Source organism: Microbacterium pullorum (assembly GCF_014836535.1).
Lineage (GTDB): Bacteria > Actinomycetota > Actinomycetes > Actinomycetales > Microbacteriaceae > Microbacterium > Microbacterium pullorum.
Window position 1 is genome coordinate 290,411 of the sequence record NZ_JACSQP010000001.1, and the last position, 56,303, is coordinate 346,713.

Sequence of the window (56,303 nt, forward strand, 5' to 3'; positions counted from 1 at the left end):
GTCCCTCTTCCGTTGTCGCCCGCGGGGTCGCGGGGTGGCGGGGTCCACCGGGTTGCGGGGTCGCCGCGGGTGGAGCCCGTCGCTCGGAGCGTCTCGAGTGTCGCGGATGGCGGGTGGGTGCCCGGGGGCACCCGCTCTTCGCGCCACCGGAGCGGCTCCGGGTACCGCGGCTCGGCGCGCGGCGCGCAGCGCAGCACCGCTCGGGTGTCGCGGATGGTGGGTCGGAGTGACCCGTGGCCGCCATTTGCGACACCGGAGCAGCGCGGGATGCCACGAGGACGAGGCGGCGGCAGCTCCGCGCGGCGCGCGGCAGGGGAGCGGTGCGGAGCCGCTCGAGTGTCGCGGATGAAGGGTCCGAGTGGCCCGCGGGCGTCATTCGCGACACCGGAGCAGCGCGGGCGCAGCGCGGGGGCGGCTACGCGCGGGGCGGCAGCGTCGGGATCAGGGCCTCGAGGAACGAGACCGTGTGCTCCCAGCCGGCCACGGCGTGGCAGGTGACGCCCATCGCCAGCACCGGGTAGTCGTTGCCGTCGGGGTCGAGACGGTCGCCGACAAAGAGCATGTCGTCGAGCGCGATGCCGGTCTGCTCGGACAGCCGGCGCATGCCGTAAGCCTTGTCGATGCCCCGGTGGGTGATGTCCACCGACGTGGAACCGCCCGAACGCACCTCGAGATCGGGGATGCGGGCGGCCACGGCCTCGCGCAGGGCGTTCTTCTTCGCCCCGGTGGGATCCCACGCGACCTTCGCCGCCAGCGGCGCCGACTGGCCGAGCGCGGAGAAGGTGATCTGCGAGCCGCGGTCCTCGAGGATGTCTCCCCAGGTCTCGCTCTCCCACAGCTCGAGGCGTCGCGCCTCTTCTTCGACGGCGGTCAGCGCCCGAGCCTTCTCGTCGTCGGTCAGGCGGTGGGCGTACACCGTCGCGATGCCATCGGCGGTGAGGCGGTAGTACTGGGTGCCGCACGTGGGCAGCAGGTGAAGGGCGTCCATCACCGTGGGGGAGGCGGCCGGCAGGTTGTCGACGACCTGCACCTGGAACTGCTGCAGCTGGCCACCCGAGATGATCGCCACCTCGACGCGTTCGGCGAGTTGCACGAGCAGATCGCCCATGCGCGGGTCGATGGCGCTCTTGGACGGCGCGAGCGTGTCGTCGAGGTCGAAGGCGATGAGGCGGGGGGTCAGCATCGGACGCTCCTGTTCGGACGTGAGTGTAAGAAGGGCCCCGCCTTGCGGCGGAGCCCCTCTGCTGTCGGGGTGACAGGATTTGAACCTGCGGCCTCGTCGTCCCGAACGACGCGCGCTACCAAGCTGCGCCACACCCCGTGGCAACCCCTCTAGCCTACCCGATGCGAGGGGATGCTTCGAACCGGATCACGCCCTCGGGACCAGCGTGAGCAGGGTCGCCTCGGGGAGGCAGCCGAAACGCACCGGCGCGTAGATGGAGTGTCCGATGCCCGCACTGACGTTGAGCGGCGCGGATGCCGCTCCGGTCGTCCACGTGCTGAGTCCCCGTGCCTGGTCGAGCGGGATGTCGCAGTTGGCGACCAATGCCGACCGCGAACCGGGGATCCGCACCTGTCCGCCGTGCGTGTGGCCGGCGATCAGCAGGTCTGCACCGTGCGCGGTGAAATCGTCGAGGATGCGCCGGTAGGGCGCGTGCGTGACTCCGATGTCGAGGTCTCCCGCCGGGAGGGGGGCCAGCGCCTCATGCATCTGGTCGAGGTCGTCCCAATCGCGGTGGGCGTCGCTGACGCCGAATGCCCGGATGCGCACGCCCCCGGCATCCACCATCGCTGCACTGTTGTCGAGATCGATCCAGCCGAGTTCGTCGCTCAGGAACCGATCGAGTGCCCCGGTGTCGAGCCGCGTGGTCGTGCGCTTGCGCTGAGACGGACCGCTGAAGTACCGCAGGGGGTTTCGGGGGGAGGGGGCGACGAGGTCGTTCGAGCCGTGCACATACACGCCCGGAATGCCGGCGAAGGGAGCCAGCGCCACGCGGATGCCGTGCAGGCCCTCGACATGGCCGAGGTTGTCGCCGGTGTTGATCACGAGGTGGGGCTCGAGCTCGGCGAGCGAGGCGATCCAACGCTGTTTGCGGCGCTGCCAGGGCGCCATGTGAGCGTCGGAGATGTGCAGGATGCGGATGGGCCGCGCTCCGGCCGGCAGGAGAGCGAGGTCATGGCGACGCAGGGTGTACAGGTGCCGCTCGATGCCGACACCCCAGACCGCGGCCGCAGCACCCGCCGCCCCCACCGCAGTGAGGGCGGTGAGGGCGAGGCGGGGCGCGCTGACGCGCTCAGCCACAGGTGAGGGTGATGGTCGCGCCACGACCGGTCACAGTGCCGGCCGCCGGGTCGGTGCCGGTGACCTTGCGTTGACTGTTCTCGGCGGCATTGTCGTTGCCCGGATCGCCGCCGCCACCGGGGGCACACGGTGTGATGGAGGTGAATCCGGCGCTGCGGAGCGCATCGACCGCCTTGTCGGGGGTCATGCCGGCCACCGTGGGAACTGTGACGCCTTGGCCGTTGCTCGGGCTGATGCGCACCGTGGTGCCACCGGTGACGCGTCCGGCGCCCGGATCCTGCGCGGTGATGATGCCGGCCGCTTCCGCCGCGTCGACCGGGTCGGTGACCTGCACGCTGAACCCGGCCCCCTCGAGGGTCCTCGTGGCGTCGTCGACGGTCATGCCGATCACGCTGGGCAGATCGATGTACACCTGGCGGGTGAGGTTGGCATCGGGCGTGGGGAACGCGTCGCCGCCGTACTTGGCGTTGGCCGCGCGCTGCATGTCGGGCCAGATCGCGTGACGCATGCGCCAGAGCGCATAGCCGTTGGCCCAGATGCGGTGCAGCTCCGAGAAGCCCTCGACGTTACCGACCCAGACGACCGTCGCGACCTTGGTCGAGCTGCCGTCCATCCACGTCTGGAACTGCTCGTGGATGCCGGTCTTGCCGATGACGGGCACGCCGTCGAAGGTGCGCGACGCGATGGCCGAACCGTTGTTGATGACGTTCGCGAGTGTGTACGCCGCCGTCGCCGCGACGGTCTCGTCGAGCACGCGGGTGCACGTCGTCTCGGGGATCGCGAGCTCGTTGCCGGCAGAGTCCGTGATGCGGTCGATCGCCTTGGGCTCGCAGTAGGTGCCGCCCGACGCGATGGTGGCGTAGACGCCCGCCATGTCGATCGGGGCGATGTTCATCGAGCCGAGGATGTCGTACGGCACGTTGGGGGAGTTGCCCGCCTCATACGTCTTCGTGCCGTCGGCGATCGTCACACCGAGCCGGTCGGCGAGCTTGTTGATGTCGCAGACGTTGAGCTTCTCCGCCATCGCGAAGAACCCGGAGTTCAGTGAGTCGGACGTGAACTTGAACGGGGTGCTGACGTAGCCGCGCGAGCCCTCGAAGTTGCCGACTGCGCCGGCTTTGATCGTCTGGACGCCGAGGTCGCAGCCGCGGTCGATCTTGAAGGTGCGCAGCGTGCCGTTGAGCGTCTCGTTGACGGAGTGCCCCTGCTCGAGCCACTCCAACAGGGTGAACACCTTGTAGGTCGAGCCGACGTTGAAGCCGTTCGATCCACCGTTCGCCTTGCGGGTGTTGAAGTTGATGGCCGAGAACGTGGGATCTTGCAGCTGAGACGCCGACTGCGCGTAGTTCTTGTTCTGCACCATCGACAGCACGCGTCCGGTGCCGACCTCCAGCTGCACGCCGGAGGAGCCGAGGTTGATGCCGTCCATCGCCTTCGGCACGACAGAGATCGCTTGTTCCGCCGCGATCTGCAGGTCGAGGTCGATCGTCGTGTAGATGCGGTACCCACCTTGACGCAGCGCAGCCTTGCGCTCGTCGTCGGTTTCGCCGAAGACGGGATCGTTCTCGACGATCGTGCGCACGTAGTCGCAGAAATACGCCGAACCGCCGGCCATCTGGCACCCCTGGTCGGTGGGGGTGATGTTCGGGGTGATCGGCTCTGCGATGGCCGCGTCGTATTCGCCCTGGGTGATCTTGCCGTCGGCGAGCATGCGCGTGAGCACATAGTTGCGCCGGTCGAGAGTCTTCTTATACCCGTTCGCGGCACCGTTGGTCTCGCTGTCGGGGTTGTCGATGCGGTACCCGTTGGGCTCCTGCACCATGCCCGCGAGCGTTGCGGCCTGGCTGAGCGTCAGGTTCGCGGCATCCACCCCGAAGTAATACTTCGCGGCGGCGCCGATGCCGTACGTGCTCCCGCCGAAGTTCACGATGTTGAGGTAGCCGAGGAGGATCTCGTCCTTCGTGTACGACTTCTCCAGTTGGATGGCGTAGCGCATCTCCTGGAGCTTGCGCTGCAGGCCGCCCTCGCTGATGTCACCGTTGGTGGCCTCGTAGTAGCAGGCGTCGCGCTCTTCGGTGGTGGCGGCGTTCTCCTCGCAACGCTGCACCAGGATGTTCTTGACGTACTGCTGGCTGATCGAGGAGCCACCGCGGTCGGAGGTTCCCCGCACATTCGCCACGACAGCACTGAGCGTGCCGACGAGGTCGACACCGCCGTGCTTGTAGAAGTTCTTGTCCTCACTGGCCAGCACGGCGTCGTACACGACGGTGTTGACCTGGTCGAACTGCATCGGCACGCGGTTCTGGTCGTAGAACCGGGCCAGCAGCTGAGGCTCGCCGTTGTGGGTCGCGTAGATCTCGGTCGGCTCCATGAGTTCGTCGAGCTCGAGATAACTCGGCATGTTCTCGAACATGGAGATCGCATTGCCTGCCGCGTAGCCGGTGACGGCGATGGCGGGGGTGACCGTCGCGGTGACCAGGATGCCTGCCACGGCGCTCAGGCCGACGAGGCCGAGTACGCCGCCGAGCACACCGCTGGCCGTCCGTTTCTTGTGGGGCATAGGCTGATCGTAAGCCAGAACCCTGGGCGATGGCTCGACAGGATGCCGTGCGTCGCGTCGTGCGGGCGACCGGCGAGTCCACCCCGAAACGTCGAGATCCGGAGCCGCCATGACCACCTGGGAATACCTCACCACGCCCCTGCTGATCCACAACACCGCTGCCATACTCAACAACTGGGGCAAGCAGGGGTGGGAGCTCGTGCAGGTCGTGACCGGCCCCGAGGGCGGTCTCGTGGCCTACTTCAAGCGCCCGAGCGGCGGCGGTTCGGAAAACGCCGGCCTGGATGCCGCGGCGCAGGCCGCCCGTCAGTTCGAGGGGGAGTGAGCGTGGCTGTCTCGGCGCGCCTCAGCGAGCTCGGTATCGAGCTTCCCACGGTCGTTCCGCCCCTCGCGGCCTACGTGCCGGCGAAGGCGCACGGCGACCTCGTCTACACCGCCGGCCAGCTGCCGATGGTGGCAGGCGCCCTCCCCGCCACCGGCAAGGTGGGCGACGGCCACGGTCTCGTCCCCGCGGCGGATGCTGCCGCGTACGCGCGCCAGTGCGCCCTGAACGCGATCGCCGCCGCCGCGGCCGCCGTCGGGGGCGTGGACCGCCTGGTCGGCGTGCTGAAGGTCACCGGCTTCGTGGCATCCGTCCCCGAGTTCACCGGCCAGCCGGGCGTGGTCAACGGCGCGAGCGAGGTGCTCGGCGAGATCTTCGGCGACGCCGGTCGCCACGCCCGCTCGGCGGTCGGCGTGCCGGTGCTGCCGCTGGACAGCCCCGTCGAGGTGGAAGTGGTCTTCCTCACCGCCTGAGCCTGGGCGTGCCCGCGCGCACACTACCCGCAACAGGCAGAATCCCCGGGACAGGACGATCCATCGCGAATCGTCCTGTCCCGGGGATTTCTCCTGTCTCCGGGATGCCCGTGTCAGGCGGATGCCGCTCAGCGCACCTGCGCGCTGATGACGCTCATGACGGCGGTGTCGGCGAGGGTGGTCGTGTCACCGACCTCGCGCCCTTCCGCCACATCGCGAAGCAGCCGTCGCATGATCTTGCCCGAGCGCGTCTTGGGGAGCTCCCCGACGATGTAGACGTCGCGCGGGCGGGCGATGGGCCCGATCTGCTCGCCGACCCAGCCGCGCAGTGTGCCCGCGAGACCTTCGGGCGAGTGGGCGGAGAGGTAGCTCTGCTTGACGATCACGAAGGCCACCACCGCCTGGCCGGTCGTCTCATCCGATGCGCCCACCACGGCCGCCTCGGCGACCGCCTCGTTGCCGACGAGGGCGGATTCGATCTCGGTCGTCGACAGGCGGTGCCCCGAGACGTTCATGACGTCGTCGACGCGGCCCATGAGCCACACGTCGCCGTCGTCGTCGAGGCGGGCGCCGTCGCCGGCGAAGTAGTACCCCTGCGTGCGGAACTTGTCCCAGTACGTCTCCACGAAACGGTCGGGGTCACCCCAGATGCCGCGCAGCATGGCGGGCCAGGGCTCGGTGACCACCAGCAGCCCCCCGTTGCCGTTGCCGACGTGCGCGCCGTCCTCATCGACCACGTCGATCGAGATGCCGGGCAGGGCGACCTGAGCCGCGCCGGGTTTGGTCTCGGTGACCCCCGGCAGCGCCGAGATCATGATGGCGCCGGTCTCGGTCTGCCACCACGTGTCGACGATGGGGGTGGTCTTGCCGCCGATGATCTTGCGGTACCACATCCACGCCTCGGGGTTGATGGGTTCGCCCACCGAGCCGAGCAGCCGCAGTGACGACAAGTCGAACTTCTTCGGCACCTCGCGCCCGATCTTCATGAACGACCGGATGGCGGTGGGGGCGGTGTAGAGGATCGTCACCGCGTACTTCTCGACGATCTCCCACCAGCGTCCCGGGTGCGGCATGTCGGGGGTGCCCTCGTAGAGCACCTGCGTCGCGCCGTTGGCGAGCGGCCCGTAGGCGACGTAGCTGTGCCCGGTGACCCAGCCGATGTCGGCCGTGCACCAGAACACATCGGTCTCGGGATGCAGGTCGTGCACCACCCTGTTCGTGAAAGTGGTCTGCGTCAGGTACCCGCCGGAGGTGTGGAGGATCCCCTTGGGCTTCCCGGTGGTGCCCGAGGTGTAGAGGATGAACAGCGGATTCTCGGCGGGGAATCCCTGCGCCTCGTGCTCGGGCGAGGCAGCGGGGACGGCATCGTGCCACCAGAGATCGCGTCCCTCGGTCCACTCGACATCGTTGCCGCCGCGGCGCACCACCAGCACGTGCTCCACCGTCTCCTGCGCGGCCCCGCCGTTGCGTCCGGCCAGGGCGAGGTCGACCGCCGGCTTGAGCGGTGAGACCTTGCCCTTGCGGTAACCGCCGTCGGCGGTGATGACCAGCTTCGCGCCGGCGTCGTCGATGCGCGAGCGCAGGCTGTCGGCGGAGAAGCCGCCGAAGACGACCGAGTGGATGGCGCCGACACGGGCGACGGCGAGCATGGCCGCCACCGCCTCGGGGATCATGGGCAGGTAGATGGCGACACGGTCGCCCGCGGTGATGCCGAGGTCGGTCAGCACGTTGGCGACGCGCTTGACCTCCTCGGTGAGTTCGGCGTAGGTCACGCGGCGGGAATCGCCCGGCTCGCCCTCCCACAGCAGCGCCACCCGGTCGCCGTTGCCGGCCTCGACGTGACGATCGAGGCAGTTGTACGCCACGTTGAGCTCGCCGTCGGCGAACCATGTCGCGAACGGCGGGTTCGACCAGTCCAGCACCTGCGTGAACGGCTTGTGCCAGTGCAGCAGGTCGCGCGCCTGGTCGGCCCAGAACCCCTCGCGGTCGGCTGCAGCCCGTTCGTACAGCTCCGCGGTCGCCACGGCGTTGTCGGCGAAGTCGGCGGACGGCGCGAACCGGCGGGTCTCGTTCAGCAGGTGGTCGATCTGGCTGCTCATCGGCACGCTCCTTTGCGGGTCGGAGTGACGGACGGACCGTCATCGCGGGCCACTCTATTGAGCGACGCCGCGCGCTCACTACCTCCGATAGTGGGGGCCGTGATGGATCGGTGACCGTTTCCGCATTGACACGGCGCGGTCGCTTGGTGTGGCGCGCCAGTGTTTGTAAGCTCTCACTCGGCCGAATTCAATTTCTGGCATATGCAACGCCCGTCCTCCCCCCGGACGGTGTTCGTTGTCCGGCGGCATCCCATTCCCCCCATGGGATGCCGCCACTTCCTTCTCGCGCCTCCTCCCCAGGACGGATCACCCCGGTTCTCATCCACCGATGGGCCGCTCCGGCCCGCGCGGTGCGTGCGGTTCGGCTTAGCGTCGCGGCATGACCACCGCCTTCGTCGTCCGGCCGCGGCGGCCGTCCGCCGTGACGGCGCACCCGGCCGCCCCTGCGCCGGCTGCCCCGCCGGCGGGGCCCTTCGTCGCCCGGCTTCGGGCTGTGGCCGTAGATGAGCCCCGGCAGCCTCGGCGCGCGGTGCCCACGGATGCCGCGCTGGCCCCGCTTGCGCCATACCTGGCGGACCCCGAGGTGACGGACGTGTTCGTCAACGGGGCGGAAGGACTGTTCGTCGACCGCGGCCGCGGCGCGGAGCCCGTCGCCGCGTGGCGGGCGGCGGAAGAAGAGGTGCGCGCGCTGGCGGTCGACCTCATCGCGCTGGGCGGGCGCCACCTCGACGACGCGACGCCGTGCGTCGACGTGCGGCTGGAGGGCGGGTTGCGCGTGCACGCCGTGCTGCCGCCGGTCTCGCGCGGCGGCACCCTCATCTCGGTGCGGGCCGCTGCGGCGCAGGCGCCCGACCTCGACGCCCTGCAGGAGCGCGGCATGTTCGCCGCACGCACGCGGGAGCTGCTGGAGGCCCTCGTGGCCGAGCGCATCAATCTGCTGGTGACCGGCGCGACCGGCGCGGGCAAGACCACGCTGCTCGCGGCGCTGCTCGACCGCGTGCCCCACACCGAGCGCATCGTCACGATCGAGGACGTGGCCGAGCTGCGGCTGCGGCATCCGCACCATGTGCGACTCGAGGCGCGCCAGCCCAACCTCGAGGGTGCGGGGTCAGTGCCGCTCGCGAGGCTCGTGCGTGAGGCGTTGCGCATGCGACCCGACCGACTGGTGGTGGGGGAGTGCCGCGGCGAGGAAGTGCGCGAACTGCTGACCGCGCTGAACACCGGGCACCACGGCGGCGCGGGGACGCTGCACGCCGGCGGCATCGACGAGGTGCCGGCGCGTCTGGAGGCGCTCGGCGCGCTCGCCGGGATGGATGAACGGGCGGTGGCGCGGCAGGTCGGGAGCGCCATCGGCTGCATCGTGCACGTGGCGCGCGGCGGTGACGGGGTGCGCCGGGTCGTCGGCATGGCCCGGCCGGTGCTCACCGGCGGGGCGCTTTCGCTCGACGAGGTGCCGCGGTGAAGCGGCGGCGGCCGGCGGCGCCCTCGGCGGATGCCGCGGCCACGACCGTGCTGCAGCTGGCGGTGCTGCTGCAGGCGGGCATCACCCCCGCGCAGGCCTGGCAGCATCTGGCCGCCGCCGGCGACGCGGTCGCTGCGGGGGTGTGCGAGCGCACCGCGGCGGGGGCAGCGGTGCCCGATGCGATCGCGGCGGCCGGGCCGACGTGGCGGCCCGTGGCCGACGCCTGGTCGGTGGCGGCCACCGTCGGCGCCCCGCTGGCGGCGAGCCTGCGCGCCGTCGCCGAGGCGCTGCGTGACGCGCAGCAGGCCATCGACGACGTGCGGGTCGCGCTGGCGGAGCCCGTCGCCACCTCTCGCCTCATCGCCTGGCTGCCGCTGGTCGCCGTCGCGTTGGGCGCGGCGCTGGGCTTCGACTCGATCGGCGTCGTGTTCACCCAACCGCTGGGAGCCGCCGCGGTCGTGGCGGGTGCACTGTTCATGCTGGCCGCTCATCGCTGGACCGCTCACCTCGTGGCGCGGGCCCAGCCTCCGCCGGGCATCCCGGGGCTCGAGGCGGAGCTGTTCGCGGTGGCGCTCGCGGGAGGGGCGTCGATCCCCCGTGCCCGCGACCTGGTCGTCACGGCGGGTGCCGAGCCTGAGGCGGCCACATCGGCCGTGCTCGAGCTCTCGCGCACGGCCGGCGCACCGGCGGTCGAGCTGCTGCGTGCCGGCGCCGCGCACGCCCGTCACCGCGCCCGGGTCGACGGCCGGCTGCGCGCGGCCCGACTGTCGTCACGGCTGCTGCTGCCGCTCGGGGTGTGCACGCTGCCCGCCTTCCTGCTGCTGGGCGTCGCGCCGATGCTGCTCGGTGTGCTGGCCGCGACGCCGCTGAACCTCTGACCCGTGCCCACCCTCACAACCGAAGGAGCACCATGACTCGACACACACCTCCCACCCTCCCTCCGCTCACGCATCGCCGGGCGGCGCGGCTGCTCGCCGATGACGCCGGGGCCGCAACCGCCGAGTACGCCGTGGCGACCATGGCGGCTGTCGCGTTCGCCGGACTCCTCGTGGTGATCATGCGGTCCGACGAGGTGCGCGGCATCCTCACCGACCTGGTGCGCCGCGCCCTCACGGTCGCCTGATGACCCGCCGCCGGTGGGGCGAGCGGGGCTCGGTGACCGCCGAGTTCGCGGTCGCCCTGCCCGCGGTGATCGTCGTGTTCGTGCTGTTCGCCGGAGCGCTCACGGCCTCGTCACGGCAGGTGCGGCTCGAACACGCCGCGGCTCAGGGTGCGCGGCTGGCGGCGCGCGGCGAGGACGCAGGTCGCGTGCACGATGCCGTGTCGCGGGCTCTCGACGGCGCGCGTGCGGTGATCGGCGGCGACGGCGACCTCGTGTGCGTGACGGCCAGCGCCCCGACGGGCCTCCTGCTGCCGCTCGAACCCCTGCGCGCCGTGTCGTGCGCCGTCGGAGAAGCGCGCTGATGGCGGGCTCCGTGGCGGCCGTCGGCGTGCTGGGCGCGAGCCTCGCACTCGGGCTCGGCCTGCTGAACGTCGGCGCGGCCTCGGCGTGGAGTCAGCGGCTGAGCGGGGCCGCCGACCACGCCGCGCTCGCCGCCGCGGACGCCGCGTCGGGAGCGATCACGGGTGCACCGTGCGAGCGTGCCGCGCGGGTCGCCGATACGGCCGGCGCCGTCGTGGCCTCGTGCGAGGTCGACGGTCTCGTCGCCACCGTGACGCTCGCCGCCCGGTTCGGGGTGGTGCCCGCCACGGCGACCGCACGTGCGGGTCCGCCCCCTGCGCCCTGAGCGTACTCAGCATTCGCATGGGTTTGCGGTGTGTATGGTTTGCACGGATAGAAAGGCGGCCACCGTGGCACAGGGCAAGAAGCTCGTCATCGTCGAGTCCCCGACGAAGATGAAGTCGATCCAGGGATACCTGGGGGACGGCTACGAGGTGCTCAGCTCGGTGGGCCACATCCGCGACCTCGCGGACAAGAAGGACATTCCGGCCGAGAAGAAGAAGGCGTACGGCAAGTACTCCATCGACGTCGAGAACGACTTCGACCCTCTCTATGTCGTCAACGACCGCAAGACCAAGACGGTCGCCGAACTCAAGCGTGCGCTGAAGAATGCCGACGAGGTCCTGCTCGCCACCGATGAAGATCGCGAAGGCGAAGCCATCGCGTGGCACCTGCTCGAGGTGCTCAAGCCCAAGGTTCCCGTCAAGCGCATGGTGTTCCACGAGATCACCAAAGACGCCATCCAGGCCGCCGCGGAGAACACCCGCGAACTCGACCACGCCCTCGTCGATGCGCAGGAGACCCGCCGCGTGCTCGACCGCCTGTACGGCTGGGACGTCTCGCCGGTGCTGTGGCGCAAGATCGGCAGCGGCCGCGAAGGCCAGGCACTCAGCGCCGGCCGCGTGCAGTCCGCCGCGACCCGCATGGTCGTCGAGCGCGAACGGGAGCGCATGGCGTTCGTGTCGGCGTCGTACTGGGACGTCGAGGCCACCGCCGCGAAGGACGGGGCGAGCTTCGGCACACGCCTGGCCCGCGTCGACGGTCTGCCGCTGGCCCGCGGCACCGACTTCGATGACCGCGGCGAGCTGAAGAAGGCCGTCATCGTCTTCGACGAGCAGCAGGCGCGGGAACTGGCCGACGCCATCGCCGCGAAGGCCACGGCATCCGTCACCGCCGTCGATTCCAGGCCCGGCACCCGCAGCCCGAAGGCGCCGTTCACGACGTCGACGATGCAGCAGGAAGCCGGCCGCAAGCTCTCGATGAGCGCCAAGCACGCCATGAGCGTCGCCCAGCGTCTCTACGAGAAGGGCTTCATCACCTATATGCGCACCGACTCGACGGCGCTGAGCACGCAGGCCATCGAGGCCGCGCGCGCCCAGGCGGTGTCGCTGTACGGCGCAGCCGCCGTGCCCGACAAGCCCCGCGTCTACCGCAGCAAGAGCCGCAACGCCCAAGAGGCGCACGAGGCCATCCGTCCGTCAGGTGAGCAGTTCCGCACCCCGGCATCGGTCTCGGGCGAACTCGACCGTGACGAGTCGCGCCTGTACGACCTCATCTGGAAGCGCACCGTCGCCAGCCAGATGGCCGACGCCAAGTACGAGACCACGACGGTCACCCTCACCGCCACGGCCGCCGGCCGCAGTGCCGAGTTCACCGCGTCGGGCACCGTCTACACCTTCAAGGGCTTCCTCGAGGCGTACGAGGAGGGTCGCGACGAGAAGCGCAGCGACGCCGACCAGGACGCCGACCAGTCGCTGCCCGCGGTCGCCGTCGGTGACAGCCTGAGCCTGCGCGACGTCGAGCCCAAGGGGCACGCCACCAGCCCGAAGCCCCGCTACACCGAGGCGAGCCTGGTGAAGGCGCTGGAGGAGAAGGGCATCGGCCGACCGTCCACCTTCGCCAGCATCATCGACGTCATCCTCGACCGCGGCTACGTCACCAAGCGTGGACAGGCGCTCGTGCCCAGCTGGTTGTCGTTCAGCGTCGTGCGGCTGCTCGAAGAGCACTTCGCCGACCTCGTCGACTACGACTTCACCGCAGCGCTCGAAGACGATCTCGACGCCATCGCCCGCGGCGAGCAGCAGCGAGTGGCGTGGCTGAAGGACTTCTACTACGGCTCGAAGGACCACGTCGGTCTGCGCCACATCGTCGACAACCTCGGCGACATCGATGCGCGGGAGCTCAACTCCACGCGCATCGGCGACATCGCCACGCTGCGCTTCGGCAAGTACGGCCCCTACCTCGAGGTGCCCGACCCCAGCGGCGACCCCGAGGCCAAGCCCCGCATCGTCAACGTGCCCGATGACCTCGCCCCCGACGAACTCACCCCGCAGAAGGCGCAGGAGCTGATCGACGCGCCCGTCGCCGGCGACCGCGTGCTGGGCGAGAACCCCGACAACGGCAAGCTCATCGTCGTGAAGGACGGCCGCTTCGGCCCGTACGTGCAGGAAGTGGAGCCGGTCGATCCGGATGCCGCCGACGCCGCGACCGGCGAGGTGGTGGAGGAGCCCAAGAAGAAGACGACACGCAAGAAGGCGGATGCCGCGCCCAAGCCGCGCACCGCGTCGCTGTTCAAGAGCATGTCGGTCGAGACGATCGATTTCGAGACGGCGATGAAGCTGCTGTCGCTGCCGCGTGTCGTGGGTGTCGACCCCGAGACGGGCGTCGAGATCACGGCCCAGAACGGTCGATACGGTCCCTACCTGAAGAAGGGCACCGACTCGCGCACGCTGCAGAGCGAGGATCAGCTGTTCGACATCACGCTCGAGGAAGCCCTCGCCGTGTATGCGCAGCCGAAGTACGGCGCCCGCAGTGCCTCCAGCGCGCTCAAGGAATTCGACGCCGACCCCGTCAGCGGCAAGCCGATCAAGTTGAAGGACGGCCGCTTCGGGCCCTACGTCACCGACGGGGAGACCAACGCGACGATCCCCCGCGGCGAGAATGCCGAAGAAGTGACCTTCGAACGCGCCGTGGAACTGCTGGCCGACAAGCGTGCGAAGGGACCCGCACCCAAGAAGCGCGCCGCCGCGCGCAAGACGACCACCCGCAAGCCCGCGGCGAAGAAGTGACCGACGCGTCGGCGCTGCCCGGCGCTGCCGCGGCATCGCACGCCGGCGTGTGGGTCACCTTCGAAGGCGGCGACGGGTCGGGCAAGACCACGCAGGCCGCGCTGCTCGAACAGTGGCTGCGACAGCAGGGGCGCTCGGTGCTGCGCACCCGCGAGCCGGGCGGGAGTGACGTGGGCGTGCTGATCCGCGACATCGTGCTGCATCACCGCGGCGACATCGCCCCGCGCGCCGAGGCGCTGCTGTACGCCGCCGACCGTGCCCACCACGTGGCCACGGTCGTGCGCCCGGCCCTCGCCCGCGGCGAGGTGGTCATCCAAGACCGCTACCTCGACTCATCGGTCGCCTATCAGGGCGCGGGCCGCGTGCTCGATGCCGATGAGGTGCGGCAGCTGTCGCTGTGGGCGACTGAAGGCGCGCTGCCCGACGTCACCGTGCTGCTCGACCTCGATCCGGCCACCGCACGGCACCGCCTCGACGCCGACGACAAGCCGTTCGACCGGCTCGAGGCCGAGCTCGCCGACTTCCACGAGCGGGTGCGGGCGGCGTTCCTGCAGCTCGCGGCTGCCGAGCCCGAGCGCTTCGTCGTGATCGACGCCGCACAGCCCGTCGAGGAGATCGCCCGGCTGGTGCGCGAACGCGTGGCCGCGGCGCTGGCGTGACGTCGGCGAGCGTGTCAGGCGCCGACGCTAAGGTGGAGCCCGTGGAAACCGCCCCCGTCACGCACGAGTTGCCGTGGGGGGAGGTCTGGGGTCAGGACGCCGCCGTCGCGCAGCTGCAGGCCGCGGCATCCGATCCGACCGCCATGACGCACGCGTGGCTCATCACAGGCCCGCCCGGATCGGGTCGCTCGACCCTCGCCCACGCGTTCGCAGCACAGCTCATCGCCGACGACGGTGAAGAGCACGTCATGCGCCAGGTGCTGGCCGGCACCCACCCCGACCTCACGACGCTGCGCACCGAGGGCGTCATCATCTCGATCAAAGACGCCCGGGCGCTGGTCGAACGCTCCTACTTCTCGCCGTCGCTGGGCCGTTACCGCGTGATCGTCGTCGAAGACGCCGACCGCATGACCGAGCGCACCTCGAACGTGCTGCTGAAGGCGCTCGAAGAGCCGCCGGAGCGCACCGTGTGGGTGCTGTGCGCCCCGAGTGACGCCGATCTGCTGCCCACCATCCGCTCCCGCGTGCGCACCCTGCGCCTGCGCGACCCCGAGATCGCCGACGTCGCGCGCCTCATCGTGCAGCGCACCGGCGTCGACGAAGCGGTCGCCGAACAGTCGGCCCGTCTCGCGCAGCGGCACATCGGCATGGCGCAGCGCCTCGCCACAGATGCCGCGTCGCGTGCGCGGCGCGAGCAGACGATGCGCGCCGTCCTCAGCGTGCGGGGCGTCGGCGACGCGGTGGAGGTGGCCGGTCGCATCGTGCAGGCCGCCACCGAAGACGCCAAGTCGCTCACCGCCAGCCGCGACGAGGCCGAACGGGGCGCCCTCCGGCGCACGCTCGGGGTCGCCGAGGGCGCCGCGGCACCGCCCGCCGTGCGCGGGCAGCTCAACGCCCTCGAGGACGAGCAGAAGCGGCGCGCCACGCGCAGCCTCCGCGACGGCATCGACCGCGTCCTCACCGACCTGCAGTCGCTGTACCGCGACACGCTCATGCTGCAGTTCGGCCGCGACGGTGACCTCATCAACCGCGAGCTTGAGGACGACCTGCGCGCCCTCGCCGCGGCCTGGACCATGCAGCGCACGCTCACCGTGCTCGACCAGATCTCGGTGACCCGCAGCAACCTCGAGTTCAACGCGGCGCCTGCCCTCGCCCTGGAGAGCATGCTCATCACCGTCGCCAGTGGAAGGACCCCGTGAGTCTTCGCCGTCGCCTCCTCGCCGTCACCGCCTCGCTCGCCGCAGTGACGCTCGCCCTCACCGGGTGCATCTCGGCGATGATCCCCGACCAGGCGGAGCCGGCCCCCGGGCCCAGTCGCCCGCCGGTGACCGACGGCGTGTCCGCCGAGCTGCTGCCGTTCTACGAGCAGACCATCGAATGGCAGCCGTGCGAGGGCGCCGACGAGGGCTATTACGACTGCGCCACGGTGACGGCCCCGCTCGACTGGGAAAACCCGGGTGCCGGCGAGATCGACCTCGCCGTCATCCGTCGCCACGCCGACTCCGGTGAGCCGATCGCATCGCTGCTGACCAACCCCGGGGGTCCCGGCGCGAGCGGCGTCGCCCTCATCCGCGACTCGGCGAGCTTCGCCGCCGGCGAGCCGCTGCGCGAGGCTTACGACGTCATCGGTTTCGACCCGCGCGGCGTGGGCGAGTCCACCGCGGTGCGGTGCCTGGACGCGGCCGAGATGGACGCGTACCTGTACGACGTGCCCGGCAGCCCGCGCGGCACCGCCGCCTGGGAAGCCGAGCTCACCGATCGCAACACCGGGTTCGCCGAGGCGTGCGAGGCCAACAGCGACGGCATCCTTCCCTACATCACCACGATCCAGGCGGCGCGCGACCTCGATCTGCTGCGCGGTGTGCTCGGTGACGAGCAGCTGCACTATCTCGGCTACTCGTACGGCACGTTCCTCGGGGCCACGTACGCGAAGCTCTACCCCGAACGTGTGGGCCGTCTGGTGCTCGATGGCGCCATCGACCCCGCCGTGTCGGGACAGGATGTCTCCACGACGCAGGCGGTCGGCTTCGAGTCGGCGCTGCGCGCCTTCATGGCGCAGTGTCTCGCCGGCAGCGACTGCCCGTTCCGCGGCACGGTCGATGACGCCATGGCCGATCTCGGCACCCTGCTGGCCAGTGTCGACGCCCGCCCCCTGGAGGGCTCGGACGGACGTCAACTCGGCGCCGACACCCTCATGACCGGCATCATCGCGGCGCTGTACTCCGAAGACAGCTGGCCCTACCTCACCACCGGCCTGAGCAACGCCCTCTCGGGCAACCCCGACCTCATGCTGCAGCTGGCCGACTTCTACAACGGGCGTGAGGGCGGCGTCTACGCCGACAACTCGACCGAGGCGTTCCGGGCCTACAACTGCATGGACTACCCCGTCGCCGACGAGGCCGAGGACGACGCAGCAGCTGCGCTGCTCGCCGCCGAGGCACCGACCGTCGCGCCGTATTGGGTGGGGCCCGACGCGTGCGCGGTGTGGCCCTACCCGCCCACGGGTGTGCGTGAGCCCATCACCGCGGCGGGGGCGGCGCCCATTATCGTCGTCGGCACCACCAACGATCCCGCGACCCCGTACGACTGGTCGGTGTCGCTGGCGGACCAGCTGGAATCGGGCGTGCTCGTCACGCGAGTGGGTGAGGGGCACACCGGTTACAACAAGGGCGACGCGTGTGTGGATGCCGCCGTCGAGGGCTATCTGGTCGACGGCACCGTGCCCGAGGACGGCCTGCGCTGCGAGTGAGGCTCGCACGGTTCGCGAGCGCAGTTTCGGCCATGTAAGATCGATGATCGTGCACCGCGCAAGCGGAGTACGCCACCTTAGCTCAGACGGCAGAGCGATTCACTCGTAATGAATAGGTCAAGGGTTCGATTCCCTTAGGTGGCTCCGCAACAGAAAGACCCCCGATCCTTCGCGACGCGAGGACGGGGGTCTTTCGTCGTTTCGGCGGCGCGGTCGTCCCCCGCGACGCGCACAGCGTGCAGGTTGCTCATAGCTCCCACTGGCTTTTCCCATCACGACGCTCCGTAGCTTTCTTCTCGGAAGGCGGCACATCGTGCCCGCCACAGAGGAGATACATGTACCTGACATATCTGCGGCGGGAGCTGGCAGGCCGCAAGAAGCAGAGCGTCATCGTGGCTGCCGGGCTCGGGATCGCCATCGCGCTCGTGATGATCGTGAATTCGCTCGCTGCGGGGGTGAGTGCCGCTCAGACGACGGCACTGGAGTCCGTCTACGGAGTGGGCACAGACCTCACCGTCACAGGTGCACAGCTCGAGCCCGGCGATGTCGGCGGGGAGCGGTTCGAGTTCGACCAGGACGGCGGCGCCACGACAGACGGCGGCACCACCACCGAACTCAGCCAGTCGCGACTGAGCACCGATTTCATGCGCGGCACCCTCGACCTGTCGGTTCTCGACACCGTGCGCGGAGTGGACGGTGTGGTGGGTGCGGCAGGCGCGCTCAGCCTCACGAACGCCACATTCTCGGGCCAACTGCCGCAGCGCCCCGCCGATGCCGGCGACGACGCGACCGGCGCGCAGCAGGCGCCCCCGCAGCAGGGCGCAGCCGGTTCGTTCGGCGGCGGCTCGTTCGGTGTCGACTCGTTCACGGTGCTCGGGCTCGACCCGGCCGCCGACGCGGTCGGCCCACTGTCGGCCATCGAGCTGACCGAGGGTCGCAGCCTGGAGACCACCGACGCCGGCTCTCATGTCGCCGTGCTCGACGCGATCTATGCGTCCGCGGCGAACCTCGCTGTCGGCGACACCATCGATGTGGGCGGCGAGGACTTCGAGGTCGTCGGGCTCGTCGCCTCGACCTCGGGTGAGGTCGACACCGCTTCGAACGTCTACATCCCGCTCGATGTCGCGCAGGATCTCTCGGGTGCCGGTGACGTGATCTCGACGGTGTACGTGCAGGCGGAGTCCTCTGATGCGATCCCGGCGGTGCAGGCTGCGCTTGAGGACGAGCTGCCCGACGCGACCGTGAGCTCGCAGTCCGATCTGGCCTCGACCGTGTCGGGTTCGCTGTCCAGCGCGTCATCGCTCATCACCGGCCTCGGTACGCGGCTGTCGGTCATCGTGCTCGCCGTCGCGCTGGTGCTCGCCGTATTGTTCACGATCTCGGGCGTCGGGCGTCGCACCCGCGAGTTCGGCACGTTGAAGGCCATCGGCTGGTCGAACAGCCGCGTCGTCGGTCAAGTCGCCGGCGAGTCGGTGGTGCAGGGCGCGATCGGCGGCGTGGTCGGACTGATCATCGGGTTCGCGGGCATCCTCGCGATCAACCTCATCTCCCCGACGATCTCGACGGCCGCCGCGACCCCCTCCTTCGGCGCCGGGGGAGGCGAAGGCGCTCTGCCTCCGGGCGGCGTCGGGGGTGGCGCGTTCGGTGACGCCATGATGCAGACCCCCGGCACCGACATCGTCCTGTCGGCGCCGGTCACACCCTGGGTCGTCGTCGCCGCGGTCGCAATCGCTGTGCTCGGCGGGCTTGTCGCGGGCGCATTCGGTGGCTGGCGTGCCGCCCGGCTGAGCCCCGCCGAGGCGCTGCGGTCGGTCGGCTGAGGACTCCATGTCCGACCGCGTGCCCACGGCATCCACCACTCGTTCCAATCCGACGACGGGAAAGCACAACATGACCATGATCGACACCGAGCCTGCAGCAGCTCAGGATCCCGCCCCCCGGCCGCTGTATCGGCTGGAAGGTGTGACACGCACTTATACGCAGAAGGGGCGTGTCGTGGCGGCGCTCGCCGGCATCGATCTCGCGATCGATACGGGAGACTTCGTCACGATCCAGGGAGCCACCGGGGGAGGCAAATCCACTCTGCTCCAGCTGCTCGGCGCCCTCGACCGGCCCTCCGCCGGTGCGGTGTACCTGGGAGAGACCGAGATGGCCGCGGCGAGCGACCGCGTGCTCGGGCGTCTCCGTGCGCACGACATCGGGTTCGTCTTCCAGGGGTTCAACCTGATCCCCACCCTCACGGCGCACGAGAACGTCGACATGGCACTCGAGCCGCTCGGCCTGCCGAAGACCGAGCGCGCAGCCCGGGTCGCCGATGCGCTCGCGCGCGTCGGCCTGTCGGAACGCGCCGACCATCGTCCCGGCGAGCTGTCGGGCGGTCAGCAGCAGCGCGTCGCGATCGCACGGGCGATCGTGAAGCGCCCACGAGTGCTGTTGGCGGACGAGCCCACCGGCAACCTCGACGAGAGCATGCGCGACGAGATCCTCTCGGTGCTGCAGGACCTCAATGACGAAGGATTGACCCTCATCGTCGTGACGCACGACTCGGCGGTCGCCCGTCGGGCCAAGCGGCGTCTGCGGTTGGAGAAGGGCACGGTGCGCGACATCACCCGGTGACCGCCCCGCCTCACGCGCGGTGGGTGGAGCGCTGCTCCTCGTGACCTGGCGGTCATGCCTACTCCGGTATGCTTCTGGCAGCTCGGATCGAGCACCGCAGGGAGAACACCATGACTGCCGCGCTCGACGCGATCCTCGAGATCTTCACCTGGGTGGGACTCGGCGCCGGCGTGCTCGTCGCCCTCCTCGCCCTCATCCTCTGGGCCGTCGACGGCTCGTGGCTTCCGGCGCGAGGCGTCATCGACGAGGAAGACCACCGCACGGTCGTGCGGTGGTTCGACGACGCGGGGGGAGTGGGCGCCGCCACGGCGAGCCACGCCGAGGCGGAGTCCCTCGCAGGCCAGTCGATGGTCGACATCTGGTACCGCCTCGGCTCGCGCGACCGCTTCCGTCTGACGAAGCATTCGCCTGCGGTTCGTGCCACCGCCTGGCTCGCCGCGGGGCTCGCGATCCTGGGCGTGGTGGCGCTCGCGACGTCGTGGATTCTCCTCTTCGCCCGCGGTTGATTCGTCGAGTGGCGCCCGTGTCGATTGCTAGATAAGCTAGCAATATGGCAAATGAGCGAAATGTGCCGCGATGGCTGCGCATCGGCATCCCCCTGGTTTTGGTGCTGGTGTGGCTGGTCGGCGGATCCGTCGGCGGAATGTACTTCGGCAAGGTCGACGAGGTCGCCACCAACGACCGCTCCGCCTACCTGCCGTCCAGTGCTGACGCGACGCAGGTCAACGACCGCCTGGGCGAGTTTCTGGGCGATGACAGCATCCCCGCGCTCGTGGTCGCCTCCGGTGATGGGGAGCTCACCGAACAGCAGCTGACCGAGCTCGGTGAACTCGCCGCGAGCCTCGCCGACATCGACGCCGTCTCCGGTGACGTGTCACCGGCGGTGCCGTCGGAGGACGGCGAGGCGGTGCAGATCTTCGTGCCGCTGGATGCCGACGCCGAGGTCGCCGAAGCGGTCACCGAGCTGCGTGAGTACCTCGCGGAAGAGGCGCCTGAGGGTATCGACACGTGGGTGACCGGGCCCGCCGGATTCTCTGCCGACCTCGTGGAGGGCTTCCTCGGCATCGACGGGCTGCTCTTGGCCGTCGCGCTCATCGCCGTCTTCGTCATCCTCGTGGTCGTCTATCGCTCACCGCTGCTTCCGGTGCTCGTGCTGCTGACGTCGTTGTTCGCGTTGTGCGTCGCGCTGCTCACCGTCTGGTGGCTCGCCAAGGCCGGCGTGGTCGTGCTGAACGGGCAGGTGCAGGGCATCCTGTTCATCCTCGTGATCGGCGCGGCGACCGACTACGCGCTGTTGTACGTCGCGCGCTTCCGGGAGTCGCTGGCCTCGGGTCAGCGTCGCTGGCAGGCGACGCTGTCGGCATGGCGCGGCGCGTTCGAGCCGATCCTCGCCTCGGGCGGCACGGTCATCGCGGGGCTCCTCTGCCTGCTGCTCAGCGATCTCGCCACCAACCGGGCGCTCGGGCCGATCGCCTCCATCGGCATCGCGTTCGCCATGCTCTCCGCCCTCACGTTCCTGCCGGCGCTGCTGGCGCTCACCGGTCGCGCGGCGTTCTGGCCGTTCGCCCCGAAGCCCGACTCCATCGGCATGCCCGATGACTTCACCAAGCCGGTCAAGGGCCTCTGGCCCCGCCAGGCGCGGTTCGTGTCACGCCACCCGCGTGCGGTGTGGATCGCCTCCACCCTCGTGCTGCTGATCGCCTGCCTCGGTGTCACGCAGCTGAAGGCCGACGGCGTTCCCTCGAGCGACCTCGTGCTGGGCGAATCGCAGGCTCGCGACGGCCAGGCGGTGCTGGCCGAGCACTTCCCGGGCGGCTCCGGCAGCCCGGTGTACGTGATCGTTCCCGAGGACCAGGTGGCCGAGGGGGTCGAGGTGCTCCTGGCCAACGACGGCATCGATTCGGTCGCCGCGGCATCCGAGGACTCGCCCAACGGTCAGGCCGGCGTCGAGGTCGAGGGTGGCGAAGCGGTCTTCACCGTGATGGGCCCTCCCGGCACCCCCGCGCCGGAGCCCACCGTCTCGGAGGGTGACGTGCTGCTCATCGCGACGCTCACCGACACGGCCGACTCGATCGCCGCCGAGGACGTCGTGCGGGACCTGCGCACCGACCTGACGGAGGCCGTCAGCGGCACCGTGCTCGTCGGCGGCGAGACGGCGACCGACGTCGACACCAACGACACGTCGATCCGCGACCGCACGCTGATCATCCCGATCATCCTGCTGGTGATCCTGGCGATCCTCATCCTGCTGCTGAGGTCGCTGTTGGCGCCGCTGCTGCTCATCGGCACCGTGATCTTGTCGTTCGGTTCGGCCCTGGGCGTCAGCGCCCTCGTGTTCAACGGGATCTTCGACTTCCCGGGAGCGGACCCCGCGGTCCCGCTCTACGGGTTCGTGTTCCTCGTGGCGCTGGGCATCGACTACAACATCTTCCTGATGACGCGCGTGCGGGAGGAGTCCCTCGTGCACGGAACGAGGCAGGGGATCCTGCGGGGTCTCGTCGCCACCGGCGGTGTGATCACCTCTGCGGGGCTCGTGCTGGCGGCGACGTTCGCGGCCCTCGGCGTCATTCCGATCCTGTTCCTCGCGCAGCTGGCCTTCATCGTGGCGTTCGGTGTGCTGCTGGACACCTTCATCGTGCGTTCGCTGCTGGTGCCCGCCCTGTCGTACGACATCGGGCGCGCCATCTGGTGGCCGTCGAAGCTGTGGCGCAACGACATCGGCCCCCGCCAGGTGGCAGCCGGTGCCGGTGCCGAGCCGGTGGCGGGCACGGATGACGCGCACAACGTCGCCAATCCGGCGCCCGCGCGGGCGACACGCCGCTCGCGGCGGCGCGGCTGATCTGGATCAGCGACGTTGTGCAGGTGGGGCCGCGGCTGATGCCGCGGTCCCACCTGCGTTCCGCCCGGATGAACGACGTTGTGCGCACCGAGGGTGGGCGTAGGCTCCCCGTATGAGCACCGCACTGTTCATCGTCGACGTGCAGAACGACTTCACCGAGGGCGGCGCGCTGGCCGTGACCGGCGGTGACGCGGTCGCCGCGGCCATCACCCGCCACCTCGCGGCCCACGCCGGCGACTACGAGCTGATCATCGCCTCCCGCGACTGGCACGACGCCGACGGGGACAACGGCGGCCACTTCGCGACGGGCGAGCCCGATTACGTCGACACGTGGCCGGTGCACTGCGTCGCCGGCACGCAAGGCGCCGAGTACGACCCCGGGCTGGTGACCGACGCCGTCACTCATCACGTGCGCAAGGGGCAGGGGCAGCCGGCGTACTCGCTCTACGAGGGTGCGACCGATGGTGGCGAGACGGTGGCCGAGCTGCTGGCCTCGCGCGGCATCACCGAGGTCGACGTCGTGGGTCTTGCCACCGACCACTGCGTGCGGGCGTCGGCCTTGGATGCCATCGAGCACGGCCGCCGCGTGCGGGTGCTGACCGACCTGGTCGCCGGCGTCGCCCCCGACTCCGCCGACGCGGCTCTCGCCGAACTCGCCCATGCCGGCGCCGTGCTGGCCGAGTCCGGCGCCTGAGGTTCAGGTCGAGGGCGGTTCGTCCTCGAGCGTCTCGGGGTGGTTGCGCAGCCGCAGCAGGCTCCACGCCAGCCCGCCCCACAGCACACCCGCAGCGACGATGAGGAACACGATCGCGGTGGGGGTCATCGGCCGGCCCTTCTCTCGCTGCGCTCACGAAGCGCGCGTTGCTTGTCTGCCTGCACCTCGCGGGCGAGCTGCTCGGTGTCGTCGGGTTCGATCGTCAGCGCGTCCGGACGCCGGTAGGTGCCGAGGCTCAGCAATCCGCTGACCACGGCCAGCACGCCGAGCAGGCCCCAGCCGGCGATGGCGAGGAACCAGCCCGGCAGGTCTGCGTAGCCGTCGGCGATGTACCCGTAGGCGCCCGTCACCAGGATGACGGTGAGGATGATCGGGGTCACCACCGTCACCATGACGCGCCAGATCGGTCCCACCCGGAACGATGACACCGCGTTGAGGTGGCGCGCGAGCTCCGGCGCCCGGCGACCCACGATGACCACGAGCAGAAGGGTGAGGATCGCCGAGAGCACCACGCCGATGTTGTTGACGAACGCGTCGACGACGTCGAGCGTGTACAGCCCGCTCGTGGTCGCGAACAACAAGATCGACGGCACCGCGGTGGCGATGCCGAGGGTGACGCCCGCCCGGCGGGTGCTCCAGCCCGTCTTGTCCTGCAGCGCAGCGGACTGCACCTGCAGGATCGACAGCAGCGAGGAGAAGCCCGCGAGCACCAGGGAGACGAAGAACAGCACCCCGACGATCTGACCGCCCGGCATCTGCGACAGCAACGTCGGGTAGGTCATGAAGGCCAGTCCCACGCCCTGGATGTTCTCCAGTTCGGCGATGGTGCTGCCCTGCGCCGACGCCAGGAACCCGAGCGTCGCGAACACGCCGATGCCTGCCAGCAGTTCGAAGCTGGTGTTGGAGAAGGCCACCACCAGCCCCGACCCGGTCAGGTCGCTCTTGCGACGCAGGTACGAGGAGTAGGTGAGCATGATGCCGAAGGCGATGGAGAACGAGAAGAAGATGTGGCCGTATGCGGCGATCCACACGGCGGGATCGGCCAGTGCCGCCCAGCTGGGGGTGAAGAACGCGTTGAGCCCATCGACGGCGCCCGGCAGGAAGAGGGCATACACCACGATGCCGGTGAAGCTCACCGCGAGCAGCGGCAGCGTGACCCGGTTCACGCGGTCGATACCCCGACGGATGCCGAAGGCCAGGGCCACCACAGCGGTCAGCCACACCAGCACCAGCGGGATGAGCACGGCGGGGGCGAAGTCGAGCGTGAAGCCGACGGTCGCCGGCCGGCGCAGGTGCGCGGAGAGGAAGAAGCCGACGGCATCCTCGCCCCACGCCAGCGTGACGGCGTAGACCGCGTAGGCGACCGCCCACGCGATGACGACCGCGTAGTAGATGCAGATGACATAGCAGAGCCCCACCTGCCACCAGCCGAGCGGCTCGAAGCGCCGGTGGATGCGGCGGAAGGCCAGCGGGGCCGACGCGCGATAGCGGTGCCCGATGGCGTAGTCGAGGAACAGGATCGGCAGTCCGGCGGTCAGGAACGCGATGAGGTACGGGAGCAGGAACGCGCCGCCCCCGTTCTCGTAGGCGACGCCGGGGAAGCGCCAGATGTTGCCGAGGCCGACCGCCGACGACACGGCGGCGATGATGAAGGCGCTGCGGCCACTCCAGGTCTCGCGCTGCGCGGGCGGGGTGGCGGTCATCCCGGGATTCTAGTGAGGCCCGCTGTCGCGGTACACCCCTCGGGGACCCGAGGATGCGCGCACCCGGCGAGCCGTGATAGACAGCAATCGGATGGGGGTCCCGCACCAGATGACCACGCAGCACCGGCCCGACGATGCGCTCGACGACTTCACGGAGATGATCCGTGACGAGCAGGTGTTCCCGGCCGGTCGTGCGGCCGCCGACCCCGAGGTGCGGCGTCGGCGGCGCGGCCGCAACCTGATCATCGCCGCCGTGATCACGCTCACCGTGCTGGCATCCGGAGGCGGGTACACCGCCTGGGCGGTGACGGCGCCCGTCCCCGATCCGGTGGCCACGTCGCAGACGCCGCAGGCGCCGAGGGCACCATCGAGCCCCCGACGACCTGGTGGCGGCTCACCCACCCCGGCGATCTCGGCTGATCCGCGCTCACGTGAGGGCGCGGATGTCGGCGGCCACGATCCGCAGATCGTCCCCGATCTGGTGACCGCCGGTCACGGTGCGCACACGGGCTCGCGGGATCGCCGCGGCGTAGAGATCGCGGTGCGCGAACGGCACGATGGCATCGTCTTCGCTGGCGTACAGACGCACCGCGGCATCCACCGGGAGATGCCGGTCGATGTCTGCCGGCAGTTCGAAGTCGTCGAAGGTCCACTCGGCGTCGCCGCCGGGGAACGGCGCCGCGATCAGGCACATCGCCGCCACCGGCGTGGTCACCGGCCTGTTCGCCAGATACCGCAGCAGCATGTATCCGCCGGCGGAGTGCCCGACCAGCACGAGTGGCGCCCGAGCCGTTGCCAGGGCCGCGGTGAGAGCGTCGAACCATCGCAGGTCATCGAGGTCGTCCTCGGGAAACCGCGGGCGGTGCACGGTGTACCCCGCGCCCAGCTCGCCGGCCAGGCTGTCGGCCAGCCGCGCGTCCGCATCGAACGCCCCCGGGCCCGCGCCGTGCAGGAACACCACATCGACGCTCACGTCGCGCTCCCGTCCGCACGCAGTGCGGTGCGCGCCGCCGCGGCGGCGTCGAACAGCGTCTGCGGATCGGGATCACCGTCCCACGAGGTGAAGACCACCGTCGTGAGCCCCGCAGCGACGAGGTCGAGGGCCTGGGCGGCGGGATCCGCCGCGGGCTCGACGTAGCCGACGACGTGCAGCGTGTGCCCCGCCAGCGGCGACGCTGCACGGGCGGCGCGCACGATCTCGACGGCGGATGCCACGGCATCCGCATTCGCCGCCTCGCTCAGCACGACGCCGTCGGCGATCTCGCCGGCCAGCGCCAGCGCCTTCGGGCCGTTGGCGCCGAGCAGCACCGGCGGCACGGCGTCGGGGAGGGGCGGCAGGCTGAGCTGCACGCCGTTCAGGCGCACGTACTCGCCGCTCGCTGTCACCTCATCGCCGTGCAGCAGTGCCCGCACGGCGGTGGCGTACTCCCGCAGCAGCCTGAGCGGACGGTCGACCGCGGCTCCCGCCTGCTGCATCCACTCCCGCACGCCGTGTCCGAACGCCGGCACGAATCGGCCCGGGTGCATGCGGCTGAGGGCCGCGACCTCCATCGCTGCGAGGGCGGGGTTGCGCAGGGGCGTGGGCATGAGGCCGAGCCCCACCCGCAGCGTGGTCGTCGCATCGAGCGCTGCTACGGAGGTCACGAGGCCGCCGCTGAAGAAGCTGTCCTCCCACAGCCACAGATCGTCGACGCCGGCGGCTTCCGCCGCGCGGGCGGCGTCGGGAAGCTGTTCGGGCGGGAGTTGCGGCCGGGCGACGACGCCGACGCGCACGTCCATCTCGTTCTGGGTCATCCCCGGATCCTAGGTGCGCGGCATCGGCGGCCCAAGAGGGCGCGATGTCAGGACAGGTCGCCGCGGCATCCGGCCCTTCGCCGAAACAAGGGGATCTGCCCGAATGAGGGCGGATGCCGACGCAGGAACCTCATTCGGGCGGATCTCCGCATCTCGGCGACGCGGAGAAGCGGTGTGCGGGGCCGATGGAACCCTCGGCACCCGGTCATCCGATCTCTGCACTTCAGGCGACGCCAGGAAAGCGCGGCACATGAGCCAGGAGGTCTGCGTTGTTTCGTTGGTGGGCCCCGTGGGGCTCGAACCCACGACCCGCGGATTAAAAGTCCGATGCTCTACCGACTGAGCTAGAGGCCCTCGACATCAAGCCTAGTAGGCGCTCAGCGGTTCCCGTTCCCGTTGCCGTTGTTGTTGCCGGGACCGCGGTTGGGGTTGGTGTTGCCGTTGTTGTTCCCCGGCCCCGCGTTGGGGTTCTTCGGGCCCGGGTCCTCGGCGACGACGGTCTGCTCGGTCGGGGTGTCGACCGGCGTCACCACCGCCGGCTCGTTGGCGGGCTGCTCCACCGGCGCAGGCTCGACCGGCGCGGGCTCCACCGGCGCCGGCGCCGGCTCCTCCTGCACCACGGGCGCGGGGTCGGTGGACCCGGTGCTGCCGATCACGGCGGAGATCGTCGACACCGAGAGCACGGCCAGCAGCGCCACGCCGGCTGCTGCGGCGTACACGCGGCGCGGATGCCGAGAGTGAGCGCGCGCGGCGGGAACCGTCACGGCTTCCGTCGAACCGGTGCGGCGCGCCGACACCGCCGATGTCGCAGTCAACGGCGCCGGGACGGCGGGCAGGCGCAGCGGCGCGGTGGGCGCAGCAGCGGCGGCCGCACGCTCGCGCCGCGTCGCGGGAACCTGGGGGAGGCGCGCGGTCGCCACCGCAGCGGCGGCCAGGGGCGCCGTCGGCACCGCGGCGGCGGCTGCGCGCAGCCCGGCACCGGCGGCGCCGTCGCCACCCACGGCATCCGGCACCGTCAAGCGTGCCGCCGCGATCGACACCTCGAGCGCGGTGGGCCGGTCCTCGGGGCGCATCGCCGTCATCGCCTGAAGCAGTTCGCGCCAGGCCCGCGGCAGCGACGCGGGGATGACGGGAGCGTCCAGCAGTCGGGCGGTGAGGGCGCCGATGCCCGACACATCGCCGAACGGGCGCTGCCCGGTGAGGGCTTCGATGAGCAGGATGCCGAGGGCGTAGATGTCCGCGGCGGGGGTGGGGGTCTCGCCGCGCGCCTGCTCCGGGGCGAGATACGCGGCGGTGCCGATCACGAGCCCGGGGTCGGTCGCGCGGGTCGAATGCTCGAGGTAAGCGATGCCGAAGTCGGCGACCTTCGCCCGCCAGCGGCCGTTGGCGAGCGGCGACCGCCACAGCAGCACGTTCGACGGCTTCACATCGCGGTGCACGACACCGGAGGTGTGTGCGACGTGCAGTCCTTCGGCGATGTCCAGCGCGATCCCTGCGAGCTCGGCGGCATCCACCCTGCCCTGATCGAGGTGCTGGCGCAGGGTGAGGCCGGGCACGTACTCCATGACCAGATAGTTCACTTCGCCGGGCGCGCGGCCGATGCGGGCATCGAAGAGGGTGACCAGGCACGGGTGGTTGAGCGATGCCAGCAGCAGCATCTCCGAGCGTGCGCGCTCCACCGCTCCCAGGCCCTCGTCACCGTGGTTGTGCATGACTTTCACCGCGATCGTGCGCTGCAGGTGCACGTCTTCCGCGCGGAAGACGCGCCCGGCCCCGCCGGCGCCGATCTGCTCGAGCAGCCGATACCGGCGCTCGAGCAGCGTGTCCTCGGCGATCTCGTTCGCGCTCGCGTGGATCATGGCCCTCCCAGCCGAACCGGCGGCGGCCCAGCCCGCGCCCCGATTGCTTCGCCAGGCTAACGAATCCATCGATATGTCCTCAGCCGCTTGACGTACGGCCGAAAGCATGAGACGACCGCCGGCGACATCGCAGCGCCGGCGGCCGTCCCGCCCAACCCGGAACGCGCGGCCCCCCGACCGCGTCCCGGTGGTCTCTTACTCGGTCGGCGGCATCAGCACCGTGTCGATCAGGTACACCGTCGCGTTGGCGGTCTGCACGCCGCCGCAGATGACGGTCGCGTCGTTGACCATCCACTCGTCACCCGACCCGGTCACCTCTACGTCGCCGCCCTGCAGGGTGGTGTGCATGCCGGCGATGTCGGCCGGATCGATCTGGCCCTCCACCACGTGGTAGGTCAGGATCGACGTGAGCGTCTCGCTGTCGGTCTTCAGCGACTCGATGACGGCGGGGTCGATCTTCGCGAACGCGTCGTCAACGGGAGCGAACACCGTGTACTCGCCGCTGTTGAGCGTCTCGACGAGGTTCACGTCGGGGTTGAGCTCGCCGCTCACCGCTGCCGTGAGTGTCGTGAGCAGCGGGTTGTTGGATGCCGCGACCGCCACCGGCTCCTGCGACATGCCCTCGATCGAGCCGGCGCCGTCGGGCACCGCCTCGGCGTAGTCCTCACAGCCGGCGCCGACGAGCATGGCCCCGGCATCCATCGCCTCGGGCGTGCTGGTCTCGGATGACTCGGTCGTCATCGATTCGGTCTCGTCATCGGTGGTGTCGCCGCCCATCGTGCATGCCGAGAGCGCAAACGCGCCCGCCAGCGTCAGAGTCAGAGCTGCGGTGATCTTCTTCTTGGTGCTGAGCATGATGTCCTCCGGTTTTTGGGAGCCGCCAGGACTGCGGCCATGACAGGTGTTCGGAGCGGGATCGCGATCGGATGGGAAGCAATCCGATCGGCATCCCGGCCCGAAGAACCCCCGACAGAAACGGGGACCCATGGAGCTCATCGTCATCGGCCTGCTGGGAGGGCTGATCACCGGCATCTCGCCGTGCATCCTCCCGGTGCTGCCGGTCATCTTCCTCACCGGTGGCGCGCAGTCGGCGCGCTTCGAGGGGGATGCCACGACGATCCCCGCCCGCCGCAGCCGGCCGTACCTCGTGATCGCGGGGCTCGTGACGAGCTTCACCCTCGTCACCCTCGCCGGCTCGCTGCTGCTGGGAGCCCTCAACCTGCCGCAGGACGTCATCCGCTGGGTGGGCATCGCGGTGCTCGTGGCGATCGCGGTGGGGCTGCTGGTGCCGCGCTTCGAGCAGCTGCTCGAGAAGCCGTTCCAGTGGCTGCCGCGGCGAGAGGTCGCCAACCGCGGCAGCGGCTTCGCCGTGGGCCTCGCGCTCGGCGCCGTGTTCGTGCCGTGCGCGGGACCGGTGCTCGCGGCCATCATCGTCGCCGGGGCCACCGGGCGCATCGGGCTCGACACGGTGCTGCTCACGGCATCCTTCGCCATCGGCGTGGCCGTGCCGCTGCTCGCCTTCGCGCTCGCCGGCCGCGGTCTCATCGAGCGCATCAAGGCGTTCCGCACCCGCGAGCGGGGCCTGCGCATCGCCGCCGGCGTCGCCATGCTCGCCCTCGCCGTCGGGCTGGTCTTCAACGTGCCGCAGCTGCTGCAGCGGCTCGTGCCCGACTACACCGCCGCCCTGCAGCGCGACCTCACCGACAACGAGCAGGCGGCCCAGGCCCTCAACCTCGGCGGCATCGTCACCGATGAGAACCGCGAGCTCGACAACTGCACCAACGGTGCCGACGAACTGGAATCGTGCGGCACGGCACCGTCGATCCGCGGGATCGAGTCGTGGCTGAACACGCCCGACGGTGCCGGCATCGACCTCGCCGACCTGCGGGGTCAGGTGGTGCTGATCGATTTCTGGGCGTACTCGTGCATCAACTGCCAGCGCTCCATTCCGCACGTCGTCGCCTGGGACGCGGCCTACCGCGACGCGGGACTGCAGGTCATCGGCATCCACTCGCCGGAGTACGCCTTCGAGAAGGATGCCGCCAACGTCGCCGCCGGCGCCGACGACTTCGGGATCGAGTACCCCGTCGCCCTCGACAACTCGCTGTCGACCTGGACCAACTACCGCAACCGCTACTGGCCCGCCCACTACCTCATCGACGCCGAGGGCACGGTGCGCCACATCGCCTTCGGCGAGGGCAACTACGCCGCGACCGAGGCGATGATCCGCGAACTGCTGCAGGATGCCGATGCGGATGCGGCGCTGCCTGACCCCACCGACGTGGCCGACCTCACCCCCGAGGCAGGGGCCCGGACGCCCGAGACGTTCCTCGGGTCGGGGAAAGACGTCAACTACGGCGGCGAGGGCCGGTACCGCGCGGGCGTGCACACCTTCGCATACCCGCAGGAGCAGCCCGCCGACTCGTTCGCCCTGCAGGGGGAGTGGGACGTGCAGACCCAGTTCGCGACCCCGGCCGGCGACGAAGGCGGCATCCGTCTTCGCTATCGCGCGTCCGACGTGCAGGTCGTGCTCGCGGGGGAGGGGCGCGTGCAGGTGTCGATCGACGGCGAGGCGGCGCCGGGACTCGACGTCGGCGGGACGCCGCGCTCTTACGCCCTGGTCGACGGCGACGAGGGGCGCGCGGGCGTGATCGAGATCACCCTGCCCGCCGGGGTGCAGGCCTATTCGTTCACTTTCGGGTGAGCGCCGGTTACACGCGCAGACGGGGGGATTGGTGCATGCTGGGTGAGATGGTCATCGACGGGGTGGACGTACCCGAGGACGGGACGGCGCGCGATCACGCAGCCGAGCTGCTCTCGCGCGTCGCCGACGGCGACCAGGCCGCCTTCGCGCGGCTCTACGATCTGCTCGCCCCTCGGGTGTTCGGTCTCATCCTGCGCGTCCTCGTCGACCGCTCGCAGAGCGAAGAGGTGCTGCAGGAGGTGTTCCTGGAGGTGTGGCAATCCGCCGGGCGCTTCGCTCCGAACAAGGGGCAGGGGAGATCGTGGATCCTCACCATGGCCCACCGCCGCGCGGTGGACCGGGTGCGGGCTTCGCAGGCCAGCGCGACGCGGGACGTGCGGGCGGGCCTGCGCGATCTGGACGTCGCCCACGACGGCGTCGCTGAGCAGGTGGAGCTGAAGGTGGAGGGTCAGAAGGTGGCCGGTGCGCTGTCGACCCTCCCCGAGCCGCAGCGCGAAGCGATCGTGCTGGCCTACTACGGCGGCTACAGTCAGAGCGAGATCGCCGTGCTGGTGGGCGCGCCGCTCGGCACGATCAAGACCAGGATGCGCGACGGTCTGTCGCGCCTGAGAACCGCGATGGGGGTGACCGCATGAACGACGAGCAGGAATTCGCCGAACTCGCGGCCGGTCACGCCCTGTACGCGCTGTCGCCCGCCGACGAGGCCCGCTACCAGCAGGCGCTGGAGGCCCACCCCGAGTGGGAGGCAGTGGCGCTGGCGGATGCCGCCGTTGCGGCATCCCTCGCCGAGGGCGCGTTGCGCGTCGCACCGCCGCTGACCCTGCGCTCGACGCTGCTGGCGCGCATCGTGTCGCTGCCGCAGGAGCCGCGCGTTTCTGGGGCTGCGGGTGCTGGTGCTGCGGGGGGAGCGCTGCGGCGGGACCGCTCTGGGCGCTCGGCCGAGCGGCACGATGCGGCTCGCGACGAGGTCGCCGAGGAGGCCGGGCCGGTCGAGCCGGTCGAGGAGGTCGCGGAGGCCGAGACGGTCGAGCCGGTCGAGCCGGTCGAGGAGGTCGACTCTGAGCCCGCGGGTGAGCCCACTGACCCACTGATCGCACTGCTGGGGCCGACGCTCGAGGTATGGGACGACACCGCGCAGGCCGAAGCTGCGACGACGGCGCTGCCCGTGGCGCCGGTACGCGCCGCAGAGCCGGTCGAGACCGGACTCTCCGACGACGCCACGCCGCACCCTTCCGCCGAGCCTGTGCCGACCACGACGGCGATCCAAGCCGTCGCCCGGCGCACCTGGACCCGCGGCCTGCTGGCGCTCGCCGCCTGCTTGACGCTGCTCGTGGGGGTCGGGTTCGGCGCCGGGGCGCTCTACAACTGGATGAACCGTCCCGCCGCGGTGGTCGCCCTCGATGAGATCGAGTCGGCCCCCGACGCGCAGTCGGCGACCGTGGCCGAGGACGAGGGCTTGACCGCCACGGTGCACTGGTCCCCGCAGCTGGGCAAGGCCGTGCTGGTCTCCGACGGCCTGCCGTCGATTCCCGAGGACGAGACGTTCGAGCTGTGGTTCGTGCGCGGCGACGAGGCGATCTCGGCCGGCACATTCGCCGCCGACGGCAGCAAAGCCACCACCGCTCTCGACGGCGAGATGCAGCCCGGAGACGTCATCGCCGTCACGATCGAGCCTGCCGGGGGAGCTCCCGGCGGCGCGCCCACGGGGGACCCGATCGTGGCCGTTCCCACCGCCTGAGCGGACCCCGGCCTCGCCGCCCGGCGGCGCCGGTAGCCTGGAATGATGACGGACGACGCCGGCAACCCCTTCCACAAACCGGTCCGGCGGCCCTCGGAGACCTTCGACCGCCTCTTCGCAGCGGAGGACCCGGCGGAGGTCTCGCGGGTCGCCCATGCCACAGCCCACGCGCTGCTGACCCGCGTGCGCGAGCAGCAGGACGAAGAGGTCGTGGAGCGGCTCATCGGATTCACCGATCGCCACGGCATCCATGACATCGCCGAGCTGTGGTCGCGGTCGCCGGCGCGCACGCTGCCCGGGGCGCTGTGGCGGCTGTACCTGCTGCAGCTGATGATCCACGATGATCCGCAGACCGCGGCGCTGCTGTACGACCGGGGGCGGGTCGCGATCGTCAGTGCCGACCCCGTCGTCGCGGGTGCACCCACTCCCGCCGGCCCCGACGAACTGGTGGAGCTGGTGGACACGATCCTGCGCGGGTTGTTCACGGGCGACTTCGCCGTCGCGCTCGACCGTGCGGCGGCGTTCTGCCGCGTGCAGTCCAGCGGCGCGACGCACCTGGCCGACGACTACGAGGCCACCGAGTCCGACCGGGCGACGGCCCTCACCACGCGGGCGCTGCGGCTGTCGACGTACGCCGCCGACCTGGCATCCTGCGCCGCGCTCTGGCGCCGCGACTCGCTGACCTGACCCGCCGCCTCGCCGTCCGCGCGGGACCCGCCTCGTCGCTGAGACGAATACCGACGGACGAGACGACGGGTGGCGCCCGCTGTCTCGTCCCCCCGTATTCGTCTCACGGTCGGAGCGGGGCCCGCGCGGGGCGGGAAAGAAAAGTGCCGGGCCGCAGAACGCCTCTCGGCGCGAGGCCGCTCGTAGCGGCAGAAGATGGAGCCCGGGGTTACTGCGGCCCGGCTGATCCAGTGTAACCGAGGCCCGTGCGGGGGTATTCCCCGTCGGAATTCAGGCTGTGGACGGCGGTGGGCCAGGGGAGACGCGAATCGCGCGCTCACAGCCTGAATTCCGACGGGGTGGCGTCGGTAGGCTTCCGTCATGGCCTGGCGATTCGCGCTCACGATCGACCCCGCAGCACCCGGCGACCCGCGCGGGTCGTTCGCCGAGACGTTCACCGTGATCGATCCCGCGGCCCCCGCCCTGAGTGTCGGCGAGCTCAGCACGCAGCGCGGCGACGGGATCTTCGAGTCCATCGGGGTGGTCGACGGACACCCGCAGGAGGTCGCCGCGCACCTCGAGCGTCTCGTGCACTCGGCTCGTATCTGCGACCTGCCCGAACCCCACGTCGGCCAGTGGCGCGAGGCGGTGGCTGCGGCTGCCGCGGCATGCGGGCCGGGGGAGTCGGTGGTCAAGCTCATCCTCAGCCGCGGCGTCGAGCACGGACCCGCGCCCACCGCGTGGGTCACCGCCGCCCCCGCAGCCGACTTCGCCGCAGTGCGTGAGCGCGGCGTGCGGGTGGTGACCCTCGACCGCGGTTACGCCCTGGATGTCCCCGCCCGCGCGCCCTGGCTGCTTCTGGGCGCGAAGACCCTGTCGTACGCGGTCAACATGGCGGCCCTGCGCGAAGCCAAGCGCCGCGGCGCCGACGACGCGATCTTCACGACTTCCGACGGCTTCGTGCTCGAGGCGCCCACGGCCTCGCTCATCCTCCGCCGCGGCGACACATTCGTGACCCCCGCGCCCCACGGCGGCATCTTGCGCGGCACGACGCAGGTGAGCCTGTTCGCCCACCTGGAGGAGCAGGGGTTCGCCACCGCGTACGCCACCATTGCGGTGAGCGACCTCGCGACGGTGGATGCCGCGTGGCTCGTCTCCAGCGTGCGGCTGGCCGCGCCCATCACAGCGGTCGACGGCGTGGCGCTGCCGATGGATGCCGCGTTCACGGCAGCCATCAACGAGTACCTCCTGAGCCCGCGCGACTGACCGCCCACCCGCGCCGCGCCGCGCCGCGCCGCGCCCTGCGAACGCTGAGACGACTACTGAGCGCCGAGAACGTGGGGAATGACCATGGTCTCGGCGCTCAGATGTCGTCTCACGGGGAGTGGCGGGGCCGCGCGGGGAGGGGCGGCGCGGGGCGGCGCGGCGCCCCGCCGGCGGTCACCCGAAGCGGCCGGAGACGTAGTCCTCGGTGGCCTGCTGCGACGGGGTGGTGAAGATGGTGTTGGTGTCGTCGTACTCGATGAGCTTGCCGGGCTTGCCGGTGCCGGCGATGTTGAAGAACGCCGTCTTGTCGGACACCCGCGAGGCCTGCTGCATGTTGTGTGTGACGATCACGATCGTGTAGTTGGTCTTGAGGTCCTCGATGAGCTCCTCGATCGCGTAGGTCGAGATGGGGTCGAGGGCCGAGCACGGCTCGTCCATCAGCAGCACCTGCGGCGACACTGCGATGGCACGGGCGATGCACAGACGCTGCTGCTGGCCGCCCGACAGGCCCGAACCGGGGCGGTCGAGGCGGTCCTTGACCTCGTTCCACAGGTTCGCGCCGCGCAGCGACTTCTCCACCAGGTCGTCGGCGTCCGACTTCGAGATGCGCCGGTTGTTCAGCTTGACACCGGCCAGCACGTTGTCGCGGATCGACATCGTGGGGAACGGGTTGGGGCGCTGGAACACCATGCCCACCTGACGACGCACGAGCACCGGGTCGACGGTAGGGCCGTACAGGTTGTCGCCGTCCAGCAGCACCTCACCCTCGACGCGGGCGCCGGGGATGACTTCGTGCATGCGGTTGAGTGTGCGCAGGAACGTGGACTTGCCGCAGCCGGACGGGCCGATGAAGGCGGTCACGCTGCGGGGTTCGATCTCGAGCGAGACGCCCTCGACGGCGAGGAAGTCGCCGTAGTAGACGTTCAGATCGTTGACTTCGATGCTCTTGGACACCTGAGGATTCCTTCGGGTTGGAGGGAGCCGGATGCCGCGTCAGCGGCCCATCTTGGGGGCGAAGATGCGGGCGATGAGGCGGGCGAGGAGGTTCAGCACCATGACGATCACGATGAGCACCAGGGCGCCGGCCCACGCGCGGTCGAGATACGCCCAGCCGGGGATGCCCTGGTTCATGTACTGCGTGTACACGAACACCGGCAGCGACGCCATGCGCCCCTCGAACAGGTTGTAGTTCATCGAGGTCGCCATGCCGGCGGTGATCAGCAGCGGCGCGGTCTCGCCGATGACGCGGGAGATCGACAGCATGATGCCGGTGGTGATGCCGGCGATGGAGGTGGGGAGGACCACCTTCACGATCGTCAGCCACTTCGGCACGCCGAGGGCGTACGCCGCCTCGCGCAGCTCGTTCGGCACGAGTCGCAGCATCTCCTCGGTCGAGCGCACGACGACGGGGATCATCAGCACCGACAGCGCGACCGACCCCATGATGCCCATGCGCACACCGGGACCGAAGAAGAGTGCGAACAGCGCGAAGGCGAACAGACCGGCCACGATCGAGGGGATGCCGGTCATGACGTCGACGAAGAACGTGATGCCGCGGGCGAGGCGTTTGCCTGCGCCGTACTCGATCAGGTAGATCGCGGTGAACAGGCCGATCGGGATGGAGATCGCAGCGGCGGCGAGGGTGATCAGCAGGGTGCCGACGATGGCGTGCAGCGCACCGCCGCCCTCACCGACGACGTTGCGCATCGAGTTGGTGAAGAACTCCGCCGAGATGCCGGCGATGCCGTTGGTGATGACGGTGATCGCCACGGAGACCAGCGGCACCATGGCGATGAGGAACGCCACGGTGACGATGCCGGTGACGAGCCGGTCGACGCCCTTGCGGCGACCTTCGACGACGGTGGAGATGATGGTGACGAGCGCGAGATAGACCAGCGCCGACACGATCGCCCATCCGGCGATGTTGAACGGCGCGTCACCGGCGAGCGAGACGACGCCGAACAGCAGCGCGACCGTGGCGGCGGAGATACCGAGGAGCACCCAGGGGGCCCAGCCGGGCAGGCGGCCGTTGGTGAGTCGCAGCGGTGCCGCCTCCTCCGAGGTGGAGGTGGGCGACGGGGCGGGAGCGGTGGTGACGGTCATCAGTTGGCTCCCGAGAATTCCTGGCGACGGCTGACGACCCAGCGCGCGACGGCGTTCACCGCGAAGGTGACGACGAACAGGACGAGGCCCGTCGCGATGAGCACGTTGATGTTCGTGCCGTATGCCTCGGGGAAGGTCAGCGCGATGTTGGCGGGGATCGTGCTGGGGTTGGACGGCGTGAACAGGCGGAAGGTCACCACGCCCGTGGCCGAGAGCACCATGGCGACCGCCATCGTCTCACCGAGGGCACGACCGAGGCCCAGCATCGATGCCGAGACGATGCCCGAGCGCCCGAAGGGGAACACGGCCATGCGGATCATCTCCCAGCGCGTGGCGCCGAGGGCGAGGGCGGCCTCTTCGTGCAGGCGCGGGACCTGCAGGAAGATCTCGCGGCAGATGGCGGTGATGATCGGCACGATCATGACGGCGAGCACGATCGAGGCGGTGAAGATGGTGCGGCCGGTCTGCGAGACGGGACCGGCGAACAGCGGGAACCAGCCGAGGTTCGTGACGAGCCAGCTGTACACCGGCTGCACGGCGGGGGCGAGCACGAGGATGCCCCACAGGCCGAACACGACCGACGGGACGGCGGCGAGCAGATCCACCGCGTACCCGAGCGCCTGCGCCAAGCGGCGCGGGGCATAGTGCGAGATGAACAGGGCCACCGACACCGAGAGCGGCACCGCCATGAGCAGGGCGATGAACGACGCCCACACGGTGCCGAAGGCCAGGGGGGCGACGTACTCCCAGAAGTTCCCCGGCAGCAGCGATGCGGTCTCGCTCGTCGCCGTCAGCCCGGGCAGGGACTGCACGATGAGGAAGATCGCGACCGCGGCGAGGGTGACGAGGATCATCGACCCCGCGGCGAGCGCGGTTCCCGAGAACCAGCGATCGCCCGCGCGCTGCGGGGGTTTGGCTGGGGCGGTCGCGGTGACCGGGGCGGGTGTGGTGGTCATGGCTTCCTGTTCTCGGGACCGGGTTACGGGCAGCTGCCCGGCCCGACGCGGTGGCATCGGACCGGGCAGCGGGGTGTCACTCCGCGGCGATCAGGTCGATCGCGGCGTTGACCTTCTCGCGCAGCGAGTCGGTGATGGGGGCGCTGCCGGCGGCGGCTGCTGCGGCATCCTGGCCCTCGGCGCTGGCGATGTACTCGAGGTAGCCCTTGACGATCGGGGCGGAGGCGGCGTCGACGTAGTCCTGGCAGGCGATCATGTAGCTGATCAGCACGATCGGGTACACGCCGGCGGCTTCGGTGGTGCGGTCCAGCGCAATGGCGAGGTCACCGGCTTCACGGCCGTCCTCGAAGGGCGACTCGTCGACGACGGCGGCGGCCGACTCGGGCGAGTACTCCACGAATTCGTCACCGACCTTGATGGCGACCGTCGACAGGCCCTCCTCGGCGGCGCGGGACGCGTCGGCGTACCCGATGGTGCCGTTGCCGCCGGAGACGGCCGACACGACACCCGAGGTGCCCTGGGCGGCCTCGTTCACGCCGGGGGTCTCGGGCCACACGCCGTCGGGCTCCCACGTCCACGCGTCGGGAGCGGTCTGGAAGAGGTAGTCGGTGAAGTTCTCGGTCGTGCCGGAGTCGTCGGCGCGGTGCACGACGGTCACGTCGAGGTCGGGCAGCGTCGCGTCGGGGTTCAGCGCGGCCACGGCCGGGTCGTTCCAGTTCGTGATCTCGCCCGAGAACAGGCCCGCGAGCGTGGCGGCATCGAGGTCGAGCTGGTCGACGCCGTCGACGTTGAAGATCACGGCGATGGGGGAGATGTAGGTCGGCAGCTGGATGATGCCGGTGCCGTCGGTGCACCCGGCGAACGTGTCTCCCAGCTCTTCGGTCGTGAACGCGCGGTCGGAGCCGGCGAAGGCCACCGCGCCCGCCTGGAACGACCCACGGCCGGCACCGGAACCCGCGGCGTCATACGTGACCTCGACGTCGGGGTGGGCCTGCTGGAACCCGGCGGTCCACGCCTGCACGGCGACTTCCTGCGACGACGCGCCCGCGCCGGCGATGCTGCCCGACAGCGTGGTGTCGGCGGCGTTGCCGGTGGTGCCGGCATCGGTGCCCTCGTTGGCCGCGCAAGCGGTGAGGGTGAGTGCGGCGACGGCGGCGATCGCGCCGACCTGGGCGAAACGGGAAAGCTTCACTGTGTGATCCTTCGGGAGTCGGAGTGGCGGGCCCGGTGCAGGGCCCGCCCCGACGCTAGAGAGCGACGCTTACGAGAGTGCGCTGTCCGGGTAAACGAAAGGTGAACGGCTTCCCACTCATCAGCGCTGCCGCGCGCCCCGCCCTTATCGCCCGCGGGCGAGGATCACTCGGGCTTGGGAACGTGGGTCTCGATCGCGACGATGCCCGAACCCGGGTTGGTCGCCGACAGGTGCACCACCGAGAAGGCGCCCACTTCCAGTGCCGAGGCGCTGCCCAGATACGACCCGCGCATCGTCCCGGTCGCCAGCGCGATCTCGGTGAGGATGTCGGGGAGCACCGGGCCGTGGCTGCAGAGCACGGCGGGCTTGCGTGCCCGCACCCGTTCTCCCACGACGCTGCGGACGTCCGCGCCGCCCTGCTCCCAGGCATCCTGGCTCAGCTGCGCGTTCTCCTCGATGCGTCGACCGAGCGATGCCGCCAGCGGTGTGACCGTGGCCAGGCACCGCACCGCCGGGCTCGATATGACCCGCAGCGCCCCGAACGACGACAACGGGCCCACGAGCGCGCCGGCCTGCCGCGTGCCCTTGGTCGACAGTGGCCGCTTCGCATCGGCCTTGGTCCACTTCTCGCGCGCGACCGCCTTGGCGTGGCGCAGCACGATGAGGGGGAAGGTCTGCAGCACCCCATCGTCGACCAGCCGCGCGAACCCGTCGAGGATCTCGACGTCGACCGGATAGCTGAGGATCTCCCGCGCCTTCTTCACGCTCGCCCATTCGAGAGCTGCGATCTCTTTGTTCGGCACGAATGCCGACGCGCGGATCGCGGCCTCGGTGGCCTCGGCCGACCAGTAGTGCACGATCTTCTGCTTCTTGCTGGGCAGCGAATAGCGCGAGACCCCGAGCGCCACACCGAGGGCGACACGGATGCCGGTCTCCTCGTGGATCTCACGGACGGCGGTCTCGGCGAGCGTCTCGCCGGGGTCGACCTTGCCCTTGGGGAGGGTGATGTCCCGATAACGGGTGCGGTGGATGAGCAGCACCCGCAGCTTGCCGTCGACGACCCGCCACACGACGCCTCCGGCGGCGTACACCGCGGTGTCGGTCATCGCACCGCCCGCACACGCCGCCGACGCTGCTGCACCGCCGCCATCGTCTTGTCCTGCAGATCGACCAGCGGGTGGCCCGCGTCGTCGAGGTGGTGACGTACCCACTCGTTGTCCTGGCTGAGCCGCCAGGAGCTCGTGGTGTCGTTCATGGCGAGGTTGAACAGGCTGAGGAGCTCTTTCACATGCCCGGACCCGGTGACCCGTACGAGCGCCTCGACGCGACGATCGAGGTTGCGGTGCATCATGTCGGCGCTGCCGATGTACACCTGCGGGTCGCCGTCGTTGTGGAACGCGAAGATGCGCGAGTGCTCGAGGTACCGGCCGAGGATCGAGCGCACCGTGATGTTGTCGGTCACCCCGTCGAGCCCGAGCTTGAGCGAGCAGATGCCGCGCACCCAGACGTCGACCTTCACGCCGGCCTGGCTGGCGCGGTAGAGGGCGTCGATGATCTGCTCGTCGACCATCGAGTTCACCTTGATGCGCACCGCCGCGCGCTTGCCGTCCTGTGCGTTGCGCCGCTCGGTGTCGATGAGTCGCAGCAGACCCTTGCGCAGGTGCAGCGGCGCCACGAGCAGTCGCTTGAACTTCTTCTCGATGGCGTAGCCGGAGAGCTCGTTGAACAGTCGAGTGAGGTCGCGACCGACCAGTTCGTCGGTCGTGAACAGTCCGAAGTCCTCGTAGAGGCGGCTGGTCTTGGGGTTGTAGTTGCCGGTGCCGATGTGGCTGTAGCTGCGCAGCGCCCCGTCTTCCTCGCGGATGACGTGCAGCAGCTTGCAGTGCGTCTTGAGCCCCACGAGCCCGTACACGACGTGGACGCCGGCCTTCTCGAGCTTGCGCGCCCACACGATGTTCGCGGCCTCGTCGAAGCGGGCCTTCACCTCGACCAGTGCCAGCACCTGCTTGCCCGCCTCTGCGGCGTCGATGAGCGCCTTCACGATGGGACTGTCGCCGGAGGTGCGGTACAGGGTCTGCTTGATGGCGAGCACGTGCGGGTCTTTGGCCGCCTGCTCGAGGAACGCCTGCACGCTGGTCGTGAACGACTCGTAGGGGTGGTGCACGAGCACATCGCCCTTGCGGATCGCGGCGAACATGTCGGCGCGCCCGTTCTGCTCGTTGGGCTGGAACGGCACGGCGGTGGTGGGCACGTGCGGCGGGAAGTGCAGGTCGGGTCGGTCGATGCGGGCCAGATCGAACAGGCCTCGCAGGTCCAGCGGTCCCGGCAGCCGGTAGACCTCCTGCTGGGTGATGTCGAGTTCGCTGATGAGCAGGTCCAGCGTCACGTCATCCATGTCGTCGCCCACTTCGAGGCGGATGGGCGGTCCGAACCGGCGGCGCAGCAGCTCGGCCTCGAGCGCCTGGATGAGGTTCTCGGTCTCATCCTCCTCGATCACGACGTCTTCGTTGCGGGTGAGGCGGAAGGCGTGGTGGTCGAGGATCTCCATCCCCGGGAACAGATCCTTGAGGTTGTGGGCGATGAGGTCCTCGAGCGGCAGATACCGCACGGTGTGACCGTCGGCGCGCACCAGCACGAACCGGGGGAGCATGGGCGGCACCTTCAGACGCGCGAACTCCTGCCGCCCGGTGCGGGCGTTGCGGATGCGGATCGCGAGGTTCAGCGACAGCCCGGAGATGTAGGGGAAGGGGTGCGCGGGGTCGACGGCCAGTGGCATCAGCACCGGGAAGACCTGGCCCTGGAAGTAGTCGTACAGGAGCATGCGCTCGTCGTCGGTGAGGTCATCCCACGCGACGATGTCGATGCCGGCGTCGGCCAGCGCCGGGCGCACCAGGGTGGTCCACGCGTCGGCGTGGCGCACCTGCAGCGCGTGGGCCTCGCCGGAGATGTCGGTGAGTACGTCCAGCGGTGCGCGACCGACGTTCGTGGGCACGGCCAGACCGGTGACGATGCGGCGCTTGAGCCCGGCGACGCGCACCATGAAGAACTCGTCGAGGTTGCTGGCGAAGATCGCGAGGAAGTTGGCGCGCTCCAGCACGGGGACCGACGGGTCTTCGGCCAGTTCCAGCACGCGGCGGTTGAAGGCGAGCCAGCTGATCTCGCGGTCCTGGTAGCGGTTCTCGGGCAGTTGCGAGTCGTAGGTCTCGACGGCCTGGTCGAAGTCGTCGTCGTCGGCATCCCCGAGGCCGCTGTCGAGTGCTTCCGTGTCGATCATCAGCCCATCATGTCAGGGCCGTGCGGCGCGACGGCCAACCGACACCACGGGTCACACCTGCGAGCGCTCGCGCGGTGCGGGCACCTGGTCGTCCTCGTACACATTGAAGCGGTAGCCGACGTTGCGGACGGTCCCGATGAGCTGCTCCAGGTCGCCGAGCTTGGCGCGCAGACGGCGCACGTGCACGTCGACGGTGCGGGTGCCGCCGAAGTAGTCGTAGCCCCAGACCTCGCTCAGCAGCTGCTCGCGCGTGAACACCCGCGACGGGTGCGTGGCGAAGAAGTGCAGCAGCTGGAACTCCTTGTAGGTGAGGTCCAGCGGCTTGCCGTGCACCTTCGCGGCGTACGACGACTCGTCGATCGTGATGCCGGAGGTCTGGATGCGGGTGGAGGCCTGCTCCACCGACCGGCGTCCGACCGCGAGGCGCACGCGCGCGTCGACCTCGGCGGGCCCGGCGGTGAAGAGGATGACGTCGTCGATGCCCCAGTCGGTGGACACCGCGGTGAGGCCGCCTTCGGTGACGATGAGCACGAGCGGCGCGTCGAGGCCGGTCGTCGCGAGGATCTTGCACAGCGACTTGGCGCCGACGAGGTCGACACGGGCATCGACGAAGATGACGTCGGCGCTGGGCGCGTTCACCAGCTGTGCGGGCTCTGCGGCGATCTGGCGCACACGGTGACTCAGCAGTTCGAGCGCCGGCAGCGGGGGCGTGCTGGCGGGCGCGGAGCTCAGAAGCAGTAGCTGGGCCAACAGAGGATCCTCCCCGGGCGCGGCGGGTCGCGTCGTGCCCCCATCCTAGGGGGAGGCCGATGACGCAGATTCCGCTCAGGTGCGCGGGCGCGCAGTGGTCCACAATGGGGACATGACGATTCCCGAGCTCGCCCCCCGTCGCACCTTCGGCGGCGTCGTGGCGGTGTGGGTCGTCGCGGCTGTGGCCGCCGTGGTTATCGGTGTCTTCTCACCGCCGGAATGGCGGTCGGCGTGGGTCACGGTGGCGCTGGGCGGATGCCTCGTGCTCGCCTTCGCCATTCAGCTCGCCTACGGTCGCTCGCACCGGTTCACCCAGCGCATGGCCGCGAGCATCCTCGGCGCGCTGGTGACGATGGGACTCATCGGCTTCGGGTTCGGGCTGGCGACCCTCGTTCCGGCGTAGAGTGCTGTCTATGGATCTCTTCGCCCTCGAGATGTTCTTCGTCGGGTTGCTCGGCCTCGCCGGCCTCGCGATCGCCTTCGTGTCCGGCGTCGTGCTCAAGAACCTCTACCGCGGCCAGCGCTGACAGGCGCCGCCGTGCTCGAGCTGCCGACCGACCTGCCCGCCGACCTCGTCCCGCTGTCGTGGCTGCGGGGCGTGTGGGAGGGCACCGGTGTCATCGACTACGAGTCGGGTGACGGCCGGCGTCTGCAAGGCGAGTTCGCCCACCGGGTGAGCTTCAGCCACGACGGCGGCGACTACCTCGACTACACCGCCCAGGCCTGGCTGCTCGGCGAGGAGCGCGTGCGCCTCGTGGCCGAGACCGGGTTCTGGCGTCTCGCCCGCCCCGCGACCGACGCCGATGCCGGTCCCGGGCTGCTGCCGCCCACCGACGAGCGACCTGAGCGCACCGTCGACGACGTCGAGCAGCTGCGCAACGCCGAGGGCGGCTTCGACATCGAGGTGTCGCTCGCGCACTCCGACGGCGTCAGCGAGCTCTACCTCGGCCAGGTGCGCGGTCCCCGCATCGACATCGCCACCGATGCCGTCATGCGCTCGGCCTCCACCAAGTCCTACGCCGCGGCCACGCGCATGTACGGGCTGGTCGACAACCACCTGCTGTGGGCCTGGGACATCGCCGCCCTCGGTGCGGCGCTGTCGTCGCACGCCTCGGCGCGACTTGCGCGGGTGCAGTGATGGCCACGCCCTTCACCACCGTGCCGGGTGCTGTGCTCGACGACGACGGCCGCCTGCTGCACCTCGGCACTCCCGCCATCGAGCAGCGCTCCCTCGCACAGGGCACCGCCGTCGCCCCGCTCGGCGACCGCACCGTGCTCGCCGTGGCCGGTGAGGACCGGCTGTCGTGGCTGGATTCGCTGTCCTCGCAGGCGCTCACCGCGCTCGCACCGGGGGAGAGCACCGAGCTGCTCATCCTCGACCCGAAGGGACACGTCGAGCACGCGGCATCGGTCGTCGATGACGGTGAGACCACCTGGCTCATCGCGGATGCCGCGAACGCCGAGAGCCTGCTCACCTGGCTCACCCGCATGCGGTTCCGGCTGCGTGTCGCGCCGCGGGACGCCTCGGATGAGGTCGCCGTCGTCGGCGGCACCGCCGCCGCGATCGCCCGCGTGGTTCCCGAGGCGCTCGCGGTGTGGGCCGACCCCTGGCCCGTCATCGGCGCGGGCGGCTGGGGCTATGCCGCCACCGAGCCGCACCCGGGGGGTGAGCGTGACTGGAGCGAGGCCATCGTGCCGCTCGCGACGCTCGACCGCCTCGCCGACGCCGCCCGCGCGGGCGACATCGCCCTGGCCGGCACGCTCGCCGCCGATGCGCTGCGCATCGCCGCGTGGCGGCCGCGCGCCGCCGCCGAGGGGGGTGAGCGCACGCTGCCGCACGAAGCGGATTGGCTGCGCACCGCCGTGCACCTGAACAAGGGCTGCTACCGCGGCCAGGAGACGGTGGCGAAGGTGCACAACCTCGGTCACCCGCCGCGGCGTCTCGTGGCGCTGCAGCTCGACGGCAGCGATGCGATGCTGCCCGACCCCGGAGCGATCGTGCGCCGCGACGGCGACCCGGCGGGGGAGATCACCTCCGTCGCCCGCCACTACGAGGAAGGGCCCATCGCCCTGGCCTTCGTCAAGCGCTCGGTACCGCTGGATGCCGCGCTCACCGTCGACACCCCCGACGGCGAGGTCGCCGCCGCTCAGGAGATGATCGTCCCGCCCGATGCCGGCGCCACCGCATCGGTGCCGCGCCTGCCGCGGCTCTCCCGCCGCCGCTGATCGCGGGGGCGCGGGTCGCGCTCGTCAGAGCGGCGCGACCGCCGACCACGGCACGGTGATCTCGCCGAGCCGCCAGCGGGCTGCGGGTCCGAGCGCCCAGCCGGCATCGGTCATCGCCTGCAGCGCGGTGCGCCAGCGGTGCACCGCGCCGAACGGCGAGACCACGGCCGCCAGATGCCACTGCGTGTCGAGGGCGGCGAGCAGATCGTGCACACCCTCGCCGGCGACGTTGCGGTGGATGAGCGCCTTCGGCAGACGCTCCGCAGCGATCGAGGGCGCCGCGAGCTCGGCCAACCGCAGCGACAGCGTGAGCGAGCGGGGTGCGGCATCCGCACCCACCTCGATCCACGTGGCGACCCGGCCGATCTCGTCGCACGTGCCTTCCACCAGGATGCCGTCGGGCGCGAGCCGGCCGGCCATGCGCTGCCACGCGCCGGGGACGTCCTTCTCGTCGTACTGCCGCAGCACGTTGAACGCCCGCACCACGGTCGGGCGGCGGGGTGCGGGAACCTCGAACCCGCCGCGGGCGAACGAGACCCGCGCGTCGGGGGAGAAGGTCGTGAGGCCCGCCTGCACCTGCTCCAACTGGGTGCGGGCGCGGGCGACGCGGCCAGGTTCGATCTCGAGCCCCAGCACCTCGACGCCGGGCGTGCCGCGGCGCAGCCGCGCCTCCATCTCGAACGCGGTCACCCCGCTCGCCCCGTAGCCGAGGTCGACCACGAGGGGTTCGGCGACCGTGCGCAGCGCCGGGTGACGCGCGATCCAGCGGTCCACCCGTCGCAGGCGATTGGTGTTCGTGGTTCCGCGCGTGATCTGCCCGACCGGGTGGGACATGATCCGCCCGGCCGGGCAGGTTTTCATACGGCCATCCTGCCAGGCGGGGATGGGAGCCCCCCGAGTAGGATTGAGGCATGACCGAGCCTTATACCCTCATCTTGCTTCGACACGGACAAAGCGAGTGGAACGAGCTGAACCTGTTCACCGGATGGGTCGACGTGCGGCTCACGGCACAGGGGAAGGCGGAGGCCGAACGCGGTGGCCAGCTCATGGCCGAAGCGGGGCTGCTCCCCGACATCCTGCACACCTCGGTGCTCAGCCGCGCGATCCAGACCGCGAACATCGCGCTGGATTCCGCCGACCGACTCTGGATCCCGGTGAAGCGCTCGTGGCGCCTCAACGAGCGTCACTACGGCGCTCTGCAGGGCAAGGACAAGGCGCAGACCCTCGCCGAGTTCGGCCAGGAGCAGTTCATGCTCTGGCGCCGCTCGTTCGACGTGCCGCCGCCGCCCTTGGCAGCCGACAGCGAGTTCAGCCAGGTCAACGATCCCCGCTACGTCGGCATCGACGGGGACATCCCCGAGACCGAGTCGCTCAAGCTCGTCATCGACCGCCTGCTGCCGTACTGGCACGACGAGATCGTGCCCGACCTGCAGACCGGCAAGACGGTGCTCGTCACGGCCCACGGCAACTCGCTGCGCGGCCTCGTGAAGCACCTCGAAGGCATCAGCGACGACGACATCGCGCAGCTGAACATCCCCACCGGCATTCCGCTGGTCTACCGCCTCAACGCGGACATGACCCCGGTCGGCCCGGGCGAGTACCTCGACCCCGAGGCTGCTGCCGCGGGCGCCGCCGCGGTGGCCGCGCAGGGCAAGAAGTAACACCCGCGAACGACGAGGGGCGGATGCCATCGGTATCCGCCCCTCGTCGTTCGTTCGTGCCGGTCACTGCAGACGCAGGGTCTCCAGCGTTTCGGTGTCGGCGGTCCAGTCGCCGGTGGCGAGGTAGAGCACCTTCTTCGCGACCGACTCGGCGTGGTCGGCGAAACGCTCGTGGTAGCGGCTGGCGAGCGTGGCGTCGACCGTGGCCGCAGCCTCGCCCTGCCAGTTCTCGCTGAGCACTTTCTCGAACACCGAGATGTGCAGGTCGTCGAGCTTGTCCTCGGCGGTGCGGATGCGCTCCACGAGCGAGACGTCCTCGGTGCGCAGCAGCTCCGCCAGGGTGCGTGCCACCTCGACGTCGAGCTCGCCCATCTTGATGAACGTGTTCTTCAGCCCGCGCGGAATGGCCCGCTCGGGGAAACGCATGCGCGTGAGCTGGGCGATGTGCTCGGCGATGTCGCCCATGCGCTCGAGCGACGCCGACACGCGCAACGCCGCGACGACGATGCGCAGGTCCCGGGCGACCGGCTGCTGGCGCGCGAGGATCTGGATCGCCAGTTCGTCGAGCTCGATGGCCTTGTCATCGATGATCTGGTCGTTCTCGATGACCTCTTCGGCGAGGGCGACATCGCTGGTGCTGAAGGAACGGGTGGCTTTGTCGATGGCCACCGTGACCAGCTCGGCGATCTCGACGAGACGTCCTTGGACGTCTTCGAGGGACTGATGGAAAACTTCGCGCATGGCTGCACCTTCCTTGTCGCGGCGCATGGCGCCGCTCTGGCCTCGCGGCTCAGCGTCGTTCGAGGGCCTGGCGATTCTTCTCGGCGAAGGTTAACGAACGGTGCCGCGGGAATGAACAGTATCCCGCACGTCGACGGCACAAGCCAATGCCGGCCGAGGTGTGCCGCTCGGCACGTTTACGCTGTTGTCATGGATTCGACGCAGCTGGTGCTGCTCGCCTTGCTCGTGGGCATGCTCGTGGGCGTCGTGGTGGCACTGCTCATCGCACTCGCGCTCCGCGCCCGCGACCGGGCGCTGTCGGAGGGCTCGTCGCATATCCCCGACGGCGTACATGCGGTGCTGCGCGGCATGGAGGACACCGCCGTCGTCGTCGACGCGTCGTCGACGATCGTGGGCGCGTCGCCGGCGGCCGACATGTTCGGCATGCACGAGGGCGAGGTGCTGCCGAGCCCCGAGCTGCGCGCCCTCGCCCGTGGTGCGCGCATGACCGGCCTCGCGCACACCGAGACCCTCCGGCTCGGCCGCAGCGCCACCTTCTCGCCGACGCGGCTCGTCTCCGCCCGCGCCAGTGCGGTGACCCCGCGCCTCGTGCTGGTGATCGTGCGCGACATCACCGAGCGCGAGCGCGTGGAGGAGATGCGGCGGGACTTCGTCGCCAACACCAGTCACGAGCTGAAGACGCCCGTGGGTGCGGTCATGCTGCTGTCTGAGGCGATCGAGTCGGCTGCCGACGATCCGGCGCAGGTGCGGGCGTTCGCCGGCCGCCTGCACGCCGAGGCGTCGCGGCTCGGCCAGCTCACCGGGCGCATCATGAGCCTGTCACGGCTGCAGGCCTCGGACGAACTCGCCGAAGTGCGTGATGTGCCGGTCGACCAGGTGGTGGCGGCGGCGACCGAGGCGCACCAGACCCAAGCGGATGCCGCGCGGGTCGAGCTCGTGCGCGGCGGCGAGCGGGGGCTGTACGTGCGCGGCGACGTGCAGATGCTGAGCGAAGCGGTCGGCAACCTCGTGGCCAACGCGATCGCCTACTCGCCCGCAGGGTCGAGCGTCGGCATCGGAGTCAAAGCCGTCGACGGGGTCGTGGAGATCGCGGTGACCGACCGCGGCCTCGGCATCGCCGAGACCGAGCAGCAGCGCGTGTTCGAGCGCTTCTACCGCGCAGATCAGGCCCGCTCGCGGCGCACCGGTGGCACGGGGCTGGGTCTGTCGATCGTCAAGCACGCCGTCGACCGTCATGGCGGCGACGTGCGGCTGTGGTCGCGGCCGGGCCAGGGGTCGACGTTCACGATCCGCCTCCCGCAGGCTGAGGCGCCGCCGAAGAACCCCCACAAACGCAAGGCGCGGTCCCGCGCGACGAACCAGAGTGCCGCGGCGCCCGCCGCCGCGACGAATGGAGAACCCCGATGACCCGTGTGCTGATCGTCGAGGACGAGCCCGACCTGGCCGATCCGCTGGCCTACCTGCTGCGCCGCGAGGGGTTCGAGGTGGAGATCGCCGAGGACGGACACAAGGCCCTCGAGCTGTTCCAGGAGGCCCGGGCCGACATCATCCTGCTCGACCTCATGCTGCCGGGCCTGCCGGGCACCGAGGTGTGCCGTCAGATCCGCACGACCTCGGCCGTGCCGATCATCATGCTGACCGCCAAGGACTCCGAGGTCGACATCGTCGTGGGGCTCGAGCTCGGCGCCGACGACTACGTCACCAAGCCCTACTCGGCCCGCGAGCTGCTCGCGCGCATGCGCGCGGTGCTGCGTCGCACCGTCCCCGCGGAGGACGAACTCGACGACCGGGTGCTCACGGCGGGCCGTGTCACTGTCGACCTCGACCGGCACGCGGTCGCCGTGGACGGCACCGAGATCAGCATGCCGCTGAAGGAATTCGAACTGCTCGAGGTGCTCGTGCGCAACGCCGGTCGGGTGCTGACGCGCGGGCAGCTGATCGACCGGGTGTGGGGCAGCGACTACTACGGCGACACCAAGACGCTCGACGTGCACATCAAACGCATCCGCTCGCGCATCGAGAAGCACCCGAGCGAGCCGGTGATGCTGGTGACGGTGAGGGGCCTCGGCTACCGATTCGAAGCCTGAGCCGCAGGCTCAGTCCTCGATGAACTCGTCTTCGACCGGCACGAACTCGCTGTAGTACGGCAGCGCGCCGTCGAGCACCGGGATCTCCGCGACCACGCCTTCGCCGTCGCCCGACTGGAACGCCATCGGCGCGGTGGCGCCCGGTGCGAAGCCCAGATCGGTGAACAGGATCGGGTCTTCGTCGACGCCGAGCGACACCGATTCGCCGCCGGCGAGGGTCACGATCTCTGCCGCGCCGCCCTCGAGGGCGATCACCACGACCTGCTGCTCGAGCGAGTTGTTCACCAGGGCCGCGATGAAGTTGCCGGCGGAGCCGTCTTCATTGGCGATGACCATCGCGTTGAGCACGTCGACAGGACCCGAGTCGGGCACGTTGACGCCGTCGGAGGGGGAGTAGGGGATCGTCGTCGCCTGTGGGGAGATGATGCTGCACCCGGTGGCCCCCAGGACGACAGCGGCACCCAGAGCGAGCGACGCGAGCAGGCGCGATTTCACGGTTCCTCCCGGAGAACAGACGGCGATTCTGAGCAGTCTACGCGGTGTGCGCGGGCGGTCTGGAACGGCGCCCCGGCGCGCGCCGGAGAACCTTAGCGTATGAGGGGTGTGGTATCCTAGAGGTTCCCGAAAGGACACAGCTGCATGCTTTTTGAGGTTGGCGAGACGGTTGTCTACCCGCACCACGGTGCCGCGACGATCATCGAGGTCAAAGAACGAGTCATCAAGGGCGAGACGAAGAAGTATCTCAAGCTGAATGTCACTCAAGGCGACCTGATCATCGAGGTCCCGGCGGACAACGTCGACCTCGTGGGCGTTCGTGACGTGATCGGCCAGGAAGGCCTGGATCGCGTGTTCGAGGTGCTCCGCGCCCCCTTCACCGAGGAGCCGACCAACTGGTCGCGTCGCTACAAGGCGAACCTCGAGAAGCTCGCGTCGGGTGACGTCATCAAGGTGAGCGAGGTCGTGCGCGACCTGTGGCGCCGTGACCAGGACCGCGGTCTGTCGGCAGGCGAGAAGCGCATGCTGGCCAAGGCCCGCCAGATCCTCATCTCCGAGCTCGCGCTCGCTGAGAAGACCGACGAAGAGCGCGCCGGCGTCGTGCTCGACGAGGTTCTCGCCAGCTGACAGTCGCGGGGTAGGTTCGAGGCGTGAGTATCACGCCTGTACCGCGCGTCGCGGTGATCGTCGTCGCTGCCGGCTCCGGCACCCGTCTGGGTGCGGGAGGTCCGAAAGCACTCGTCGGACTTGACCAGCACAGCATTCTTCGGCACTGCCTGCACGGCGTGTTCGCGGCGCCCGAGGCACAGGTGATCGTCGTGGCGCCGGCGGGCCGAGACGGTGACGCCCTGACCGAGGCGCTCGAGGCCGCCGGTGACCGCCGCGACCTCGTGCACGTCGTGACCGGCGCAGACACCCGCCAGGGCTCGGTCGCAGCCGGATTGCGCGCCGTCTGGCCCGACGTCGAGATCGTGCTGGTGCACGACGCCGCCCGCGCGCTCACCCCACCCGACGTCTTCGAGCGGGTGATCCAGGCGATCGACGACGGCGCCGCGGGGGCCATCCCGGTGCGGCCCGTGGTCGACACGCTCAAGCGCATCGACGGCACCGACATCGTCGCCGCCGTCGACCGTGCTGAACTCGCGGCGGCGCAGACGCCGCAGGGGTTCCGCCGGGACGTGCTCGATGCCGCCTACCGCGCCGCGACGGCGGAGTTCACCGACGACGCCGCTCTCGTGGCATCCGCCGGCCACCGTGTCGTCACCGTCGCCGGTTCGGAGGAGGGGTTCAAGATCACCACCCCCGCCGACCTCGACCGCGCCCGTGGCCTGCTGGCGCCGATCGCCGCCGTGCCGACCGCGCTCGATGCCGCGCCGCGCGCGCCCCGGGTGGGCGTCGGCACCGACGTGCATGCCTTCGGCGGCGACGGGGCGCTGTGGCTGGCGGGGCTGGAATGGCCGGGGGAGCAGGCGCTGTCGGGGCACTCCGACGGCGACGCCGTGGCGCACGCCATCGTCGACGCACTGCTGGCCGCCGCGGGCCTCGGCGACATCGGCACCCACTTCGGCACCGATCGCCCGGAGTACTCCGGCGCGCACGCCGACGCCTTCCTCGCCCGCACGCGGGCTCTGCTGGGTGAGGCGGGCTGGGAGGTGGGCAACGTGTCCGTGCAGGTGCAGGCCAACCGGCCGCGGCTGTCGGCGCGGCGCACCGAGGCCGAAGGCGCACTGTCGGCGGCGCTCGGCGGCGCACCCGTGTCGGTCTCGGCGACCACCACCGACGGTCTCGGCTTCACCGGCTCCGGCGAGGGCGTCTCCGCCTTCGCCGTCGCGCTCGTCGTGCCCGCCTGACAGTCACAGCGGGCGGATGACGTCCGTCGACAGCGGATCCGGCGCCAGCCGGTCACCCCTCCACGGCGTACGGCTGCGGGTCGCGCGCGCGGGAGCCCCACGCGAGCAGCACGAGCCCCGCTGCGAGCGCAGTGAGCCCCGCCAGCGCGAGCGGGCTGAGGCGTTCGCCCAGCAGCGCGACCCCCAGGATGCCGGCCGTCAGCGGTTCCGCCAGGGTCAGCGTCGCGGCGGTCGCTGCGGTCAGCCGCCGCAGCCCCCACGTGAACAGCGTGTAGGCGACCGCGATGGTCGCGATGCCGAGCCACAGTGCCATCGCGGCACCCGACGGGGTGGCCAGCCACGCCAGCCCGGCGAAGGGGAGCATGAGCATGCCGCAGGCCGCGGCCCCGGCACCCATGGCGCCGGCGACGGTGAACGGGTCCCACCCGGCATCCATCAGCCGGCGCTGGGCGTTGGCGATGACGGCGAACGACGCCCCGGCGCCCAGCGAACCGAGCACGCCCACGGGATCGGCGCCCGCGCTCGCGCCCGCCGCGCCGCCGAAGGCCAGCAGCACGACGCCGATCGTCGCGAGGGCGGTGGCGGCCATCCAGCCGCGGCTGGGCAGGTGGCGGGTGAGCAGCCACTCCAGCAGCCCGGCCAGCACGGGAGCCGAGCCCAGCGCGATGACGGTGCCCACCGCGACACCGTTGCGCTCGGTGCCGAGGAAGAACAGCGGCTGGTACAGCGCCAGGCACACGCCCGTGGTCGCCATGAGCAGCGGCGCGCGCCCCTCGAGTGCGGGGCGACGGGCCGTGGCGGTGCGGCGATGGCCAGCGGCGAGGGTGAAGGCGATGGCGGCGAGCCCTGCGCCGCCGATCACCAGCCGCACCGCTCCGATGGCGAACGGGGTGGCCGCTGCGGGCCCCAGCGCCTGGGAGGTGCCGGTCGTGCCGAACAGCACGGCGGCGGCGAGCACGGCGACAACGGGGAGCACCCCTCAGTTCTAGCGGATCGGTGTGTCGCGCTCGTGACGTTCGCCCAGGGACGGGGCGTCGCCGCCGGTAGGCTGGTGCAGTGATGAACAGGGGATCGGGCGTGAAGCTCTACGACACGAAGGCGCAGATGCTGCGCGACTTCGTTCCCGGTGACCCCACCCACGTGACCGTCTACGTCTGCGGCCCCACCGTGCAGTCCGGTCCGCACATCGGGCATCTGCGGGGGGCCTTGAGCTTCGACATCCTGCGCCGGTGGCTCGGCCACCGGTTCGGCAGGGTCACGTTCGTGCGCAACGTCACCGACATCGACGACAAGGTGCTCGCCAACGCGAGCGCCGACGAGCCCTGGTGGGCGCTGGCGTACCGCATGGAACTGGAGTTCTCGCGCGCCTACGCTGCCATCGGCATCCTGCCGCCGACGTACGAGCCGCGCGCCACCGCGTCGATCCCGCAGATGCAGGAGCTCATCGCCGAGCTCATCACCGCCGGTCACGCGTACCCCGCCGACGGCGGCGACGTGTACTTCGACGTGCGATCGTGGCCGCACTACGGCGAGCTCACCCGGCAGTCCCTCGACGCGATGGAGCCGGCGGCCGACGCCGACCCGCGCGGCAAGCGGGATCCGCGCGACTTCGCGCTGTGGAAGGGCGCGAAGCCCGGCGAACCGGCGGATGCCGCCTGGGACTCGCCCTGGGGGCGCGGCCGGCCCGGCTGGCACATCGAGTGCTCGGCGATGGCGCGGCGCTACCTGGGATCGTCCTTCGACATCCACGGCGGCGGCCTGGATCTGCGCTTCCCGCACCACGAGAACGAGCTGGCGCAGTCCACCGCGGCCGGCGACGCGTTCGCGAGCTATTGGGTGCACAACGGACTCGTCACCGTCGGTGACCAGAAGATGTCGAAGTCACTCGGCAACTTCCTGCTCGCCGACGAGGTGCTCGCCCACCGCGACCCGCTCGTGGTGCGCTACGCGCTCGTCGCCGCGCACTACCGTTCGAACCTCGACATCACCGAGTCGTCGTTCGACGAGGCCGACGCCGCACTCGAGCGCATCCGCACGTTCCAGGTGCGCGCCGCCCGCGTGCTCGGGGCGGACAGCTGGCTCACGGTCGCCGACCTCCCCGAGGCGTTCGCCGCCGCGATGGACGACGACCTCGGCGTGCCCCAGGCGCTCGCCGTCGTGCACGAGCACGTGCGCGCCGGCAACGCCGCCCTCGACGCCGACGACCGCGACGCCGCGGCACGGGCTGCGGTGCAGGTCGGGCGCATGACCGGCATCCTCGGGCTCAACCCCGAAGACCCACGGTGGCGCGCCGGCGAGGACGGGGCCGCGGCATCGGCGCTCGACACCCTCGTGCAGACGATGATCACCCAGCGCGCGCAGGCGCGCATCGACAAGGACTGGCCCGCGGCCGACCGCATCCGAGATGCGATCGCCGCCGCCGGCATCACTCTGGAGGACACTCCGGACGGAACACATTGGAGTCTCAATGGCTAAGCCTGGGCGCCCCGGCGCAAGCAAGAACGGCAAGAAGGGCCCCACCAAGGGCACGGGCGGCAAGAACAAGCGGTCCCTCGAGGGTCGCGGACCGACCCCGAAGGCGGAGGAGCGCGCCTGGCACCCGGCCGGCAAGCGCAAGGCTGCGGCTGAGCGCTACGCCGCCGCCGGCGGCAAGGGTGCGCCCGGGCAGAAGCCCGCGCAGCAGCGCCGCCCCAAGAAGGACGACGACACCGAGATCGTCACCGGTCGCAACTCGGTGCTCGAGGCGCTGCGGGCGAAGATCCCCGCGACGGCGTTTTACATCGCCCAGCGCGTGGAGATGGACGACCGCGTCAAGGAGATGCTGTCCATCGCCACGCACCGTGGCATCCCGGTGCTCGAAGTCACCCGCCCGGAGCTGGACCGCATGGCCGGCTTCGACGGCGTGCACCAAGGCGTCGCGATCAAGGTGCCGCCGTACGAGTACGCCCACCCGCAGGACCTGCTGGAGGAGATCATCGATCGCGACCAGACCCCCCTGCTGGTCGCGCTGGACGGTGTGACCGACCCCCGCAACCTGGGCGCGATCATCCGCTCCACGGCCGCCTTCGGCGGGCACGGCGTGATCCTTCCGCAGCGGCGCAGCGCGAGCGTCAACTCCGCCGCGTGGAAGACCAGCGCCGGCGCGGCCGCCCGTATCCCGGTCGCCATCGCCCCGAACCTGACCTCCACACTCAAGGAGTTCAAGAAGCAGGGCGTGTTCGTGCTCGGCCTCGACGGCGGCGGCGACGTGTCGCTGCCCGCGCTGGAGCTCGCCGACCGGCCCGTCGTCATCGTCGTGGGCTCGGAGGGCAAGGGCCTGTCGCGCCTCGTGACCGAGACGTGCGACCAGGTCGTGTCGATCCCGATCTCAGCGGCCACCGAGTCGCTTAACGCCGGCATCGCGGCATCCGTCGCGCTGTACCAGGTTGCCACCATGCGCGCGGCGCAGGACTGAGGAAGAACATGACCCGCATCGCCGTCATCGGTGGCACCGGCTACGCCGGCAGCAACATCGTCGCGGAGGCCGTGGACCGCGGCCACACCGTGGTCTCGGTCGCCCGCAGCATCCCCGCCGAGCGCATCGAGGGTGCGACGTACATCGAGGGCACCGTCCTCGACGTCCCCTCGCTCGTCACCCAGCTCGAGGGCGTCGAGGTGGTCGTCGTGGCGATCTCGCCCCGCGGCGACATGGAGGGCAAGATGCGCGAAGCCGTCGCGCAGCTGGTCGCCGCGTTGCCCGAGACCGTGCGGGTGGGGGTCATCGGCGGCGCGGGCGGGAGCCTGGTCGCCCCCGGCGGTCCGCGCCTGATCGACACCGACTTCCCCGAGGAGTTCAAGGCCGAGGCGTTCGAAGCCATCGGCGTGCTGGAAGAC

General features: G+C 70.5%; 53 protein-coding genes and 3 tRNA genes (1 of these 56 cut by a window edge). 33 read left to right on the forward strand and 23 right to left on the reverse strand.

The genetic code is table 11. From position 1 onward, the window contains the following. Nucleotides 1–415: 415 nt before the first annotated feature. The 4 genes from H9651_RS01435 to H9651_RS01450 all read right to left on the reverse strand — a co-directional run bounded on the left by H9651_RS01435 (nucleotide 416) and on the right by H9651_RS01450 (nucleotide 4,862). On the reverse strand, nucleotides 416–1,183 hold the full coding sequence (locus H9651_RS01435; RefSeq protein WP_191717318.1) for an HAD-IIB family hydrolase: 768 nt from the start codon (nucleotides 1,181–1,183) through the stop codon (nucleotides 416–418). Between the two features lie 64 nt (nucleotides 1,184–1,247). After that, nucleotides 1,248–1,321, reverse strand: a tRNA-Pro gene (locus H9651_RS01440). A gap of 48 nt (nucleotides 1,322–1,369) precedes the next feature. Next, nucleotides 1,370–2,302, reverse strand: a complete 933-nt coding sequence (locus H9651_RS01445; protein WP_191717319.1) for a metallophosphoesterase — start codon at nucleotides 2,300–2,302, stop codon at nucleotides 1,370–1,372. Then, nucleotides 2,295–4,862, reverse strand: a complete 2,568-nt coding sequence (locus H9651_RS01450; protein WP_191717320.1) for a transglycosylase domain-containing protein — start codon at nucleotides 4,860–4,862, stop codon at nucleotides 2,295–2,297. The genes H9651_RS01445 and H9651_RS01450 overlap by 8 nt, the downstream gene beginning before the upstream one ends. A 109-nt stretch (nucleotides 4,863–4,971) precedes the next feature. Between H9651_RS01450 and H9651_RS01455 the strand changes: the two genes are divergently transcribed. Continuing rightward, nucleotides 4,972–5,187 (forward strand): DUF4177 domain-containing protein, encoded by a 216-nt coding sequence (locus tag H9651_RS01455; RefSeq protein WP_191717321.1) that lies wholly within the window; start codon nucleotides 4,972–4,974, stop codon nucleotides 5,185–5,187. Nucleotides 5,188–5,189: 2 nt separating this feature from the next. Continuing rightward, on the forward strand, nucleotides 5,190–5,657 hold the full coding sequence (locus H9651_RS01460) for a RidA family protein (RefSeq protein WP_191717322.1): 468 nt from the start codon (nucleotides 5,190–5,192) through the stop codon (nucleotides 5,655–5,657). A 128-nt stretch (nucleotides 5,658–5,785) separates the two neighbouring features. Here the strand turns inward: H9651_RS01460 and acs are convergent, their stop codons facing one another. Then, complete coding sequence (gene acs / locus H9651_RS01465) at nucleotides 5,786–7,756, reverse strand: acetate--CoA ligase (protein WP_191717323.1); 1,971 nt, start codon at nucleotides 7,754–7,756, stop codon at nucleotides 5,786–5,788. Nucleotides 7,757–8,135: 379 nt separating this feature from the next. Between acs and H9651_RS01470 the strand changes: the two genes are divergently transcribed. From H9651_RS01470 to H9651_RS01540, 15 genes are all read left to right on the forward strand, one after another. Then, nucleotides 8,136–9,218 (forward strand): TadA family conjugal transfer-associated ATPase, encoded by a 1,083-nt coding sequence (locus H9651_RS01470; RefSeq protein ID WP_225216212.1) that lies wholly within the window; start codon nucleotides 8,136–8,138, stop codon nucleotides 9,216–9,218. Then, on the forward strand, nucleotides 9,215–10,096 hold the full coding sequence (locus H9651_RS01475; RefSeq protein WP_191717324.1) for a type II secretion system F family protein: 882 nt from the start codon (nucleotides 9,215–9,217) through the stop codon (nucleotides 10,094–10,096). Before H9651_RS01470 ends, H9651_RS01475 begins: the two co-directional genes overlap by 4 nt. 32 nt (nucleotides 10,097–10,128) lie before the next feature. After that, a complete protein-coding gene (locus tag H9651_RS01480) occupies nucleotides 10,129–10,341 on the forward strand; it encodes a DUF4244 domain-containing protein (RefSeq protein WP_191717325.1) in 213 nt (70 codons plus the stop codon). Then, a complete protein-coding gene (locus H9651_RS01485; RefSeq protein WP_191717326.1) occupies nucleotides 10,341–10,682 on the forward strand; it encodes a TadE family type IV pilus minor pilin in 342 nt (113 codons plus the stop codon). Before H9651_RS01480 ends, H9651_RS01485 begins: the two co-directional genes overlap by 1 nt. After that, nucleotides 10,682–11,005, forward strand: a complete 324-nt coding sequence (locus tag H9651_RS01490; protein WP_191717327.1) for an Rv3654c family TadE-like protein — start codon at nucleotides 10,682–10,684, stop codon at nucleotides 11,003–11,005. The genes H9651_RS01485 and H9651_RS01490 overlap by 1 nt, the downstream gene beginning before the upstream one ends. A 64-nt stretch (nucleotides 11,006–11,069) precedes the next feature. Further along, entirely contained in the window at nucleotides 11,070–13,787 is a 2,718-nt protein-coding gene (gene topA, locus H9651_RS01495; RefSeq protein ID WP_191717328.1) for a type I DNA topoisomerase, read from the forward strand. Then, nucleotides 13,784–14,446 (forward strand): dTMP kinase, encoded by a 663-nt coding sequence (gene tmk / locus H9651_RS01500; RefSeq protein ID WP_318244713.1) that lies wholly within the window; start codon nucleotides 13,784–13,786, stop codon nucleotides 14,444–14,446. The genes topA and tmk overlap by 4 nt, the downstream gene beginning before the upstream one ends. A 41-nt stretch (nucleotides 14,447–14,487) precedes the next feature. Next, a complete protein-coding gene (locus H9651_RS01505; RefSeq protein WP_191717329.1) occupies nucleotides 14,488–15,645 on the forward strand; it encodes a DNA polymerase III subunit delta' in 1,158 nt (385 codons plus the stop codon). Then, the gene (locus H9651_RS01510) at nucleotides 15,642–17,195 is read left to right on the forward strand and encodes an alpha/beta hydrolase (RefSeq protein WP_318244714.1); all 1,554 of its coding nucleotides are present in this window, start codon (nucleotides 15,642–15,644) and stop codon (nucleotides 17,193–17,195) included. The genes H9651_RS01505 and H9651_RS01510 overlap by 4 nt, the downstream gene beginning before the upstream one ends. Before the next feature lie 71 nt (nucleotides 17,196–17,266). Then, a tRNA-Thr gene (locus H9651_RS01515) sits at nucleotides 17,267–17,339 on the forward strand. Nucleotides 17,340–17,530: 191 nt separating this feature from the next. Continuing rightward, nucleotides 17,531–19,015, forward strand: coding sequence for an ABC transporter permease (locus H9651_RS01520; RefSeq protein ID WP_191717330.1), 1,485 nt, complete (start codon nucleotides 17,531–17,533; stop codon nucleotides 19,013–19,015). Nucleotides 19,016–19,085: 70 nt separating this feature from the next. After that, a complete protein-coding gene (locus H9651_RS01525) occupies nucleotides 19,086–19,811 on the forward strand; it encodes an ABC transporter ATP-binding protein (protein ID WP_191717537.1) in 726 nt (241 codons plus the stop codon). A 110-nt stretch (nucleotides 19,812–19,921) separates the two neighbouring features. Further along, nucleotides 19,922–20,317, forward strand: a complete 396-nt coding sequence (locus H9651_RS01530; protein ID WP_191717331.1) for a hypothetical protein — start codon at nucleotides 19,922–19,924, stop codon at nucleotides 20,315–20,317. A 44-nt stretch (nucleotides 20,318–20,361) separates the two neighbouring features. Continuing rightward, the gene (locus tag H9651_RS01535) at nucleotides 20,362–22,650 is read left to right on the forward strand and encodes an MMPL family transporter (protein WP_191717332.1); all 2,289 of its coding nucleotides are present in this window, start codon (nucleotides 20,362–20,364) and stop codon (nucleotides 22,648–22,650) included. Nucleotides 22,651–22,762: 112 nt separating this feature from the next. Further along, entirely contained in the window at nucleotides 22,763–23,344 is a 582-nt protein-coding gene (locus H9651_RS01540) for an isochorismatase family protein (RefSeq protein WP_191717333.1), read from the forward strand. Between the two features lie 3 nt (nucleotides 23,345–23,347). Here H9651_RS01540 and H9651_RS01545 read toward each other — a convergent pair whose 3' ends face one another. The 7 genes from H9651_RS01545 to H9651_RS01575 form a co-directional block, all read right to left on the reverse strand. After that, nucleotides 23,348–23,473, reverse strand: coding sequence for a methionine/alanine import family NSS transporter small subunit (locus H9651_RS01545; protein WP_191717334.1), 126 nt, complete (start codon nucleotides 23,471–23,473; stop codon nucleotides 23,348–23,350). Then, nucleotides 23,470–25,068 carry a sodium-dependent transporter gene (locus tag H9651_RS01550; protein WP_191717335.1) on the reverse strand — a complete coding sequence of 533 codons (1,599 nt, stop codon included), beginning with the start codon at nucleotides 25,066–25,068 and terminating at the stop codon, nucleotides 23,470–23,472. The genes H9651_RS01545 and H9651_RS01550 overlap by 4 nt, the downstream gene beginning before the upstream one ends. Nucleotides 25,069–25,495: 427 nt before the next feature. Next, on the reverse strand, nucleotides 25,496–26,041 hold the full coding sequence (locus tag H9651_RS01555) for an alpha/beta hydrolase (protein WP_191717336.1): 546 nt from the start codon (nucleotides 26,039–26,041) through the stop codon (nucleotides 25,496–25,498). Next, nucleotides 26,038–26,862, reverse strand: coding sequence for an LLM class flavin-dependent oxidoreductase (locus tag H9651_RS01560; RefSeq protein WP_225216213.1), 825 nt, complete (start codon nucleotides 26,860–26,862; stop codon nucleotides 26,038–26,040). Before H9651_RS01560 ends, H9651_RS01555 begins: the two co-directional genes overlap by 4 nt. Before the next feature lie 278 nt (nucleotides 26,863–27,140). Continuing rightward, nucleotides 27,141–27,216: transfer RNA gene (locus H9651_RS01565), tRNA-Lys, on the reverse strand. 23 nt (nucleotides 27,217–27,239) lie between these two features. Then, nucleotides 27,240–28,721 carry a serine/threonine-protein kinase gene (locus tag H9651_RS01570; RefSeq protein ID WP_191717337.1) on the reverse strand — a complete coding sequence of 494 codons (1,482 nt, stop codon included), beginning with the start codon at nucleotides 28,719–28,721 and terminating at the stop codon, nucleotides 27,240–27,242. A gap of 195 nt (nucleotides 28,722–28,916) precedes the next feature. Next, nucleotides 28,917–29,576: a fasciclin domain-containing protein gene (locus H9651_RS01575; RefSeq protein WP_191717338.1), complete on the reverse strand. Its 660-nt coding sequence runs from the start codon at nucleotides 29,574–29,576 to the stop codon at nucleotides 28,917–28,919. 130 nt (nucleotides 29,577–29,706) lie between these two features. Between H9651_RS01575 and H9651_RS01580 the strand changes: the two genes are divergently transcribed. The 5 genes from H9651_RS01580 (at nucleotide 29,707) to H9651_RS01600 (ending at nucleotide 35,095) form a co-directional block, all read left to right on the forward strand. Beyond that, nucleotides 29,707–31,425 (forward strand): cytochrome c biogenesis protein DipZ, encoded by a 1,719-nt coding sequence (locus H9651_RS01580; RefSeq protein ID WP_191717339.1) that lies wholly within the window; start codon nucleotides 29,707–29,709, stop codon nucleotides 31,423–31,425. Between the two features lie 35 nt (nucleotides 31,426–31,460). Next, nucleotides 31,461–32,060, forward strand: a complete 600-nt coding sequence (gene sigK, locus H9651_RS01585) for an ECF RNA polymerase sigma factor SigK (RefSeq protein ID WP_191717340.1) — start codon at nucleotides 31,461–31,463, stop codon at nucleotides 32,058–32,060. Then, nucleotides 32,057–33,163, forward strand: a complete 1,107-nt coding sequence (locus H9651_RS14595) for an anti-sigma factor (protein WP_225216214.1) — start codon at nucleotides 32,057–32,059, stop codon at nucleotides 33,161–33,163. The genes sigK and H9651_RS14595 overlap by 4 nt, the downstream gene beginning before the upstream one ends. Before the next feature lie 45 nt (nucleotides 33,164–33,208). Beyond that, the gene (locus H9651_RS01595) at nucleotides 33,209–33,850 is read left to right on the forward strand and encodes a DNA-directed RNA polymerase subunit beta (RefSeq protein ID WP_191717341.1); all 642 of its coding nucleotides are present in this window, start codon (nucleotides 33,209–33,211) and stop codon (nucleotides 33,848–33,850) included. Nucleotides 33,851–34,210: 360 nt separating this feature from the next. Next, nucleotides 34,211–35,095, forward strand: coding sequence for an aminodeoxychorismate lyase (locus tag H9651_RS01600; protein ID WP_191717342.1), 885 nt, complete (start codon nucleotides 34,211–34,213; stop codon nucleotides 35,093–35,095). 174 nt (nucleotides 35,096–35,269) lie between these two features. Here H9651_RS01600 and pstB read toward each other — a convergent pair whose 3' ends face one another. The 7 genes from pstB to H9651_RS01635 all read right to left on the reverse strand — a co-directional run bounded on the left by pstB (nucleotide 35,270) and on the right by H9651_RS01635 (nucleotide 43,370). After that, complete coding sequence (pstB, locus tag H9651_RS01605) at nucleotides 35,270–36,049, reverse strand: phosphate ABC transporter ATP-binding protein PstB (protein WP_191717343.1); 780 nt, start codon at nucleotides 36,047–36,049, stop codon at nucleotides 35,270–35,272. Nucleotides 36,050–36,088: 39 nt separating this feature from the next. Then, on the reverse strand, nucleotides 36,089–37,198 hold the full coding sequence (gene pstA, locus H9651_RS01610; protein WP_191717344.1) for a phosphate ABC transporter permease PstA: 1,110 nt from the start codon (nucleotides 37,196–37,198) through the stop codon (nucleotides 36,089–36,091). After that, nucleotides 37,198–38,154 carry a phosphate ABC transporter permease subunit PstC gene (gene pstC, locus H9651_RS01615; protein WP_191717345.1) on the reverse strand — a complete coding sequence of 319 codons (957 nt, stop codon included), beginning with the start codon at nucleotides 38,152–38,154 and terminating at the stop codon, nucleotides 37,198–37,200. Before pstC ends, pstA begins: the two co-directional genes overlap by 1 nt. Nucleotides 38,155–38,230: 76 nt before the next feature. Continuing rightward, the gene (gene pstS, locus H9651_RS01620) at nucleotides 38,231–39,346 is read right to left on the reverse strand and encodes a phosphate ABC transporter substrate-binding protein PstS (protein ID WP_191717346.1); all 1,116 of its coding nucleotides are present in this window, start codon (nucleotides 39,344–39,346) and stop codon (nucleotides 38,231–38,233) included. 164 nt (nucleotides 39,347–39,510) lie between these two features. Continuing rightward, nucleotides 39,511–40,452: an NUDIX hydrolase gene (locus H9651_RS01625; RefSeq protein ID WP_191717347.1), complete on the reverse strand. Its 942-nt coding sequence runs from the start codon at nucleotides 40,450–40,452 to the stop codon at nucleotides 39,511–39,513. Next, nucleotides 40,449–42,620, reverse strand: a complete 2,172-nt coding sequence (locus H9651_RS01630; RefSeq protein ID WP_191717348.1) for an RNA degradosome polyphosphate kinase — start codon at nucleotides 42,618–42,620, stop codon at nucleotides 40,449–40,451. Before H9651_RS01630 ends, H9651_RS01625 begins: the two co-directional genes overlap by 4 nt. A 51-nt stretch (nucleotides 42,621–42,671) precedes the next feature. After that, on the reverse strand, nucleotides 42,672–43,370 hold the full coding sequence (locus H9651_RS01635; RefSeq protein WP_191717349.1) for a winged helix-turn-helix domain-containing protein: 699 nt from the start codon (nucleotides 43,368–43,370) through the stop codon (nucleotides 42,672–42,674). Between the two features lie 112 nt (nucleotides 43,371–43,482). On the opposite strand from H9651_RS01635, the gene H9651_RS01640 reads away from it, so the two are divergent. The 3 genes from H9651_RS01640 (at nucleotide 43,483) to ygfZ (ending at nucleotide 45,596) form a co-directional block, all read left to right on the forward strand. Next, nucleotides 43,483–43,773 (forward strand): hypothetical protein, encoded by a 291-nt coding sequence (locus tag H9651_RS01640; RefSeq protein WP_191717350.1) that lies wholly within the window; start codon nucleotides 43,483–43,485, stop codon nucleotides 43,771–43,773. Between the two features lie 135 nt (nucleotides 43,774–43,908). Next, a complete protein-coding gene (locus H9651_RS01645; protein WP_191717351.1) occupies nucleotides 43,909–44,508 on the forward strand; it encodes an FABP family protein in 600 nt (199 codons plus the stop codon). Next, on the forward strand, nucleotides 44,508–45,596 hold the full coding sequence (ygfZ, locus tag H9651_RS01650) for a CAF17-like 4Fe-4S cluster assembly/insertion protein YgfZ (protein WP_191717352.1): 1,089 nt from the start codon (nucleotides 44,508–44,510) through the stop codon (nucleotides 45,594–45,596). Before H9651_RS01645 ends, ygfZ begins: the two co-directional genes overlap by 1 nt. A gap of 24 nt (nucleotides 45,597–45,620) precedes the next feature. Here the strand turns inward: ygfZ and H9651_RS01655 are convergent, their stop codons facing one another. Beyond that, nucleotides 45,621–46,457 (reverse strand): class I SAM-dependent methyltransferase, encoded by an 837-nt coding sequence (locus H9651_RS01655; RefSeq protein ID WP_191717353.1) that lies wholly within the window; start codon nucleotides 46,455–46,457, stop codon nucleotides 45,621–45,623. Between the two features lie 50 nt (nucleotides 46,458–46,507). On the opposite strand from H9651_RS01655, the gene H9651_RS01660 reads away from it, so the two are divergent. Continuing rightward, complete coding sequence (locus H9651_RS01660; protein ID WP_191717354.1) at nucleotides 46,508–47,257, forward strand: phosphoglyceromutase; 750 nt, start codon at nucleotides 46,508–46,510, stop codon at nucleotides 47,255–47,257. A 63-nt stretch (nucleotides 47,258–47,320) separates the two neighbouring features. Here H9651_RS01660 and phoU read toward each other — a convergent pair whose 3' ends face one another. Next, nucleotides 47,321–47,998 (reverse strand): phosphate signaling complex protein PhoU, encoded by a 678-nt coding sequence (phoU, locus tag H9651_RS01665; RefSeq protein WP_191717355.1) that lies wholly within the window; start codon nucleotides 47,996–47,998, stop codon nucleotides 47,321–47,323. 189 nt (nucleotides 47,999–48,187) lie between these two features. On the opposite strand from phoU, the gene H9651_RS01670 reads away from it, so the two are divergent. Then, on the forward strand, nucleotides 48,188–49,405 hold the full coding sequence (locus H9651_RS01670; RefSeq protein WP_191717356.1) for a sensor histidine kinase: 1,218 nt from the start codon (nucleotides 48,188–48,190) through the stop codon (nucleotides 49,403–49,405). Then, on the forward strand, nucleotides 49,402–50,085 hold the full coding sequence (locus H9651_RS01675; protein WP_191717357.1) for a response regulator transcription factor: 684 nt from the start codon (nucleotides 49,402–49,404) through the stop codon (nucleotides 50,083–50,085). Before H9651_RS01670 ends, H9651_RS01675 begins: the two co-directional genes overlap by 4 nt. Nucleotides 50,086–50,094: 9 nt before the next feature. Here the strand turns inward: H9651_RS01675 and H9651_RS01680 are convergent, their stop codons facing one another. After that, the gene (locus tag H9651_RS01680) at nucleotides 50,095–50,580 is read right to left on the reverse strand and encodes a DNA modification methylase (protein ID WP_191717358.1); all 486 of its coding nucleotides are present in this window, start codon (nucleotides 50,578–50,580) and stop codon (nucleotides 50,095–50,097) included. Nucleotides 50,581–50,724: 144 nt separating this feature from the next. Between H9651_RS01680 and H9651_RS01685 the strand changes: the two genes are divergently transcribed. Both H9651_RS01685 and ispD read left to right on the forward strand, forming a co-directional pair. After that, on the forward strand, nucleotides 50,725–51,207 hold the full coding sequence (locus H9651_RS01685) for a CarD family transcriptional regulator (RefSeq protein WP_191717359.1): 483 nt from the start codon (nucleotides 50,725–50,727) through the stop codon (nucleotides 51,205–51,207). Nucleotides 51,208–51,230: 23 nt separating this feature from the next. After that, a complete protein-coding gene (gene ispD, locus H9651_RS01690) occupies nucleotides 51,231–52,430 on the forward strand; it encodes a 2-C-methyl-D-erythritol 4-phosphate cytidylyltransferase (protein WP_191717360.1) in 1,200 nt (399 codons plus the stop codon). Between the two features lie 52 nt (nucleotides 52,431–52,482). On the opposite strand, the gene H9651_RS14945 is transcribed toward ispD, so the two are convergent. Continuing rightward, a complete protein-coding gene (locus H9651_RS14945; protein WP_191717361.1) occupies nucleotides 52,483–53,406 on the reverse strand; it encodes a DMT family transporter in 924 nt (307 codons plus the stop codon). 83 nt (nucleotides 53,407–53,489) lie between these two features. Here H9651_RS14945 and cysS point away from each other — a divergent pair, with 83 nt between their 5' ends. The 3 genes in view from cysS to H9651_RS01710 are tightly spaced (at most 8 nt apart) and all read left to right on the forward strand, a layout consistent with a single transcriptional unit that may run on beyond the window. Further along, nucleotides 53,490–54,905, forward strand: a complete 1,416-nt coding sequence (cysS, locus tag H9651_RS01700) for a cysteine--tRNA ligase (protein ID WP_191717540.1) — start codon at nucleotides 53,490–53,492, stop codon at nucleotides 54,903–54,905. Next, nucleotides 54,898–55,884 carry a 23S rRNA (guanosine(2251)-2'-O)-methyltransferase RlmB gene (gene rlmB, locus H9651_RS01705; protein ID WP_191717362.1) on the forward strand — a complete coding sequence of 329 codons (987 nt, stop codon included), beginning with the start codon at nucleotides 54,898–54,900 and terminating at the stop codon, nucleotides 55,882–55,884. Before cysS ends, rlmB begins: the two co-directional genes overlap by 8 nt. A gap of 8 nt (nucleotides 55,885–55,892) precedes the next feature. Then, nucleotides 55,893–56,303, forward strand: partial view of an NAD(P)-dependent oxidoreductase gene (locus H9651_RS01710; protein WP_191717363.1) — the 5' portion only. 228 nt of this gene lie beyond the right edge of the window; the window shows 411 of its 639 coding nt (coding positions 1–411); the start codon lies at nucleotides 55,893–55,895; the stop codon falls past the right edge of the window.

Coding starts and splice junctions, on each gene's coding strand:
- H9651_RS01435 (WP_191717318.1), bottom strand. CDS start 1,183: ATGCTGACCCCCCGCCTCATCGCCTTCGACCTCGACGACACGCTCGCG.
- H9651_RS01450 (WP_191717320.1), bottom strand. CDS start 4,862: ATGCCCCACAAGAAACGGACGGCCAGCGGTGTGCTCGGCGGCGTACTC.
- H9651_RS01455 (WP_191717321.1), top strand. CDS start 4,972: ATGACCACCTGGGAATACCTCACCACGCCCCTGCTGATCCACAACACC.
- acs (WP_191717323.1), bottom strand. CDS start 7,756: ATGAGCAGCCAGATCGACCACCTGCTGAACGAGACCCGCCGGTTCGCG.
- H9651_RS01470 (WP_225216212.1), top strand. CDS start 8,136: ATGACCACCGCCTTCGTCGTCCGGCCGCGGCGGCCGTCCGCCGTGACG.
- H9651_RS01480 (WP_191717325.1), top strand. CDS start 10,129: ATGACTCGACACACACCTCCCACCCTCCCTCCGCTCACGCATCGCCGG.
- H9651_RS01485 (WP_191717326.1), top strand. CDS start 10,341: ATGACCCGCCGCCGGTGGGGCGAGCGGGGCTCGGTGACCGCCGAGTTC.
- H9651_RS01490 (WP_191717327.1), top strand. CDS start 10,682: ATGGCGGGCTCCGTGGCGGCCGTCGGCGTGCTGGGCGCGAGCCTCGCA.
- H9651_RS01520 (WP_191717330.1), top strand. CDS start 17,531: ATGTACCTGACATATCTGCGGCGGGAGCTGGCAGGCCGCAAGAAGCAG.
- H9651_RS01525 (WP_191717537.1), top strand. CDS start 19,086: ATGACCATGATCGACACCGAGCCTGCAGCAGCTCAGGATCCCGCCCCC.
- H9651_RS01530 (WP_191717331.1), top strand. CDS start 19,922: ATGACTGCCGCGCTCGACGCGATCCTCGAGATCTTCACCTGGGTGGGA.
- H9651_RS01535 (WP_191717332.1), top strand. CDS start 20,362: ATGGCAAATGAGCGAAATGTGCCGCGATGGCTGCGCATCGGCATCCCC.
- H9651_RS01540 (WP_191717333.1), top strand. CDS start 22,763: ATGAGCACCGCACTGTTCATCGTCGACGTGCAGAACGACTTCACCGAG.
- H9651_RS01545 (WP_191717334.1), bottom strand. CDS start 23,473: ATGACCCCCACCGCGATCGTGTTCCTCATCGTCGCTGCGGGTGTGCTG.
- H9651_RS01550 (WP_191717335.1), bottom strand. CDS start 25,068: ATGACCGCCACCCCGCCCGCGCAGCGCGAGACCTGGAGTGGCCGCAGC.
- H9651_RS01560 (WP_225216213.1), bottom strand. CDS start 26,862: ATGACCCAGAACGAGATGGACGTGCGCGTCGGCGTCGTCGCCCGGCCG.
- H9651_RS01570 (WP_191717337.1), bottom strand. CDS start 28,721: ATGATCCACGCGAGCGCGAACGAGATCGCCGAGGACACGCTGCTCGAG.
- H9651_RS01575 (WP_191717338.1), bottom strand. CDS start 29,576: ATGCTCAGCACCAAGAAGAAGATCACCGCAGCTCTGACTCTGACGCTG.
- H9651_RS01580 (WP_191717339.1), top strand. CDS start 29,707: ATGGAGCTCATCGTCATCGGCCTGCTGGGAGGGCTGATCACCGGCATC.
- sigK (WP_191717340.1), top strand. CDS start 31,461: ATGCTGGGTGAGATGGTCATCGACGGGGTGGACGTACCCGAGGACGGG.
- H9651_RS14595 (WP_225216214.1), top strand. CDS start 32,057: ATGAACGACGAGCAGGAATTCGCCGAACTCGCGGCCGGTCACGCCCTG.
- H9651_RS01595 (WP_191717341.1), top strand. CDS start 33,209: ATGACGGACGACGCCGGCAACCCCTTCCACAAACCGGTCCGGCGGCCC.
- H9651_RS01600 (WP_191717342.1), top strand. CDS start 34,211: ATGGCCTGGCGATTCGCGCTCACGATCGACCCCGCAGCACCCGGCGAC.
- pstA (WP_191717344.1), bottom strand. CDS start 37,198: ATGACCGTCACCACCGCTCCCGCCCCGTCGCCCACCTCCACCTCGGAG.
- pstC (WP_191717345.1), bottom strand. CDS start 38,154: ATGACCACCACACCCGCCCCGGTCACCGCGACCGCCCCAGCCAAACCC.
- H9651_RS01625 (WP_191717347.1), bottom strand. CDS start 40,452: ATGACCGACACCGCGGTGTACGCCGCCGGAGGCGTCGTGTGGCGGGTC.
- H9651_RS01630 (WP_191717348.1), bottom strand. CDS start 42,620: ATGATCGACACGGAAGCACTCGACAGCGGCCTCGGGGATGCCGACGAC.
- H9651_RS01640 (WP_191717350.1), top strand. CDS start 43,483: ATGACGATTCCCGAGCTCGCCCCCCGTCGCACCTTCGGCGGCGTCGTG.
- ygfZ (WP_191717352.1), top strand. CDS start 44,508: ATGGCCACGCCCTTCACCACCGTGCCGGGTGCTGTGCTCGACGACGAC.
- H9651_RS01655 (WP_191717353.1), bottom strand. CDS start 46,457: ATGAAAACCTGCCCGGCCGGGCGGATCATGTCCCACCCGGTCGGGCAG.
- H9651_RS01660 (WP_191717354.1), top strand. CDS start 46,508: ATGACCGAGCCTTATACCCTCATCTTGCTTCGACACGGACAAAGCGAG.
- phoU (WP_191717355.1), bottom strand. CDS start 47,998: ATGCGCGAAGTTTTCCATCAGTCCCTCGAAGACGTCCAAGGACGTCTC.
- H9651_RS01670 (WP_191717356.1), top strand. CDS start 48,188: ATGGATTCGACGCAGCTGGTGCTGCTCGCCTTGCTCGTGGGCATGCTC.
- H9651_RS01675 (WP_191717357.1), top strand. CDS start 49,402: ATGACCCGTGTGCTGATCGTCGAGGACGAGCCCGACCTGGCCGATCCG.
- H9651_RS01685 (WP_191717359.1), top strand. CDS start 50,725: ATGCTTTTTGAGGTTGGCGAGACGGTTGTCTACCCGCACCACGGTGCC.
- cysS (WP_191717540.1), top strand. CDS start 53,490: ATGAACAGGGGATCGGGCGTGAAGCTCTACGACACGAAGGCGCAGATG.
- rlmB (WP_191717362.1), top strand. CDS start 54,898: ATGGCTAAGCCTGGGCGCCCCGGCGCAAGCAAGAACGGCAAGAAGGGC.